Origin of the sequence: Acinetobacter sp. CIP 102637, assembly GCF_000368425.1 — a bacterium.
In the GTDB taxonomy this organism is placed as follows: Bacteria; Pseudomonadota; Gammaproteobacteria; order Pseudomonadales; family Moraxellaceae; genus Acinetobacter; species Acinetobacter parvus.
This window is the reverse complement of sequence record NZ_KB849435.1, coordinates 1,366,625-1,424,295: the sequence shown is the minus strand read 5'-3', so window position 1 is coordinate 1,424,295 and position 57,671 is coordinate 1,366,625. Positions and strand designations below refer to the sequence as shown.

General features: G+C 41.1%; 47 protein-coding genes, 1 tRNA gene and 5 pseudogenes (1 of these 53 cut by a window edge). 30 read left to right on the top strand and 23 right to left on the bottom strand.

Annotated elements, in window-relative coordinates; genetic code table 11:
* A protein-coding gene (locus F967_RS09870; protein ID WP_004682762.1) for a hypothetical protein crosses the window boundary here: on the top strand, positions 1–518 show its 3' portion. The gene continues 25 nt to the left of window position 1, outside the view; only the last 518 of its 543 coding nucleotides appear in the window; the start codon falls outside the window, past its left edge; the stop codon is at positions 516–518.
* Positions 519–589: 71 nt separating this feature from the next.
* Here F967_RS09870 and F967_RS09865 read toward each other — a convergent pair whose 3' ends face one another.
* Together F967_RS09865 and yhbY are read right to left on the bottom strand one after the other, a co-directional pair.
* Positions 590–1,126 carry a DOMON-like domain-containing protein gene (locus F967_RS09865; protein WP_004799643.1) on the bottom strand — a complete coding sequence of 179 codons (537 nt, stop codon included), beginning with the start codon at positions 1,124–1,126 and terminating at the stop codon, positions 590–592.
* Positions 1,127–1,129: 3 nt separating this feature from the next.
* Positions 1,130–1,456, bottom strand: coding sequence for a ribosome assembly RNA-binding protein YhbY (gene yhbY / locus F967_RS09860; RefSeq protein WP_010589156.1), 327 nt, complete (start codon positions 1,454–1,456; stop codon positions 1,130–1,132).
* A gap of 227 nt (positions 1,457–1,683) precedes the next feature.
* Between yhbY and rlmE the strand changes: the two genes are divergently transcribed.
* The 6 genes from rlmE to F967_RS09830 all read left to right on the top strand — a co-directional run bounded on the left by rlmE (position 1,684) and on the right by F967_RS09830 (position 8,380).
* Positions 1,684–2,334 carry a 23S rRNA (uridine(2552)-2'-O)-methyltransferase RlmE gene (gene rlmE, locus F967_RS09855; RefSeq protein ID WP_004676658.1) on the top strand — a complete coding sequence of 217 codons (651 nt, stop codon included), beginning with the start codon at positions 1,684–1,686 and terminating at the stop codon, positions 2,332–2,334.
* A 137-nt stretch (positions 2,335–2,471) separates the two neighbouring features.
* Entirely contained in the window at positions 2,472–4,367 is a 1,896-nt protein-coding gene (ftsH, locus tag F967_RS09850) for an ATP-dependent zinc metalloprotease FtsH (RefSeq protein WP_004676659.1), read from the top strand.
* A gap of 139 nt (positions 4,368–4,506) precedes the next feature.
* Positions 4,507–5,358, top strand: a complete 852-nt coding sequence (folP, locus tag F967_RS09845) for a dihydropteroate synthase (protein WP_004682759.1) — start codon at positions 4,507–4,509, stop codon at positions 5,356–5,358.
* Between the two features lie 76 nt (positions 5,359–5,434).
* On the top strand, positions 5,435–6,193 hold the full coding sequence (locus F967_RS09840; protein ID WP_004682758.1) for an SIMPL domain-containing protein: 759 nt from the start codon (positions 5,435–5,437) through the stop codon (positions 6,191–6,193).
* Positions 6,194–6,331: 138 nt separating this feature from the next.
* On the top strand, positions 6,332–7,954 hold the full coding sequence (locus F967_RS09835; RefSeq protein WP_004799639.1) for a vWA domain-containing protein: 1,623 nt from the start codon (positions 6,332–6,334) through the stop codon (positions 7,952–7,954).
* A 111-nt stretch (positions 7,955–8,065) separates the two neighbouring features.
* Positions 8,066–8,380: a DUF5713 family protein gene (locus tag F967_RS09830; protein ID WP_004682756.1), complete on the top strand. Its 315-nt coding sequence runs from the start codon at positions 8,066–8,068 to the stop codon at positions 8,378–8,380.
* Positions 8,381–8,418: 38 nt separating this feature from the next.
* Here the strand turns inward: F967_RS09830 and F967_RS09825 are convergent, their stop codons facing one another.
* The 3 genes from F967_RS09825 to F967_RS09815 form a co-directional block, all read right to left on the bottom strand.
* On the bottom strand, positions 8,419–10,014 hold the full coding sequence (locus F967_RS09825) for a CocE/NonD family hydrolase (RefSeq protein ID WP_004799637.1): 1,596 nt from the start codon (positions 10,012–10,014) through the stop codon (positions 8,419–8,421).
* Between the two features lie 125 nt (positions 10,015–10,139).
* A complete protein-coding gene (locus tag F967_RS09820; protein WP_004676671.1) occupies positions 10,140–11,090 on the bottom strand; it encodes a DMT family transporter in 951 nt (316 codons plus the stop codon).
* A gap of 522 nt (positions 11,091–11,612) precedes the next feature.
* A complete protein-coding gene (locus F967_RS09815) occupies positions 11,613–13,226 on the bottom strand; it encodes a phosphoethanolamine transferase (protein WP_004799634.1) in 1,614 nt (537 codons plus the stop codon).
* A gap of 325 nt (positions 13,227–13,551) precedes the next feature.
* On the opposite strand from F967_RS09815, the gene F967_RS09805 reads away from it, so the two are divergent.
* Positions 13,552–16,659 (top strand): multidrug efflux RND transporter permease subunit, encoded by a 3,108-nt coding sequence (locus F967_RS09805; RefSeq protein WP_004799632.1) that lies wholly within the window; start codon positions 13,552–13,554, stop codon positions 16,657–16,659.
* Positions 16,660–16,789: 130 nt separating this feature from the next.
* On the opposite strand, the gene tnpA is transcribed toward F967_RS09805, so the two are convergent.
* Entirely contained in the window at positions 16,790–17,203 is a 414-nt protein-coding gene (gene tnpA, locus F967_RS09800; RefSeq protein WP_004799631.1) for an IS200/IS605 family transposase, read from the bottom strand.
* A gap of 20 nt (positions 17,204–17,223) precedes the next feature.
* Between tnpA and F967_RS09795 the strand changes: the two genes are divergently transcribed.
* Together F967_RS09795 and F967_RS09790 are read left to right on the top strand one after the other, a co-directional pair.
* A complete protein-coding gene (locus tag F967_RS09795; protein ID WP_034431131.1) occupies positions 17,224–18,282 on the top strand; it encodes an RNA-guided endonuclease InsQ/TnpB family protein in 1,059 nt (352 codons plus the stop codon).
* A 100-nt stretch (positions 18,283–18,382) separates the two neighbouring features.
* Positions 18,383–18,973: a DUF4112 domain-containing protein gene (locus F967_RS09790; RefSeq protein WP_004761728.1), complete on the top strand. Its 591-nt coding sequence runs from the start codon at positions 18,383–18,385 to the stop codon at positions 18,971–18,973.
* A gap of 59 nt (positions 18,974–19,032) precedes the next feature.
* On the opposite strand, the gene htpX is transcribed toward F967_RS09790, so the two are convergent.
* A complete protein-coding gene (gene htpX, locus F967_RS09785) occupies positions 19,033–19,938 on the bottom strand; it encodes a protease HtpX (protein ID WP_004761726.1) in 906 nt (301 codons plus the stop codon).
* A 214-nt stretch (positions 19,939–20,152) separates the two neighbouring features.
* Positions 20,153–21,034 (bottom strand): lytic transglycosylase domain-containing protein, encoded by an 882-nt coding sequence (locus F967_RS09780; protein ID WP_004761724.1) that lies wholly within the window; start codon positions 21,032–21,034, stop codon positions 20,153–20,155.
* 496 nt (positions 21,035–21,530) lie between these two features.
* Between F967_RS09780 and ttcA the strand changes: the two genes are divergently transcribed.
* Positions 21,531–22,436 (top strand): tRNA 2-thiocytidine(32) synthetase TtcA, encoded by a 906-nt coding sequence (ttcA, locus tag F967_RS09775; RefSeq protein WP_004676692.1) that lies wholly within the window; start codon positions 21,531–21,533, stop codon positions 22,434–22,436.
* A gap of 289 nt (positions 22,437–22,725) precedes the next feature.
* Positions 22,726–23,109 (top strand): SCP2 sterol-binding domain-containing protein, encoded by a 384-nt coding sequence (locus tag F967_RS09770; protein WP_004682749.1) that lies wholly within the window; start codon positions 22,726–22,728, stop codon positions 23,107–23,109.
* Between the two features lie 57 nt (positions 23,110–23,166).
* On the opposite strand, the gene F967_RS09765 is transcribed toward F967_RS09770, so the two are convergent.
* Positions 23,167–24,276 carry an MltF family protein gene (locus F967_RS09765; protein ID WP_004799626.1) on the bottom strand — a complete coding sequence of 370 codons (1,110 nt, stop codon included), beginning with the start codon at positions 24,274–24,276 and terminating at the stop codon, positions 23,167–23,169.
* 371 nt (positions 24,277–24,647) lie between these two features.
* Here F967_RS09765 and greB point away from each other — a divergent pair, with 371 nt between their 5' ends.
* Both greB and F967_RS09755 read left to right on the top strand, forming a co-directional pair.
* Positions 24,648–25,136, top strand: coding sequence for a transcription elongation factor GreB (greB, locus tag F967_RS09760; protein ID WP_004682747.1), 489 nt, complete (start codon positions 24,648–24,650; stop codon positions 25,134–25,136).
* Positions 25,137–25,232: 96 nt separating this feature from the next.
* A tRNA-Ser gene (locus F967_RS09755) sits at positions 25,233–25,322 on the top strand.
* A gap of 16 nt (positions 25,323–25,338) precedes the next feature.
* Here F967_RS09755 and F967_RS09750 read toward each other — a convergent pair.
* Complete coding sequence (locus tag F967_RS09750; RefSeq protein ID WP_004682746.1) at positions 25,339–26,547, bottom strand: site-specific integrase; 1,209 nt, start codon at positions 26,545–26,547, stop codon at positions 25,339–25,341.
* A gap of 96 nt (positions 26,548–26,643) precedes the next feature.
* Here F967_RS09750 and F967_RS09745 point away from each other — a divergent pair.
* The 4 genes and pseudogenes from F967_RS09745 to F967_RS14350 all read left to right on the top strand — a co-directional run.
* Positions 26,644–26,841 (top strand): annotated as a pseudogene (locus F967_RS09745) (transposase); the annotation flags it as partial.
* Between the two features lie 7 nt (positions 26,842–26,848).
* Positions 26,849–27,082, top strand: coding sequence for a hypothetical protein (locus F967_RS14680; RefSeq protein WP_314371664.1), 234 nt, complete (start codon positions 26,849–26,851; stop codon positions 27,080–27,082).
* A gap of 500 nt (positions 27,083–27,582) precedes the next feature.
* On the top strand, positions 27,583–27,792 hold the full coding sequence (locus tag F967_RS09740; protein ID WP_004682744.1) for a hypothetical protein: 210 nt from the start codon (positions 27,583–27,585) through the stop codon (positions 27,790–27,792).
* A 141-nt stretch (positions 27,793–27,933) separates the two neighbouring features.
* A complete protein-coding gene (locus tag F967_RS14350; RefSeq protein WP_004676713.1) occupies positions 27,934–28,074 on the top strand; it encodes a hypothetical protein in 141 nt (46 codons plus the stop codon).
* A 67-nt stretch (positions 28,075–28,141) separates the two neighbouring features.
* Here F967_RS14350 and F967_RS09735 read toward each other — a convergent pair whose 3' ends face one another.
* From F967_RS09735 to F967_RS09725, 3 genes are all read right to left on the bottom strand, one after another.
* Positions 28,142–30,220, bottom strand: coding sequence for a catalase (locus F967_RS09735; protein WP_004799621.1), 2,079 nt, complete (start codon positions 30,218–30,220; stop codon positions 28,142–28,144).
* 291 nt (positions 30,221–30,511) lie between these two features.
* Complete coding sequence (locus tag F967_RS09730; protein WP_004799619.1) at positions 30,512–31,195, bottom strand: DUF421 domain-containing protein; 684 nt, start codon at positions 31,193–31,195, stop codon at positions 30,512–30,514.
* Positions 31,196–31,249: 54 nt separating this feature from the next.
* Positions 31,250–31,633 carry a hypothetical protein gene (locus F967_RS09725; protein ID WP_004799617.1) on the bottom strand — a complete coding sequence of 128 codons (384 nt, stop codon included), beginning with the start codon at positions 31,631–31,633 and terminating at the stop codon, positions 31,250–31,252.
* A gap of 242 nt (positions 31,634–31,875) precedes the next feature.
* On the opposite strand from F967_RS09725, the gene F967_RS09720 reads away from it, so the two are divergent.
* From F967_RS09720 to F967_RS09705, 4 genes are all read left to right on the top strand, one after another.
* Positions 31,876–33,444: a type I restriction-modification system subunit M gene (locus F967_RS09720; RefSeq protein WP_004799615.1), complete on the top strand. Its 1,569-nt coding sequence runs from the start codon at positions 31,876–31,878 to the stop codon at positions 33,442–33,444.
* Positions 33,444–34,706 (top strand): restriction endonuclease subunit S, encoded by a 1,263-nt coding sequence (locus tag F967_RS09715; RefSeq protein ID WP_004799614.1) that lies wholly within the window; start codon positions 33,444–33,446, stop codon positions 34,704–34,706. The genes F967_RS09720 and F967_RS09715 overlap by 1 nt, the downstream gene beginning before the upstream one ends.
* 168 nt (positions 34,707–34,874) lie before the next feature.
* A complete protein-coding gene (locus F967_RS09710) occupies positions 34,875–35,249 on the top strand; it encodes an endonuclease domain-containing protein (RefSeq protein WP_004799612.1) in 375 nt (124 codons plus the stop codon).
* Positions 35,250–35,411: 162 nt separating this feature from the next.
* The gene (locus F967_RS09705; RefSeq protein ID WP_004799611.1) at positions 35,412–38,450 is read left to right on the top strand and encodes a type I restriction endonuclease subunit R; all 3,039 of its coding nucleotides are present in this window, start codon (positions 35,412–35,414) and stop codon (positions 38,448–38,450) included.
* Between the two features lie 31 nt (positions 38,451–38,481).
* On the opposite strand, the pseudogene F967_RS09700 reads toward F967_RS09705, so the two are convergent.
* From F967_RS09700 to F967_RS09665, 8 genes and pseudogenes are all read right to left on the bottom strand, one after another.
* Positions 38,482–38,730 (bottom strand): annotated as a pseudogene (locus tag F967_RS09700) (transposase domain-containing protein); the annotation flags it as partial.
* A gap of 73 nt (positions 38,731–38,803) precedes the next feature.
* Positions 38,804–40,147, bottom strand: coding sequence for a chromate efflux transporter (gene chrA / locus F967_RS09695; protein WP_004682735.1), 1,344 nt, complete (start codon positions 40,145–40,147; stop codon positions 38,804–38,806).
* 141 nt (positions 40,148–40,288) lie between these two features.
* Entirely contained in the window at positions 40,289–40,573 is a 285-nt protein-coding gene (locus tag F967_RS09690) for a gamma-butyrobetaine hydroxylase-like domain-containing protein (protein ID WP_004676728.1), read from the bottom strand.
* On the bottom strand, positions 40,563–40,838 hold the full coding sequence (locus tag F967_RS14755; protein ID WP_414630961.1) for a HEAT repeat domain-containing protein: 276 nt from the start codon (positions 40,836–40,838) through the stop codon (positions 40,563–40,565). The genes F967_RS09690 and F967_RS14755 overlap by 11 nt, the downstream gene beginning before the upstream one ends.
* A gap of 114 nt (positions 40,839–40,952) precedes the next feature.
* Positions 40,953–41,237, bottom strand: a pseudogene (locus tag F967_RS14750) (serine acetyltransferase); the annotation flags it as partial.
* 62 nt (positions 41,238–41,299) lie between these two features.
* The gene (locus F967_RS09680; RefSeq protein ID WP_004761700.1) at positions 41,300–41,809 is read right to left on the bottom strand and encodes a rhodanese-like domain-containing protein; all 510 of its coding nucleotides are present in this window, start codon (positions 41,807–41,809) and stop codon (positions 41,300–41,302) included.
* A gap of 332 nt (positions 41,810–42,141) precedes the next feature.
* Positions 42,142–42,924: pseudogene (locus tag F967_RS13900) on the bottom strand (IS3 family transposase).
* Positions 42,925–43,005: 81 nt separating this feature from the next.
* Positions 43,006–43,239 (bottom strand): annotated as a pseudogene (locus F967_RS09665) (AraC family transcriptional regulator); the annotation flags it as partial.
* Positions 43,240–43,307: 68 nt separating this feature from the next.
* Here F967_RS09665 and F967_RS09660 point away from each other — a divergent pair.
* The 3 genes from F967_RS09660 to F967_RS09650 are packed head-to-tail and all read left to right on the top strand — an operon-like array spanning position 43,308 to position 47,515.
* The gene (locus F967_RS09660; RefSeq protein WP_004799604.1) at positions 43,308–45,044 is read left to right on the top strand and encodes a neutral/alkaline non-lysosomal ceramidase N-terminal domain-containing protein; all 1,737 of its coding nucleotides are present in this window, start codon (positions 43,308–43,310) and stop codon (positions 45,042–45,044) included.
* Complete coding sequence (locus F967_RS09655) at positions 45,041–46,333, top strand: D-arabinono-1,4-lactone oxidase (RefSeq protein ID WP_004799601.1); 1,293 nt, start codon at positions 45,041–45,043, stop codon at positions 46,331–46,333. Before F967_RS09660 ends, F967_RS09655 begins: the two co-directional genes overlap by 4 nt.
* Positions 46,334–46,351: 18 nt before the next feature.
* Entirely contained in the window at positions 46,352–47,515 is a 1,164-nt protein-coding gene (locus F967_RS09650) for an alanine racemase (protein WP_004799600.1), read from the top strand.
* A 46-nt stretch (positions 47,516–47,561) separates the two neighbouring features.
* On the opposite strand, the gene F967_RS09645 is transcribed toward F967_RS09650, so the two are convergent.
* Positions 47,562–48,002: a universal stress protein gene (locus F967_RS09645; RefSeq protein ID WP_004676742.1), complete on the bottom strand. Its 441-nt coding sequence runs from the start codon at positions 48,000–48,002 to the stop codon at positions 47,562–47,564.
* Between the two features lie 177 nt (positions 48,003–48,179).
* Here F967_RS09645 and F967_RS09640 point away from each other — a divergent pair, with 177 nt between their 5' ends.
* The 4 genes from F967_RS09640 (at position 48,180) to F967_RS09625 (ending at position 51,785) form a co-directional block, all read left to right on the top strand.
* Positions 48,180–48,470, top strand: coding sequence for a hypothetical protein (locus F967_RS09640; protein ID WP_026040014.1), 291 nt, complete (start codon positions 48,180–48,182; stop codon positions 48,468–48,470).
* A 109-nt stretch (positions 48,471–48,579) separates the two neighbouring features.
* Complete coding sequence (locus tag F967_RS09635) at positions 48,580–49,071, top strand: DUF2505 family protein (RefSeq protein ID WP_004682721.1); 492 nt, start codon at positions 48,580–48,582, stop codon at positions 49,069–49,071.
* A 206-nt stretch (positions 49,072–49,277) separates the two neighbouring features.
* Positions 49,278–49,760, top strand: coding sequence for a peptide deformylase (def, locus tag F967_RS09630; RefSeq protein ID WP_004682720.1), 483 nt, complete (start codon positions 49,278–49,280; stop codon positions 49,758–49,760).
* Positions 49,761–49,847: 87 nt separating this feature from the next.
* On the top strand, positions 49,848–51,785 hold the full coding sequence (locus tag F967_RS09625) for a DNA cytosine methyltransferase (RefSeq protein WP_004799598.1): 1,938 nt from the start codon (positions 49,848–49,850) through the stop codon (positions 51,783–51,785).
* 58 nt (positions 51,786–51,843) lie between these two features.
* On the opposite strand, the gene metH is transcribed toward F967_RS09625, so the two are convergent.
* The gene (gene metH / locus F967_RS09620) at positions 51,844–55,530 is read right to left on the bottom strand and encodes a methionine synthase (RefSeq protein WP_004799596.1); all 3,687 of its coding nucleotides are present in this window, start codon (positions 55,528–55,530) and stop codon (positions 51,844–51,846) included.
* A 437-nt stretch (positions 55,531–55,967) separates the two neighbouring features.
* Here metH and F967_RS09615 point away from each other — a divergent pair, with 437 nt between their 5' ends.
* Positions 55,968–57,596, top strand: a complete 1,629-nt coding sequence (locus F967_RS09615) for an inorganic phosphate transporter (protein ID WP_004799594.1) — start codon at positions 55,968–55,970, stop codon at positions 57,594–57,596.
* Positions 57,597–57,671 lie beyond the last annotated feature (75 nt).

Genomic DNA, 57,671 nt, shown 5'->3' with positions numbered 1-57,671 from the left:
CAACTGAAGAAGTGAAAGATGTTGTTGTTGAAAAAACTGCAAAAGCTAAAGAAGCTGTGGCGGAAAAGACGGCAGAAGTCAAAGAAGCTGTAGCTGAGAAAACGGCAAAGGCGAAAGAGGTTGTTGCTGAAAAAACCGCAAAGGCGAAAGAAGTGATTGCTGAGACTCAGGAACAGGCGAAAGAAGTCATTGCTGAAACTCAGGAAAAAATTGAAGCTGAAGCAAAAGAACTCAATGATGCTGTTCAAAATCAGTTTGCACAAATCAAGCAAGACATTTTACAGCGTATTGAAGTGATCAAGGGTCAGTTTAACTTGTCTCAAGAAGACTTGGTTGAATTTAAGAATGCCTTGAAAACTGAGTTAAACGCTTTGGTTGAAGACTTAAGCAAAGTCAGCAAAGAACTGAAAGATGACATTAGCCAGATTTCAGTAAAACACAAAGACACTTTGACTGAGAGCTTTAAACGTACCAAAGAACAAGCAGTTGAAGCCTGGAATAAGGTGCGTGCAAGCTAAGTCATCGCTTGCCAATAAAAAAGCGAGAATTGAGTTCTCGCTTTTTTGTTTTTTAGACTTATTAAAAAAAGTTAAAACTGATGCAGCCAATCCCGTTTGTTATGGAAATCTGCCTGAGGGCTGCTATGCTGCATTGCAAAGTAATGCATGCCTTGAGTGGTATTTAACACTGCAGTTAAACCAAGATACAGGTCAGCCCATTTCAATTTATTTTGCTGCATAAACTGGGATAAATCCACACTGACATTTAAGCCATAGTGGGTACGTTGTAAATGGTTCAACTCAATATCATAGGCAGCTACGGGCGGCATATTTTCTGGAAAGCGATATTCTTCAAATTGATAGGCCTGCCATGCCTGAGAGGGGGAGAGATTGATTTCACGATAGAAATCTTCATCTTTCACACCAATAAAAATCTCAAAGCAGGTCTCTTCCCATAAAAAGTCACGGCGGGGATGTGCCGAAACCTGATCGGGATAAATCAGAAACTGATTTGGGTCACGCACCCAGAAACCAACATTCACAGTTGCTGGTGTTTGCTGCTCAATCGCCCCAACCACCGTAATGGCGTTAAAGCGATCAAAAGCCGACAATTCATAACTTGCCATTGCTTAGTTATTACTGAGGTGAGCAAAACGAACGAGGTTGGAAAGATGTTGGTTTTGTTTGGCTGCCTTTTTATAAAGCAAAACAATTTTACCAATTTTCTGTACCGATTCCGCACCAGTCGCCTCAACAAGGGCATCAATCACTGCCGCACGCGCCTCACGGTCTTCACCCGCAACTTTCACCTTAATCAGTTCATGGTCATTTAGCGCACGATTCGTTTCTTCAATGACGTTTTCTGTAAGACCGTGGCTACCAACCATTACAACTGGGTTAAGTGCATGACCAATTTGACGCAAACGCTTACGTTCATGGATAGATAAAGCCGCCATTAAAAATACCTGATTTGAAAAACGACCTAGTATAGCCTGCATCCCAAACCTAAGATAGATTCAGTAGGCAGACTGATCATAAATATTCAGAAAACTGTTGAAATAACCAATGATGTTGATCGAAAAAAATCTGTAAAAGTTCGTGTGATTACGCTACATCCGTACTGTAATGAGAGTAATTTTCACGTACAATGACCAATCAGAAGTGTTTTGAAATTTAGTGAGTTATGGCGACACGCATTACCAATCAAAAATTGTCGAAAAGCAGTCGTGCGTGGATGAGAGAGCATCTGGATGATCCTTTTGTTAAAAAGGCGCAGAAAGAGGGGTATCGCGCACGCGCAGCATATAAGTTACTCGAAATCCAAGAAAAATATAAACTGATTAAACCTGGCATGACCGTTGTCGATCTGGGCGCGGCGCCTGGTAGCTGGTCACAGATCGCAGGTAAGTTGGTCGGTGCCAATGGTTTGGTGATTGCATCGGATATCCTGCCAATGGATGCGCTTCCAGATGTGACCTTTTTACAGGGTGACTTTAGGGAAGAGGAAGTCTTCGAAAAATTGTTAAATATTTTAAATGGTCGTCAGGTAGATATTGTAATTTCTGATATGGCCCCCAATACATCAGGTAATAGGGCTGTCGACCAGCCACGCCAAATTTATTTGTGTGAGTTGGCACTGGATTTTGCTCAGAAAGTTTTAGGACCAAATGGACAGTTTGTGGTTAAGGTGTTCCAGGGTTCAGGATTTGATGAGTTTAGAAAACAGGTGGTTGATGGTTTTGATGTATTAAAAACAGCCAAACCTGCGGCGTCACGCGCTCGGTCAAAAGAGGTTTTTTTGATTGGACAGGGTCGTAAAAAGGCATTGCAATAAAAAGTGTACTTGCCAAGATGTTAAAAATTGTGCATTTTGTACCTTTTAAGTTTTTTGCAACGCAAATTCATTGCTGTTTTTGTGAAGGTCAGCCAAGATTAGGTATGATCAAATTAGATTGATATGGGAATAAAGCCTTGAGCGATTACTTCAAGAATGCCGTATTGTGGCTCATCATACTCGGTGTTCTGATTTTGATTTTTAGCAACGTCAGTGACCGCAATAAGCCTGCAGCGATGAAATATTCAGATTTCGTTGCAGCGGTAAATGCTGGGCAAATTAAACAGGTCACCATTGATGGATTGAATATCAGTGGTGAGAAAACCAATGGTTCTTCATTTGAGACGGTTCGCCCACAAGTAGAAGACACTGAGTTGCTACCAAGCTTGAACAAACAAAATGTAGTGGTTGAGGGCACAGCACCACAACGCCAGGGCATTTTGATGCAACTTCTTATTGCGAGTTTCCCTGTATTACTGATCATCCTGTTGTTCATGTTCTTCATGCGTAATATGGGCGGTGGTGCTGGTGGTAAAAACGGTCCGATGAGCTTTGGCAAGTCAAAGGCAAAAATGCTGTCTGAAGACCAGATCAAGGTCACATTTGCTGATGTTGCAGGCTGTGACGAAGCAAAACAGGAAGTGGTTGAAATTGTAGATTTCCTGAAAGACCCTGCTAAATTTAAGCGTCTTGGTGCAACCATTCCTCGTGGTGTATTGATGGTGGGTCCTCCAGGTACAGGTAAAACATTATTGGCAAAAGCCATTGCGGGTGAAGCCAAGGTTCCTTTCTTCAGTATCTCTGGTTCTGACTTTGTTGAGATGTTTGTTGGTGTGGGTGCGTCCCGTGTTCGCGATATGTTCGAACAGGCAAAACGCCATGCACCATGTATCATCTTTATTGATGAGATTGATGCGGTGGGTCGTCACCGTGGTTCAGGTACAGGGGGTGGTCATGATGAGCGTGAACAAACCCTGAACCAGATGCTTGTTGAGATGGACGGTTTTGAGGGTAATGAAGGCGTGATCGTCATTGCCGCAACCAACCGTGTCGATGTGCTTGATAAAGCCTTGCTTCGTCCAGGTCGTTTTGACCGTCAGGTGATGGTGGGTCTGCCAGACATCCGTGGTCGTGAGCAAATTCTGAATGTTCACTTGAAGAAACTTCCTTCAGTGACTGGTGTGGATGTTAAGATTCTTGCCCGTGGTACGCCTGGTTTCTCTGGTGCGCAACTTGCGAATTTGGTGAATGAAGCTGCATTGTTTGCTGCCCGCCGTAATAAAAATACGGTTGACATGCATGACTTTGAAGATGCAAAAGACAAGATCTACATGGGTCCTGAGCGTAAGTCGATGGTGATCCGTGAAGAAGAGCGTCGCGCAACGGCCTACCATGAAGCTGGACATGCGATTGTTGCTGAAATCCTACCAGGTACAGATCCTGTGCATAAGGTAACGATTATGCCACGTGGTTGGGCATTGGGCGTGACTTGGCAGCTTCCTGAACAAGACCAGACCAGCCATTATAAAGACAAGATGTTGAATGAACTTTCAATCCTGTTTGGTGGTCGTATTGCGGAAGAAATCTTCATCAACCGCATGTCAACTGGTGCATCCAATGACTTTGAACGTGCAACTAAGATGGCACGTGCAATGGTCACCAAATATGGTATGTCAGATGCGCTTGGTGTCATGGTGTATGAGGACGAAAACCAGAGTGGTTTCTTCGGCAATGTTGGTAGTCGTACCATTTCAGAAGCGACTCAACAAAAAGTAGATGAAGAAGTACGTCGTATTTTGGATGAGCAATATACCGTTGCACGTAATATCTTGGAAAATAATAAAGATATCGCGCATGCAATGGTGAAAGCACTGATGGATTGGGAAACGATTGATCGTGATCAAATCCGTGACATTATGGAAGGTCGTGAACCACAACCACCTAAGGTCTATATTCCTGAAAATCCAGTGGCTGCATTTGAACCACCGAAAGATGGTCCATCTACACCACCACCATTACCAGCAATGGGCTAATGGTTGAAATCAAGAAGAGTCGCTAAAAGCGGCTCTTTTTTTGTCCTTATTTTAGCCAAGCTGAAAATAAATCAACAATGTTCTTAGGACAGTCTTGTTAAAATAAAGTGATTCGTAAAGTGTTAAGAGTTTTTTGATAATGCAGTTGATGCCATTACCACAGTGCCAGTTACACTGTGGTCGTTTTATACTGGATTTATCCCAGCCACAGATTATGGGTATTCTCAATGTCACCCCTGATTCTTTCAGTGATGGTGGACAGCATCATCATAAGGAACAGGCCGTTCAACGTGCTTTACAGATGATAGAAGAGGGTGCAAGCATTATTGATATTGGTGGAGAATCCACGCGCCCCAATGCGTCACCTGTTGAGCTTGAGGAAGAAATTCAGCGTGTGATTCCTGTGGTGGAAGCATTGGCAAAATATGATGTTGTTATTTCAATAGATACCAGCCAGCCAGAAGTAATTCGTGCTGCTGTAAAAGCGGGCGCACATATCTGGAATGATGTTCGTGCCTTAACCCGTCCGCAAGCATTGGAAACGGCTGCTGAGTTGAATATTCCTGTGATATTGATGCATATGCGTGGTGAACCAACCAATATGAACCAGCTTGATCAATATACAAATGTCACAGAAGATGTGATGTATGAGTTAGAGCAACGCTTGGATCAGGCACTCGAAATGGGAATCAAAAAATACAATATCATCCTTGATCCTGGTTTTGGTTTTGCTAAAAATGCTCAACAGAATTTTCAATTATTAAATGAATTCTGGAAGCTGAACCAGATGGGCTATCCGATCTTGTCAGGTTTGTCCCGTAAGCGTTTTATTGGTGAAGCCTTAAATGGTATACCTGCACAAGAACGTGCAGTGGGCAGTGTTGCAGGACATCTAATGAGTATTCAGCAGGGTGCCAGTATTGTCCGTGCGCACGATGTCAAAGCGACCAGTGATGCCATTAACGTCTGGAAAATGATGTTCAATCAATAATAGTTTAGGGTATTGATACAACCGTAAGATTCTATTGGCTTGCTCCATAAATATATCAGATGAGTAATTTTTAAAAATGGAAAATAAAACAATTACATATAAAAGCTTGTGGGTGTTTGCACTCATTCTCAGTCTAGGATTTATTGTTTCGGCTGCGGTGATTGGCTATGCCGTGAAGCAGTTTAATAACAGCAGTAATTCAATTACCGTCAAGGGACTGGCAGAAAAACCGATTCAGGCAGATTCGGCCCGTTGGGAAATTAACCTGCAAACCAGCCACACTTCAGAAAGTATTCCACAGGCCTATCAGTTACTTGATCAGCAAATGAAAACCTTGCAGGGTTTCTTTGTTGAGCATGGGTTTAAAGCCGCTGATATGCAATTGGGTAATAAGAGTTCCCAGTCTTATTATGAAGAGGTGGAGACGGATGAGGGACGAACCCGACGTGAGTTTAAAGGCTATATTGCAATGCAGTCTTTGGTGATCAACAGTCGTGATATTCAAAAGATTGAAAAGGCAGCCAAAGATGCGTATTTGCTGGATGAAAAAGGCATTGCAATTGCCCAAAAACCTGATTATCTGGTGTCTAATTTAGAAGAAATTAAAATGTCATTGATTGCCAATGCCACCAAAAATGCCTATAGCCGTGCCAATGAATTTGCCAAGGTCGGTGGTGCGAAAGTGGGTAGCATGCGTTCAGCCAGTCAGGGTGCATTTTATATTTTGCCTGAAAGTGGTTCGGATGAAGATAGTGATTATGGTGGAGCCTATGATAAAGCTACCATTAATAAAATTGCCCGTGTGGTGGTGACCATTAATTATGCGATTGAATAATCAATCAAAATAAGACAGCAAAGTGCGATTATGAAGATCAGGATACATTCAAATACGGTGTATCTTTCTTTTTTTGCATACAATGATTGTGATCTAGCCATACATTTGAAAAGATAAATAAAATTGGGGAAATGAAAAATGCATCATCTTGCAAAAATATTTGCTTTAACCGTACTTGGCAGCATGATTGCCGCTTGTCAATCAGTTGAATCACAGCATCGTGAAGTTGCAATGAAAGCCCATGATCGCGCGATGGCCGCAAATATGAAACGTATGGTTGCACCACGTCCTGTATTGGCAATTGCAGCCATGCCCGCACCTGCAATGGAACGCCAGCGTTTGCAACAAAACACCGAAAAATATCAGAAAAATGATGTGAATCCTGTGCATCGGGTTGCAGATCAGGCAGTTTCAACCTTTAGCATTGATGTTGATACAGGCAGTTATAGCAATACTCGCCGTTTCCTGAATGATGGGCGTTTACCGCCAGTCGATGCGGTTCGTGCTGAGGAAATGATCAATTATTTTGATTATCAATATCCACAGCCAAATAGTATTCACCCATTCTCGGTCACGACTGAAACTGTTGATTCACCCTGGAAACAACATGCCAAACTGATCAAGATCGGGATTCAAGCCAAAGACTTGGCAACCAAACAGTTAGCACCAGCCAATCTGGTTTTCCTTGTCGATGTCTCAGGCAGTATGGATGCCCCAGATAAATTGCCCTTGGTTAAGCAAACTCTACGTTTATTGACTGAGCAACTACGTCCGCAAGATAAGGTCACGATTATTACCTATGCCAGTGGTGAAAAACTGGTTTTGGAACCTACTTCGGGCGATCAAAAAGACAAGATTTTGCGTGTGATTGATGCTTTGCAGGCGAGTGGTGCAACCGCAGGCGAGCAGGCGATTCAACTGGCCTATCAGCAGGCAGAAAAAGCCATGCTGAAAAATGGCATCAATCGGATTTTGCTGGCAACGGATGGTGACTTTAATGTCGGGATCACCGATTTTAGTACCCTAAAAGGCATGGTGGCGGAAAAGCGCAAAAGTGGTATTTCACTCACCACGTTGGGTTTCGGCACAGGCAACTATAATGAGCAACTGATGGAGCAGCTTGCTGATGCGGGCGATGGTAATTACAGTTATATCGACAATAAGAATGAAGCCAAGAAAGTGGTGCAGCGTCAGCTTTCATCCACACTTGCGACAGTAGCGCAGGATGTCAAGATTCAGGTCGAGTTTAATCCAGCGACTGTAAAAGAATACCGTTTGGTCGGCTATGAAAATCGGATGCTGAAACAGGAAGATTTTAATAACGACAAGGTTGATGCAGGTGATATTGGGGCGGGGCATAATGTCACTGCCATTTATGAGATCATTCCAGTCGGGCAGCAAGGCTGGCTCAATGATTCACGCTACCAAACCCCGACAAAAACCAGTGCAGGAAATACCTCGGAATATGCTTTTGTCAATGTGCGTTATAAATTACCGAATCAGGATAAAAGTATTTTATTGAATCATTCTGTGCCAGTAGGTCGTAAATCTTTATCCCAAGCCAGTAATGATACCCGTTTTGCGATTGCAGTGGCTTCCTATGCCCAGCAGTTAAAAGGTGGAGAATATAATGGTGCAATGGGCTGGGATCAGATTATTCAACTGGCGCAGCAGTCAGCCAAACCCGATCCTTATTTAATGCGAGAGGAATTTGTTGAATTGGCAAAAATCGCAAAAAATCTCAGTGCTAAAAAGGACTAGAGATTAAATTGATGAAAAGCGGTCGGAAAAACCGCTTTTTTAATGCCTAAATCTCGTGATTTGCAGCAGATTATGCTATAAGCATGGCGTTTTATTGACATCTTATTGTGTATGTTTGAAGATTTACTCCTCCCCATGTTTGATGATGAATATTATCCCGATATTCTGGTGGCCGAAGTCAAACAGCATATTCAGCAATTCTCAAAAAAAGTAACTGGTTCAGGCGTATCTGAGTCGGATATTTATCGTTTCGCCCATCAAACCCTGATTGAAATTAACGAAATGAAACCGCAGTTTGATGATCTGGATTCAAGCCTGGATGATACGGCTGCCGATTATATTGCTGAAGCCATGATGATGATTGTGCAGGAGGCGGGATATTTGGAGATTGAAATGGAAGAGTTGATTGCCAATCGGGAGTGGTAAGCTACACTCCCGAGCTAAAGTTTCTCTTTAAAAAGTGATTATTGCGCTGTTTCACTCCAAAGTTTGGGTAAAACAATTTGCCCTGAAATCTCTGCCTCAATTTTAGGCTGTCTGATTTTTTGATAATAGATACTTTCACTATTGATCAATAAACCCAAAGTATCATTTTTATGCAATTTTGCATTGACACTTGAAAGTTCAATATTTTGACCCTCACCATCTTGCTGTGATGAACCCTGTATCACCTGATCATAAAGACGTTTTTTTGCTGGATTCAAGGGTGTAGTCTGTTCATTTAGAATCTGGTATTTGCCCGTCCTGGCTGATTTTACTGCAACGGAAATAAACAGGGTTGGGGCGATTTGCCCAGACTTTGACTCAATGTTGAGTGTCAACTGTGGTGAACCCGTCATATAAGTGGTTTGAGTTGCGCTATGAATGGGAATAAACACCGCCTGTTTTGGTGTTGCTGCAATCCACGTTTTGGCAATGCTGTAGTGTGTGCTAGGCGTTAAATCACTCAGATGATTTACAGGGCTATGATCAATACATAATTCAGGCAATGTTATGGGTGTCTGATCTTTAAGCTTCTGGTTAAACCACGCCATAATCGTATCTTGTAAATTATAGTGTTGTTTATTGCCACAACTGACTGACTTGCCAATATACCAAAATGGTGTGTTGCCCAATGGTGAATGTTGGGCAAAAGGCTGTAAATGACCACCTTGAACACCGATTAAATGTACCTCATGCTGGGCATGCTGAATACATTGTGCAGCTTTGACTCCCTCATTAAATGGAAACAATACATCCCGAAATCCCTGAATAATCAGGGCATCTGCTTTTGGTGCCTGGGCATGTTCACAAAACCAGCTGGCCTGATGGGTTTTAAGGAAGTTATAGGTAGAATCCTTTAATTGACCTTGCTGGGTATCGACATAGGCCTGCTTGAGTTCAGGATGAAACTTGTTCCAGTTCCACCAGTCACCAATCAGGTTCAGGAATGCAATCCAGTTAGTTTTGGGAATGCCATTTGGGGCAAGGCTATTCATAATGTCATACCATGTTGTGATCGGTACAATCGCCTGTAGACGGGGATCTAAAGCGGAAACCAAATACTGTATGCCACCCGCATAGGACTCACCAATCATACCTGCACGGACACCGTTCTGATTTTTTGCCAATTGAGGAAGATTCTGTTCAGCCCAGTTCATAATGCTGATGACGTCCTGAGCTTCCTTTTCAGGATCGGCAAGGCGAATTTTACCCTGACTATTGCCATGCCCACGCTGGTCATAACTAATCACCCAATAACCATTTTGCCAGGCTTTTTTTGCCACTTGTCCAGTCGGTAGCAGAAAACCATACAGGCTCAGGCTAGGGCGTTTCATACGGGACAAGCCAAAACCATGCGTATGCAATAACAAAGGCGCAGTTTGGCCGACCTTTAAATGTGGCTGATAAACAGTAAACGCCAGTACCGTGCCATCAGGAGCGATGGTTTTTGCCTGATAATAACGCTGTTTTAATTCACTGTCCTTGACTTGAGTAGGGATAGGTTGAACAGCGGCATGCATACAACCTTGTAATGCCAGAACTAAGCCAAACCATAGCCATAAAAGGTAGGTACGCATCGATTTTTTTCATCCTTGAGCAAATCTTTGGGAGTTCACAATGTGAGTGGCTATAGTTTAACGTGGCTCATCAATGGATACCATCCACTGATAGATCATTTTGGCTGACCTATCAGTTTTAATCGTTACAACACACGGGCTTTGTTGCGATAGGCATATAGAGACAGGCCTAGGCATAAAAAAATTAAACCTATAATCAAGTGTGAGCTAAGAGATTCATGGTTAAAAAATACACCCCAAAAGGTGGCCAATACAGGTGTAAGGATCGTGATCAGCATCACTGTGGTTGGATTCAACTTCTGGATGAGGTGAAAATAAAAAATCATTGCGAGTATGGAAGAAAAAAACGCACTATAAAGTATAGCCAGACTTGCCTGTAAGCCTGGCAGTTGTGTTGGCATCTCATTCATAAAAAAGGGCAACAGGCACACATAGCCCAACCATGATACTAGGGTTGAACCTGTGGTCTGAATGATGGGATGGATGTCAGCACCAACTTTCGCCACGGCAAACATTGAAATGACATAAAGAAATACGGCCAGCATCACATAGCCAACGCCCAGCATATCCATCTGAATATGATCAGCACCAATTCCCATCGTGAGTGCTAAACCGAATATGGCAAGACTCAGTCCATACCATTGACGTTTTAAAAAATGTTCACGTTTTAAAATAAACACCGCAATCAAGCCTGACCATAATGGGGCTGTGCCAAAAATAATCGAGATCATGCCAGATGAAATTCGGGTTGCGCCGATATAGCAAAAGGTCATTGAACCAAACAATCCCAATGCTCCTGCGGCATAACTCATCAGGGATTTTTTATTGATGATAAGTTTTAGTCGAAAATAAAACAGACAGATCAAGGCCAGAGGAATGGCAATACTGAATCGTAGAAACAAGCCCCACGCCCAATGAATTTCATGCACTGTCCAGACGGCTGCCAATGGGGTCAATGACCAGATCAGCACCACAGCAATGAATTGACCGACTGTAGCAAGGCGAGGGTTGGCAGGGACTACAGTCGGTTGTACCTGTGTGGTGTGTATAAAATTCTTTTGCTGAAACTGTGACATGAGAAATCTCCTATTATTGTTGCAATCGCAACGGTGTGTTTTTTAGATTTAAAAAAAAATAGGGCAATAAAAAAGGTCGCTACTGAGGCGACCTTGCTGTTCAAATGATGCTTTTAAATTGTCATCGGCTGAATATTTGCAAAGTCCCCCGCATTAAAATGCAGACACGTCGCCATGCCGCACTGGCGGGAATGCTGTGCAGAATCATAATCAGGCGTGTAGAGGAAACTTGCTTTGCCAACATGAGCATGATTTAAAAATAAACGATAGATTTTTATAACATAAGCTTGGGTTGAAAAATAGTTATAATCTCAAATCATGATAAAAATATCAGTGAATAAAATAAAGAATTTGTGATTGCTTAACATGAGAATCCTTCCATAATGATGTCATCCAGTTAGCCTGCTGGCAACCTACTGGACCAGCCGTAAGCATATTGCGACCTGGGTAACGCAAGCAATTGGTAGGATCACTATAAAAAAATCCAGTTTTACCCTATGGTCAAACTGGATATTCAGTGTGTTATGACTTATGTTTCCAATAAGGCCAATTTTCTTCAGGGCTAAACTGATAATTGTCATCCAGCCAGTACGTCCGTTTGGGTGCTGACTTTTCCTTAAGTCCCATGATATGCATCAGGTTATTATCCAGTTCTGCCGTGTTCAGTGTCCTGGTTTTATCCACCCCAGTTGAGGGGATATGGTCATACCACATGATCACGGGAACCTGATAACCTGCCTTGGTATTTGGGCTGTGGCCTGCATAGTCGATTTCATGCCCAACTTCATTGCCATGATCCGATACCACCATGAATGACCTGAAGTCTGGCACATGATCGGCCTGTAACTCATCCAGAAATTTGGCCAATAAGGAATCTTCATACAACAGCGCATTGTCATAATCATTGCGTAGCGAACGAATCCACGGGTCAATATCCCTGTTTTTAAGATCAGTTTCCACCGCATCATTACTGGTGCTGGTAAAGCGGTTAAAGGCTGCTGGGTAACGTTCCTGATAGTTGGGATGGGCACCGATCAAATGCAGGATAATCAATTTTTTCGGTTCAGGATCAGCCAGTGCCTGCTGATAATCAGGGAACAGGTTTTCATCAAGAGAACTGCTGCTACGCCCTGAACGCCTGTTTTTATAAATGGCTTTATCTGTATAGGAACCAAAAAGGGAGGAGAGATAAACATCGTCCTGATTGCTGATCCAGTAAATTTTATAGCCTGCCGCTCGGGCATAGGCCAACACACTTTCAGGGGAATATTTATCATGTTCCGATGCGGGACTTTTCGTCAATAAAACCCGTAAGGCATTGATGGTGGAAGGAACAGGTGAAAAGGCGTTGCAAAAAACCTTAAGCTGATCCAGTCGTTTACTGAGTTCTGGTGTGGTATCTCTTGGATAGCCACATACACCATAATTTAGGCTGGTGATACTTTCTGAAAGTACCAGCACATGGGTTTGTTTGCCCTTTGCCTGATCAGTTAAGACCAGATTTTGTTTTGCGCTGAGATCCCATTGCTGATGTACAGCTTTATGTTGCTTGATCCTGTTTTTAAAATTCTGGATTTTGGCATGATAGTCTTGCCAAAATACCACAGGATGAACTTTGCGCGAGGGCTTCATTAAATAACTGGTTACAGTTAACAGCATCAGAAAAATGATGCAAATCCGATAGATGCGACTATTCCAGAGCTGGCTAAAATGTACAGGTTTAACTAATTTAAAAACAGCATAGCTATAAATGCCAAGCAACACCACAAGACTGAACAGTACAGCAGCCAGCAAGGCGAGATGAAGCTGGAAAAACTCCAGAATTTCATGTTTGTTGGTGTTGGCAACTGCCTCGATAATAAAATAGGCTTCATTATCACTGTTGAATAAAAACCATGTACTTGAGCGTAGCAAGGCATCTATCCATGCAACCAGCCACCAGAGGATAGACAGGATATACCAGTAATTTTTATGACGCGTAATCGCAAGATACGTGAAAACAACACCAAGCAAGGATAGGAAGCCCAGTCGTAAACCATCGGTTAAATTTCCAGCAAAACTCAACAGGCCACCCGTGATTAATGCAGGCAGCACAATAAGCAGCAAAATCTTAAAATTTTTTAAGCTGGCTTTCATATGGTTCTAATGCAGTGGGAGAGAGTAACAAGCGTGCTAATATCGGTTTAAGTGGAGGATGTGTCAATTCAAAATTGGGAAGTGTTTGATTGCACAGCAAATTAAATTGATTAGCCCAGCTTAATTTCTAATGGGAATGAACATTAAAATTATTTCCCTTAAGTCTCCAAAATCCATTATTTCTCCGCAATTTCCTTTTTTTTGCAATGATATGTTAATAGAGATGGTGTTTGCTGGAAAGCTCGGTAACGATCATAGGCTGAAAGTCACCATATTTGTTTATGTTTTTGAAAAATTGACTGTTTCAACCATGGAATGAACAGCCGTGCTATCTAAGTTTTTTATTGAGCGACCCATTTTTGCAGGTGTACTTGCCATTATCGTCATGGCTTTAGGGATACTCGCGATTCTCAACTTAGCTGTGGAACGTTATCCTGATATTGCACCTCCCAAAATTACCGTCTCAACAAACTATAGTGGCGCAGATGCCAAAACTGTTGAGCAGAGCGTCACTCAGGTGTTGGAACAGCAAATCCAGGGGCTTGACCATTTACTGTATTTTAGTTCAACCAGTGATGCCTCAGGCCGTAGCCGTATTACCATCAGTTTTGAAAATGGCACCAATCCAGATACCGCACAGGTTCAGGTACAAAATAAAATCAGTGGTGTGATTCGACGTTTACCCGATGCCGTACAGCGTCAGGGCGTCAATGTCAGCAAGTCACTTGGCGATATTTTCATGGTGGTGGGGTTGTATGACAGTACAGGAAAATCAACCAACATCGCCTTATCCGATTATCTTTCAACCCATGTACTGGATAATTTAAATCGTATTGATGGGGTGGGTGAAACCGATGTGTTTGGTTCACAGTATGCCATGCGAATTTGGCTGGATCCCAATAAACTGATCCAGTACCACCTCATCCCCAATGACATTGTTGCAGCGATTAGCACACAAAATACGCAGGTTGCCGCGGGTGCGATTGGTGATCTGCCTGTGGTGGATGGACAATATCTCAATGCCAAAGTGACTTCAGGTTCCCGATTAAAAACCATTCAGGACTTCGAGCAAATCGTGGTTAAATCCAATGTCTCGGGCAGCTTTGTTTTACTCAAGGATATTGCGCGTATTGAGTTGGGTGCGGAAAACTACCAGTCTTTTAACACCATCAATGGCTATCCAGCGGCAGGTTTGGGAATTTCGCTTTCTTCGGGCGCCAATGCCATCCAGACCTCTAAACTGATTCACCAGACGCTGGATGAGTTATCTAGCCAACTACCTGCTGGCTATAAAATCGTTTATCCACGGGACAACACACCTTTTGTTCAGGAATCCATCAAGGAAGTGGTCAAGACACTGGTTGAGGCCATTGCTCTGGTGATTCTGGTGATGTTCCTGTTCCTGCAAAGCTGGCGTGCCACGCTGATTCCCAGTATTACTGTACCGATTGTGATTCTCGGTACTTTTGCTGTGCTGGAGCTGCTTGGGTTTAGTATCAATACCTTAACCTTATTTGCTTTGGTCCTTGCCATTGGCCTGTTGGTGGATGATGCCATTGTGGTGGTGGAAAACGTGGAAAGATTGATGCATGAGCAGCATCTCTCTCCCAAACAGGCTGCCACTGAGTCGATGCAGGAAATCAGCGGGGCACTGATCGGGATTACGTTGGTGCTGACTGCGGTCTTTATTCCAATGTCTTTCTTTGCAGGTTCAATCGGTGTGATCTATCGCCAGTTCTCCATTACCCTGGTTGCTGCCATGATATTGTCACTGCTGGTGGCATTGGTATTGACGCCTGCATTGTGTGCCTTGATGCTAAAACCAAACCATCAACCTAAAAAATGGGCTGTTCACTTCAATAACGGAATTGAACGCTTAAAAACCAAATACCTGAATTTAGTCCAGACCACATTGCGCTATAAAGCACCTGTTTTGGTGGTGTTTGTTGCATTGATTGCGGTATTTGCCTTGTTCTATAAAGGTTTGCAAAGCAGTTTCTTGCCGAAAGAGGATCAGGGAATCCTAAGTGTGCAATTTAGGCTGGTGGATAGCGCACCGTTGTCCAAAAGTCAGGAAGTGGGTGAGTTGATTCGACAATATTTTCTCCAGAATGAACAACACAACGTCAAGCTGGTACTGATTCGTTATGGACGCAATAACTCAGGTACAGGGCAAAACTTAGGACAGGGTTTTATTGCACTGAATCATTGGGATGAACGCACGGGACAGAAAAATTCTGCCGAAGCCATTCGTAAACGGGCGCTTAAATATTTTAGCCAATTTCCGAATGCCCAGATTAATGTGAGCTTACCTGCTTCGGTAAATGGTCTGGGTTCAACCGATGGACTTGATTTCTGGATTCAGGACCTGAATGGTCAGGGCGACCAATTCCTTGATCAAAGCTTTAAGCAACTACAGCTGCTCGGTCAGAAATTTTCCAGCTTTGAAAATCTGGACAAGCAGTCAACCGACAGTAAAGCCACCCTGAATGTGAAGATTGACCATAAACAGGCGTTGGCAAATGGCCTAAACCTGAATGATATCAATAGCACCTTGTCAACGGCATGGGGTGGAAACTATGTAAATGACTTTATTGATCGGGGGCGGATTAAGCAGGTGATTTTACAAGGAGATGCACCTTTTCGTTCCAAACCAGAAGATTTATATCAATGGTCAGTCCGCAACAGCCAAAACCAGATGGTACCATTCAGTTCATTCTCAAATACTGCCTGGGCAGGAAATCCAAGTATTGTGCAGCGTTATATGGGCTATAGCGCCTTGCAACTGCAGGCCAATGTGGGCAGTGGCCAATCGTCTGGACAGGCCATGAAAGATATTGAGCAGTTGGTGGGCCAGCAACAGGGACTGGGATTATTGTGGACAGGACTTTCCTATCAGGAAAAGCAGTCAACCAATCAGGCCATCTGGCTATATTTAATCTCCATTGCATTTATTTTCCTATGCTTGGCCGCCCTATATGAGAGCTTGCGTATCCCAATGGCGGTGATGACTGCAATTCCCTTGGGGATTGGAGGCAGTATTATCTTTGCGCATAGTTTTGGTTTGCCGAATGATGTGTATTTCCAGATAGCCTTGCTGACCACCATTGGCCTGTCCTGTAAAAATGCGATTCTGATTGTTGAGTTTGCGGCAATGGCACAGGCACAAGGGAAAAATGCCATTCAGGCCGCATTACAGGGTGCAGGCTTGCGTTTACGCCCGATTCTGATGACATCCTTTGCTTTTGGCGTGGGGGTGATTCCCTTGGTTTTTGCTTTTGGTGCGGGTGCGGTCAGCCGTCAGGAAATCGGGATCAGTGTTTTGGGTGGAGTGGTCTTTGGAACGGTCTTGGTGCTGATCTTTATTCCATTTATGTTTGTACTGGTTGCCAATATGTTTAAACCTAAACACAAACTGGAAACCATTGAATAAGACAGTCTTTAAAATTCAGGTCTATGAGTTAAGCTCATAGACCTGAATTATTAATTGCTTCAATGATTTTATCCATTGGAGCGTAAAACCTCGGGGTTTAGCCCGAGGATATAAGCGACTGGCGTAAGCCTTAATGCGGTGTTTGCTGTTGTTGAATATACTGCTTAATAATCCCAATAGGTGCACCTCCGCATGATGCAGCGAAATAACTAGGCGACCATAAGGCATTACCCCATAATTTGCTTTTAATTTCAGGGTGTTTTGTTCGTAAAATTCGACTAGATGCACCTTTCAAGCTATTTACCAAACTAGAAATAGCGACTTTAGGCGGATAATTGACGAGCAAATGTACATGGTCATGTTCACCGTCAAACTCTACCAACTCAGCTTCAAAGTCTAAGCAGACACGTTCAAATACTTCCTGCATGGTTTTAAGCATGGCTTTGGTAAAAACATCTCTGCGGTATTTAGCTACAAAGACTAAATGAACGTGCATATTAAAAACACAGTGGCGACCTGTTCTAATCTCTTGACTATTACTCATAGACCAAATATATTTTAAGTATGAAAACACTTAAATTACGCATAAAAGACAAACATTGCAAGGTGCTAAATCAGATGGCATCTGAGGTGAATTTTGTCTGGAATTACGTGAATGATTTGTGTTTTAAACATCTACAACGCAAACAACAATTCTTTTCAGCATACGACATTGCCAAATACACAAAAGGCACATCGAAAGAATGTAATTTGCATAGCCAAACGATTCAGGCGGTCACAGAAGAATTAGTGACAAGACGCAAGCAATTCAAAAAAGCAAAACTGAAATGGCGAGTCAGCAATAAAAAATCAGCTAGGCGTTCATTGGGCTGGATACCGTTCAAGAAAGTAGCAATCAAATATGCTGATGGATATGTTCAATACGGCAAGCATCAATTCAAACTATGGGACAGCTACGGACTAAGCAAATACAATGTTAAAACAGGCTCGTTTGTAGAGGATAGTCGTGGGCGTTGGTATGTCTGTCTTGTAGTTGATTCAATTAAAACAGAGAAAACCAGCGCTAAAACCTCAATTGGTATAGACTTGGGTTTAAAGGACTTAGCCACTTGTTCAGATGGAGTAAAGCTCAAAGCCCCTCAAATCTATCGGCAATATGAACAAAAACTTGGCATAGCTCAACGTGCGAGAAATAAAAAGCGCGTCAAAGCGATTCACGCCAAGATTAAAAATATACGTCAAAACATGTTGCATCAATTCAGCCATAAACTGGTGAATGAACATGCAGCAATCTTCGTTGGCAATGTGAATGCCAAAGCACTAGCACGGACTAAATTAGCTAAGTCTGTATTAGATGCAAGTTGGACAACACTAAGAACCATGCTTAAGTATAAATGCGAGAACGCAGGGGTATGGTATGAAGAAGTCAATGAAGCGTATACCACCCAAACGTGTTCGTGCTGTGGCTCACGCTGTAGTAGTCCGAAAGGTAGGACAGGTCTTGGAATAAGAGAATGGCAGTGCATGGAGTGCGGTACGCTCCATGATCGGGATGTAAATTCCGCACTGAATATTCTTGCGCTCGGACATGAGCGTCTCGCAGGAGGAATCCCCGTCCTTTAGGTCGGGGAGGGTGTCAATCTGAACTGTAATAATAATTGTACCGACAAAGCTTAAAAACTACTTTATTCTCAAGCATAAACAAGGTTTTTAGGTTGAGTGAATGACTGGTCCAACACAAAAAAAATTAACCCAGCAGCAGGCGATTGCGGCGGAACGTGATCTGGCAAAATTTGCCAATACCATGGATAGTCTGGTCAGAATTCCATTTACCAAGCAGGGCTTGGGAGCCGATGCTGCGCTCAGTACCATTCCCTTTGCGGGCGATGTTGCAGGTTTTGTCCTGACGCTCTACGCCTTTAAAAAGGCAAGGGAAGTGGGTGTTCCACAATATAAACTGAAAGGTGTGGTCAGACTGGCGATTATGGATATGCTGGTGGGTTTTGTACCGATTGTTGGTACCCTGTTTGATGTGTTTATTCGTCCGAGCCGCAAGACACTGGACATTGTGCATGAGCATATCCGTGAGGAATATCAAGTATACAATGACATCCATGTGGTGCATCCATTCCTGCATGAATCACTTGAGCAAAAGCAGAAAACCTCGGCATTTTGGCGTAATCCAATCGTCAGCTGGATTTGGTTAAGGATTCCTGATCTGCTGGGTATTGCGGTACTTATTCTATTGGTGATTGCCGTGTGGGCGGGCTTTAGCTATCTATGGCAACTGTATCAGTCTTTCAAGGCTGGTTAGATGAAGCAGGTAAAAACAAAGCCTCCATTTTGGAGGCTTTATCGTTTATCTGGTTTAGATTATTGAACATTTAATTGCTGTAACGCAGCAACACGTTGTTCAATGGTTGGGTGAGTCTGAAATAAAGCCGCCAAGCTAAAGCCTTGTTCCTTACCTTCCGTAATCGCAAAAGCTTTCATTTCTTTCGGCATCTGGTCTGGCATTTCAGATTCCGCCTGTAAACGAAGCAGGGCAGAGATCATCGCCTGTTTACCTGCCAAACGTGCACCAGCCTCATCTGCACGGTATTCACGTTGACGGGAGAACCACATCACAATGGCAGAGGCCAAAATACCGAATAGAATGTCAAGCACAATGGTAATGGCAAAATAGGCCAGGCCTGGGGCTTCACCATCTTCACGACCAAACACGTTACGGTCGATAAAGTCACCTGCAACACGTGCAAAGAACATCACGAAAGCGTTGACCACACCTTGAATCAAAGCTAGTGTCACCATGTCACCATTGGCAACGTGTCCGATTTCGTGGGCCAGCACAGCACGAAGTTCATCTTTGTTCATGCGCTCAAGTAGACCCGTGGAAACGGCAACCAGCGCATCGTTTTTATTCCAACCCGTAGCAAAGGCATTGGATTGGTACGATGGGAAAATACCAACTTCAGGCATTTTAATGCCTACACGTTGGGCTAATTGAGCAACTTCCTGCAATAACCATGCTTCCGCCTGATTACGAGGTGCATTTGGGTCGATTAATTCAGTCCCAGTGGTTTTTTTAGCCATCCACTTCGACATGAAAAGGGAAATAATAGAACCCACCATACCAAAGACAAAACAGATGACCATCAGGTTGCCTAGATTCAAGCCACCCGCGCCATGGTAACTACCGACACCGAAGAGTGACAGGATAATGCCAGCTACAACCAGTACCGCGAGGTTGGTTAGCAAGAACAAACCAATCCGCATCATTGAGAAAACCCTCTTATAAAGAAAAAGTGATCTGATTTATAAATTATAAATCATAATGCTAATATGCAGGGTGAACCCCAAAAATTCAAGAAAAAAATATGGATGGATACATTTAATCAATAAAAGGATGAACTGACGCTTAAACAGAGACTTAAAAGCAATTTTTTATAAAAAAACAGCTAAAATCATAAAATGAGAATAGATGAGTAAATTGCTAGTCACTCAAGCGGATTCGGGCAGATGCAGTGGCATTGCTGGTGGTATAGGTTCCCATTGGTGCATCGGTGAAAGTGCCATCCGACAAGGTGATAATTTGACGGCTGTACTGTTTGGCCATTGGTACGGATTCAGTACTGTTGTTGGTATTCGTGGAGTAATTGGCGGATTGCGCCAGCACTTGTCCGCTTGGAGTATTGCTGTTTGATTCAGAAAGCGGGGTGCCCAGACCTGATGCATAGAGATTTTGATAGCGACTGGTCACTCGTTTTACATAATCACGAGTTTCTCGGAAAGGTGGTACATCGCCATATTTATCTACATTGCCTTCACCCGCATTATAGGCGGCAATCGCAAGACGGGTGTCGCCGTTAAAACGTTTTAATAGCCAGCTTAGATATTTAACCCCACCAAAAATATTCTGCTGTGGATCGTAGGCATTACTGACATTAAAGCGACGGGCTGTTGCAGGCATGAGTTGCATCAGGCCCTGTGCCCCTACAGGTGAGCGTGCATTAATGTTAAAGCCAGATTCGGTATGCATGATGGCCTTAACCAAACCCTCTGAAACGCCATGATGCTGGGCGGCCTGCCGAATCAGTTGGTCAAATGCGTTTTTATTACGACTGTAACTTGGCAGAACAGAAGCTTCGCTCGCGCCCCAGTTACTATAACTGTGAATGTTACTATCAGGATAATAGGTGGCTTTCACCACTTTTAAATGATTATATTCTGCTTTCTTGCGGTTGGTCAGCAGGGTGGTGCCATTGGTATCTTTAAATTGATAAATGGTCTGCCCAGCATACGAGGTCGATACTGTGCTATGAAAAAAACCAATTGACCCCAAACAAAGAGCAAAAAAATAAGTTGTTTTGTCCATCGTTATAATATTCACAAAAGATGAGCTTAAGTTCTTCACAGTAGTTTAACAAAAAAAAGCATAAAAAATACTTTGGCTACAATTTTTTTATTTTTCAGTGTCTGACAAAAATCAAGTCATTTTGTGCGAATGTTCAGCAAAAAAAATTAAAATATTTTTTTTAAAATCGAAGTATTGACTTATGTAACATGTTGATTTTATTTTAATAAAAACATTGGTTAAAAAATGATCAATCTAATCGAACGCCTTATTTTAAGATAAAAACAGTTTGTCAATAGCGTAGAAATCCACAATTTTATCCACAGGTTTTGTGGAAAACTGTGGAGAAGTTTGAAATATAAGCAATCCAGCCCATTTTTACTTATCTGGGCCAGAATTTTATCAGTATGAAACTCTAATATGACGATTCAGGGAAATTGGAAAATTCTTTAGGTGCGGATTTTTTCGGAATCAGATAAAATCTTGCGGTATTTTTGTTTATGGGTAAATCACGTCTATGTACGCGCCAGTCGAGTCCAACCAAGGATTTAATTTCAAGCCTGAACTTCCGACCAGTTCGGCATATTATCGCCTGTTGAAAAAGCTGCGTCGTCAAGTTGGACATGCGATTCGTGATTACAACATGATCGAGGATGGCGACAAGGTCATGGTCTGTGTTTCGGGCGGTAAGGACAGCTACACCTTGCTGGATATCCTGTTGCAGTTCAAGCGTATTGCACCCATCAATTTTGATATTGTTGCGGTCAACCTGGACCAGAAACAACCTGGCTTCCCAGAAGACGTTTTGCCACGTTATATGGAAGAGAACAACATTCCCTACTATATCCTTGAAAAAGACACCTATACCATCACCAAGCGTTTAACGCCTGAGGGCAAGACCTATTGTGCCGTGTGTTCACGCCTGCGCCGTGGTTCGCTGTATGGCTTTGCGCAGGAGATTGGTGCGACCAAGGTCGCGTTGGGACACCATCGTGATGACATCATGGCCACGTTCTTCTTGAACCTGTTTCATGGCGGTAGCCTAAAGGCAATGCCACCGAAATTACTGTCTTCAGATAAAAAGAATATCCTGATTCGTCCTTTGGCCTATGTTGAGGAAAAAGACATTATCAAGTATGCAGAATTGCGTAAGTTTCCCATCATTCCGTGTAACCTGTGTGGTTCACAGGAAAACTTACAGCGAGCCATCATCAATGACATGCTGCGTGAGTGGGATAGACAATATCCGAAACGCCTGCACAGCATCTTTGGCGCATTACAGAACGTTTCTCCATCACAGTTGGCTGACCGTGAGCTATTCGACTTTGAAGCGTTGGATGGGCAACGTGAGTTTGACATGAAAGATCCTGAAGAAATGAAGAAGCGTCTTGATGTGGTGAACCTCAGCTTTGCTGCGGAATAATTCCTCCATTCATAACTAAGACAAATAATGCCGCCGCAATATATGATGAATATCTGTATTGCGGTTTTTATGTTTTTATTGGAAATGGATTTGCACTCAAACAATTCAAATTTTGACCAATAAGCGATAAAGCTAGCAATAAGCATCTAAAAAATTCGGTTCGATGTACAAAAAAGCATAGCCTAAACTAAAAATTACATGCTATAACAGGGCACAAGCAAATTGCTTCATTTGATGTCGTCTGGATAGATGGCACAAGAAATTGAACAAATACATTTGAGGAAGAATCATGGCTGCATTTTTAACTGATGATTGGTTTGCAACTGTTGAAAAACTTACTGCGGAAGCAGGTGATTTAAACTTACCACCAGCACTTGCGAATTTAGCGATTAACTTGGTTGTTACAGATGCGGCTGGTAATACAGAGTTGGCTTTAGATGCGGGTAAAATCCAAAAGGGTTTATCTCCAAACGCTAAAACCACTTTGAACATGGATGCGGAAACTTTACGTAAAGTATTCCTTGAGTTTGACATGGCTGCTGCGATGCAGGCATTCATGACAGGTAAAATCAAGGTTCAAGGCGATATGTCCCAGCTTATGGCTTTACAGACGGCTAAACCAAGCCAAGAACAAAAAGACCTATTCAAGAAAGTACTTGAGCAAACTACTTAATTGTTTTCTGAACAAAAAAGCTTACCCAATGGTAAGCTTTTTTTTGCCTGTCTGGATTCAGACATCGATGCGGTTGCTGGTTTTGAGGTGTTCTAGATAGGTGCGGATACGGGTAACGTATTGAACCGCTTGCTTATATCGACCATTGCGTGCCTGATTGCGCTGTAAATAGTCATATAGGTTCACCCACTGATTTGGGTCCTTGCCTTGAGCCTTGATCTGTTTCTGAATCTGGTTCACTGCACCAGGTCCCATGTTGTATGCCACCAGTGCATACCAGTTACGGTCTGGGTAGGGTACATTGGCAAATTGATCCAGCATTAGATCATAATATTTCGCGCCACCCTGAATACTCTGTATTGGATCAGATCGGTTACTGACACCCATTGCCTGTGCTGTACTGTTGGTCAGCATCATTAAGCCGCGGACGCCCGTGGGAGACACCGAGCTAGGCTTTAGGTAAGACTCCTGATAGCCAATTGCCGCCAGTAGATGCCAATCCAGATTGTACTTTGCAGCACTCTGTTTAAAGCTCGCCTTATAAATCGGTAAACGTTGATTCAGGTCTTTATGAATAGTTGACCAGGATTCAGGTTTGACCACATTCCTATTATAGAAAGAGGCGAGTTGTTGAGTGGTGCCTGATTGCTTGCTCTGACAGACAAAACCACTGGCTGTCAGGGTAAGGGGGTCATCAGCCTGTTTAAACACCCAGTTAAGCTGGGGATTTAGCCCGTTCTTACTCAGGCTTGCCTGATCACCACAGCTTGCCGAGAAAGAAACCAGTTGTTTGCTCTCAATTGTGGCAAGCGCTGCTGTGGTCATGGCTAGGTTGGCCTTGCCTTGGCTAACCCATTTCAATGCAGTTGCATTGTCTGGAACAGTTTTAAAATCGAGTTTTACGTTGAGGCTTTGTGCATAGTTGCGGGCTAAATCATAGCCGAAACCATGCAGAAACTGACCGTCTTTAAAAACAGTAGTTGGGTTTTCAACTGCAACCACTGTTAAAACATTGGTTGTGACAACCGTGTTGTATTGATGTGATTTTTCTGCATTCAAGCTATTGAATGGCATAATGACGATGCCTAAAGCAAGGGCCTGAAATGGTAACTTGGAAGATAAAGAGTTAAGGCCAGGCCTAGACCCAGAACTTGAATTACTGTGCATGTTGTCTCCGCTACAGGTAATTTATGCCCTAAAAATTGAGGCAAAACTTCACCACAACTTCTAAAAGTTGATAAATTAAATCGGGGTGGGCAATTCATGAACGTCATTCAAAATGACATTGGGTTAATGGAAAAATGATGAAAATGTTTCACATCATTTACAAAGTGTATAAAAAGTAAACAAAAACCAACTTAGGGGCGCATATTAAGCGTCAAAAAGGAGCTTGTCAAATTTTGATCAGTAAAAATATGATAAATACATCACAAACACATGATTTGAAAAAGAATAAAATTTATACACTTTAGTCGTGTTGAAATAAGGAATACAATGCAAAAACTTGTAAATGGATTGTTGTTGTAGCGTTTTTAAATATGAAATCGAACTTGATCACACGTACTGGACATGACTTGCTGGTTGCCGAATTAAAAAAACTGTGGCATGACGAACGTCCAGAAATTACCAAAAAGGTAAACTGGGCCGCAAGTTTGGGAGACCGTTCAGAAAATGCAGATTATTTATATAATAAACAATTACTTAGAAAGATAGACCGCCGTGTTCGCTACTTGGGTAAGCGTTTAGAGGAGTTGAAAATTGTTGACTTTGTGCCTGAGCAGGAGGGAAAAGTCTATTTTGGGGCCTGGGTTGAAATAGAGAATGATGATGGTGAACAGAAAATCTTGCGTATTGTGGGGGTGGATGAAATCTATGACCATCATCCTCAGCATATCTCAATTGAATCTCCGATGGCACGGGCACTGTTGAGCAAACAGGTGGATGATGAGGTTGAGGTGCATACCCCATTAGGTAAAAAAATCTGGTATATCAACTCAATTCGATATGAAAAACTTGGAAATACTTAAAATAATAGGATTTTGCTTTTATTTTGAACATTTAGTGTGGGCTTTTAAATAAAATATTTGCCAAGTTGAGCTTTTATTTATATGATAGCCGCCATTGGAAGCGTGGCAGAGCGGTTTAATGCACCGGTCTTGAAAACCGACGAGGGTGTGAGTCCTCCGTGAGTTCGAATCTCACCGCTTCCGCCAAATATCTTAAAGGGAATCAAACACATAGTTTGATTCCCTTTTTATTTGGCACAATTTTGGCACTATTGGAAATTTTAGCAATCTCTTCTTTGTTCTTATCTGAATTAATCCACTTGGCATAACGCATCGTTAGCATCACTAAACTATGCCCTAGCTGTGAAGCCACATAAACTGGATTAAGTCCATTCATTAAGCATACAGTCGCATATGTATGACGAGTGTTATAGGCAGGACGATAACGTATGCCATTCGCTTTCAGTGAGGCTACAAACTTTTCGCTCAATGATTTTTGCGTAGTAAATTCCTTACCTGTCTCATCACAGATAAATACATGCTCATATTTGAGGTAGGTTAGTAATCTGAGTTGTTGAAATGCCTCGAAAGCAAAATCATTTAAATCTACAAATCTAGCTTTATTTGTTTTAGTGGTTTCTTGCTGAACGCCGTTCACACGACCTTTATTGATGTAAATCTGCTTATTTAAAAAATCTACATCCTGCCAAGTGAGTGCGATAATTTCTGATGGACGGCAACCTGTCCAGAATGCCACCACAAAATACCAATACACAGTTGGGTAGTCTGCAATATATTTCTCTTTTAACCAGTTCAGTATTATTTCCTTTTCCATTTCATTAAATGGATCAGGTTCATCCTCCTGAGTTTTCTGATTTTTCAATCGGTCACATGGATTCTTATCAATCACCTCATCATCACAAGCTAATTCGAATACGCCACGTAATGGAATCAAAGCATCATTTCGAGTTTTAGCCGATGACCATTCACGTCCATTGACGGCTGTACGCAACATTTGACTAGTGATCGTATTAATCGGCATATCTTCGAATAATGGCATCCAGAGCCTTTCCAAAATTGATAGATATTTTTTCTTGGTGCCTTGCTTATGATCTGAAAGGTTATAAAGGTATTCTTGGGCATAGTGAGCAAATGTCGGAGCATTTGACGCTGGCAATGTTTTTTGCGCAGCGTCAGCTTTTTTGATGGGTTTGGCGGTGACAGCTTCGATATCCTCGATTTTTAATATCCCGTATTTAGCCTTGTTTACAAAATCTTCTCTAATCTTAGCCGCCTTAATGAAGTTGGCTGGGGTATCGATGAGGTCGAGGGTGAACCACTCGCGCTTGTCGTTCCATTTAAAGTTAATCTGTATTTTTCCCGATCTTGCTCTTGTGCCTTTTGGTAGACCTGAGCTGCTTGTTCGACCCATGCGTTATAACCTTTCAAACTATATAGGTAATCCCCCCAAAAAATAATTGAGTTTAAAAGTAGAAAATGGAATAACCTTGATTTAAGGAGATTTTCTATGAAAACATCTAAGTATTCAGACAGCCTAATCATGAGTATTTTGAAGCAAGTTGAAGCAGGAACACCCATACCGAACTTGTGCAGCGAACATGGTATGAGCTCTGCCTACAAATGGAAGTCCAAATATGGCGACATGGATCTTTCAATGATGACGCGGCTTAAAGAACTTGATGCTGAAAATGCCCGTTTAAAACGTTAGCCAGATCTATGACTTTTTAGTTCAAAGAGAGGCGTTTACCTCACTAAACCTTGATCGGAAAGTTATGGAATTTTTTCGGGAAGTACATGTAGGGCAAGAAGAAGATTTTACAATTCTTGTATCAAATAAAATCTCAGGAAACTTTGGTGAAGTTTCCTATATAAATTTATTGAAGGTCCCTAATTTCAACGATAAAGATAAATTTCTGAAATGGGCACATAAAGCTTTAAATTTATAAGTTGTAATAACTCAGTGTAGTTTGATAGGAATTGTTTCATTATTTAACAAATTCAATTACATAAGTAATAATGTGATTACATTATGAACAGTAATTCATCAGAAGGCGGTTAGATAAATACAAATCACAGTGATATGTTTGAATCATAAGTTATACATGGATGGAATTAAAGATGAAATTATTAACATTGGTGAGCATAGGTACGGTAGCAAGTTTCTGTTTATTGTCAAAGCGTCACACTACTGAAAATTTATTTCATTCAAACTTCGATAAAGTTGTTCGAAATGCTGTCTTACAGGGATTCATATAAATATAGATGCCTAAGATATATAGCTTTTAAGTACTTAAAGAAGGAATAAGATGATCAGATTATTAATGTGTATATTTGGCCTTCATGGTGCTAGAGAGATTGATTACACCAATGACCAAAAGAAATTTGTGTATGCCGCGAGTGCTTGAAGAAAATCAAGAGTCCTCATGATTAGGTATAATTTCTTTTTATGAAAAGACAGTCTAAAAAATCTGAGCATATAACCTCAAATTGGACAACCGAGCAAGATAGTTTCTTAATTGAAAATAGTTTTATGGTGATTGAGCAGCTTATCAATCATCTGCCTTTTACTGAAGATGAAATTATTAAGCGTAAAGATGTACTAGGTCTCACTAGAAGACATAGACAGATGCGTAAATTTTTAAGCAATCCATCTTAAGAGAGTTCTAAGCCTCTATTTTTTTTAAAACGGATCAGTGCTAATTATTTTACAGGGTAGTATTGCGTAACATATCTATTATTGATAGATAGAGCCTGATGTCATATCTATTATTATAGTATTTCACGTGATGGAACCGACATGATCAATAAGCAAAATCCAGAATCAAAACCTCAAAAAGAATCAAACGATGACAAGGGTGATCAGAAAACCTATCAGAATCCAGATCCCCAAAAAAAACCAAATCAAGAACCTGAGAATCCACTTAAAGAGCAAAAGTAGATCAAAAAGCCCTCGATGAGGGCTTTTTGAAATCATATGCTTACACTACTTTTAAGCTCAAATAAAGTCATGCTGGAATAGCTGCGACAACTTTTTCTCTATCCCACAAACGGTGATTTTGAATAGCTTGTTTGAATTGATCTTGGATCTCTTTAAAATTTTGAGTAGAGAATAGAGCTGCATCCTTAGTGAGCTGAAACTCATCTATTAAAGCGCATTTATCACCCAGGAAAACAATGGGCTTGAGATGTTTATATGTCTCTAATACATAATGTTTAGAAACTCCATCAGCCTTAAATACTTCTAAATTATTCCCATCAACCACGATTACGGCATCATAAGTCACTGAAGGCTCGCCATTTTGTCTTCCATCTACTGGTATTTCATTGCCATCACTAGATTTAACAGGGGCTGCGTTCGGTGCTAAAGTTTCCACAATAGCTTTTTCTGCTTCAGCCCATATTTTAATATCATCTATTGATGACGTATTTACACCGTCATGAACGAGCAAGGCAATTTTTCGCTGTTTAATATCAGATGCAGGAAAAGATGAGGTACTTAATCTTTTCGAAGATGCAATTACGGGTTGGTGCAGACTATCTTGCTGTTTAGGGGGAGTTTTAATACCTAACTCTTTCGCAACATATTCAGCTAAGTCCAAGTCAATATTAGCTAAGACAGCGTAAACTACGCGTCTGCGGATATCTTCCGATTTAACCTTAGATAATTCAAAAGAATATGCATCCTTAATATGCTGTTGTTCATATTTTTCCAAACTATGGTAGTGCATTGTGGCTTGCGAGAAATGATCAGCGAAACTTTCTGGTCGAACTCTTAGTTTGCTGCCTTGTACTTCTTCAGGATGTGTCTTGAAAGCACCACTGTCATTAGGTGATTCTCTTGGCCAATTTTCATCAACAGAATTAGGTTCATAATTTGCCTTTCCTTTATAAACTTCGTGATTAGCATAACCACCTCGTCTATTCGTATGAAAAGGACAAACGGGTTTGTTAATTGGAATTTGATTAAAATTTACCGTACCTAGTCTGTGTAAGTGAGTATCCGTATAGCTAAATAGCCGTCCTTGTAAAAGGGGATCGTTACTAAAATCTATACCTGAGACAATATTTGCAGGACTAAAAGCAACTTGTTCTGTTTCTGCGAAAAAATCATCTGTATTTTTGTTTAAAACAAATTTACCTAGTGGAGTAACTGGTACAAGTTCTTCTGGGATTAATTTTGTGGCATCTAAGACATCAAAGTCCCATTGTTTTGCATCTTCTTCAGAGAAAATTTGTGCGCCTAATTCCCATTCCGGGTAATTGCCACGCTCAATAGCATCCCACAGATCACGTCTGTGAAAATCGGGATCTTTGCCATTAATTTTTAGGGCTTCATCCCAGACGACTTGAGCTACCCCTTGCTTTGGAGTCCAATGGAATTTCACTAAGAATGCTTCATTATTCTTATTAATCAATCTAAATGTATGGACACCAAAACCTTGTATAGAGCGTAGATTTCTTGGAATTGCTCTATCAGACATTATCCAAGTAGTCATATGTGATGCTTCGGTGTTTAAAGAAATAAAATCCCAGAAAGTATCATGGGCAGATTGACCAGTTGGAACTTCATTGGCATCTTCTGGTTTTACTGCATGAACAAAGTCCGGAAATTTAATAGCATCCTGAATGAAGAAGACAGGGATATTATTCCCCACCAAATCATAATTTCCTTCTTCAGTATAAAATTTTATAGAAAAACCTCGTACATCTCGAACGACATCAGCCGAACCTCGCCCACCTTGAACTGTAGAAATACGGACAAAGATAGGAGTTCGATTATTTGTGTCCGTTAGGAACTTGGCTTTAGTCCATTTTTCATTACCTGTATAAGCTTGAAAGTAACCATGAGCACCGACCCCTCGAGCATGTACAACACGTTCTGGAATACGCTCACGATCAAAATGAATAAGTTTATCCCTTAGAAGAAAGTCTTCGAGAAGAGTAGGGCCTTTCTCATTAATTTTTAGACTATTTTGATTATCAGCTACGGGAACACCTAAAGAAGAGGTAAGGGTTTTACCTATAGGATCCACGTATGCTTCCTCAGAAAGTTGGTCGATTTTTGGTGTATTTGGTTCTTTCATATCACATTCTCTTATACATTTGCTTTATAACGTTTTGTGAAATTAAGTATTTGTTTTCACTTAAGTTAATGGCTTGTTTGTTGACGGATATTGTGTGCTTATACAATTTAATTAGGTTATCTACAATCGAATATGAGTTACTTGCAAGAAAACTCTTTTTTGGATCAAAGATACCCATATAAACTTTAAGTATTTATGCTTTGAGTAAGGTAAAGAAATGTGTATTTTTTGTTCGCTTAAACTATTCATTTTAAATAATATTGAATTAATCTAAGTCAAAACAAAAGCTTATTAATTTTGATATTCCTCGCAATACAAACAGGATTTAGCCCATTTTGTATTTTGACAGCGAGGGCATTCTTCTTTTAAATGATTTAAAAGTTGGGTTTGGCCACATAACATACAAGAATAAAAGTGATCTACATTGTGATGATTTGCGATTTGGTATTCATCGGGAAACAAAGGAAGACCCCATTTTATATTTTCTTTAGAATATGGGATCACGCTTAGGCAGCCATCAGTCTCAAGCAGTGCCATTTTAACTTGTCCAAGGTGCTCTATTTTCTTTTGGCGCATTTCAGCAAAGAACTCATCATATGAATACTTTTCTCGATTAATATCCTCAACAATCAGTAAACCATTTTTGACGATGTATATTGGTCGACCTTCCAATACGGTCTCAATAGCATCGGATTTCATCATTAAATAAGTTGTTAAGCGATATAAAGCCATAATTACTGCAAAAACGATGACAGCATGAATGATAGGAACTTCTTCATAGAACATAGAATCGCCAGCAGCAGATCCTAAACTAAGAATAATTGCGATTTCAAAGATGGAAAGTTGCCTAACACCACGTTTACCAGAAAATCTTAAAACTAAGATAATCAGGAAGTACATCAAGACACTACGAAGTACAATTTCTGCTGCAAAAGTAAATGTAGTATCAGCTAATAGTATTTTTATAAAGTCCATTTTACACCTATTTAATTTTCTTTTTAGTAAAACTTCAAAGTATTTTCAGTAAGATTACCTTTCCTCTATTAATTGACACTTAATATTTACAAGTCTAGATAATATTCCCTCTACACAGCTTTTATGCCGCTCAAACAATGGATCTTCTGTATTTTTCCAGTTATTAAGAATTTCTTGACCAACTTTGAGTTCTTTTTCTAGTTCACTAATTCTCTGTTGAAGTGCCATTTTTTGGTTCCATTGAAGTAATAACTCAGCTTCCACTTCTGCTCGTGTGACCTCTCCACTAACGATTCTCTCAAAGTCTTCCTCAGATCGCTTTTCTGCAGCCTCTATGACATTTTGAGGGTAAGAGTGACCCATGATACTTTTTGCTAACATATGGGCTGTACGGAGCTCTACAGCTTCTTCATCTGTATATACACGCTCTACATTCATTTAGATTCTCCAAACCTCTTCGGAATATCCTACCTCTACTACAGAAAACATGGAATACTTGATCACTCTGATTTTATTGATACTTTACTCAACCATGCAGAAATGATTTCTGATCCTAGACAGTATCGTGGACAACCAGCCCCTCTAAACTTTTAATATATTTCTGTTCAAAGGCTGCTGAAAAAACTTTAATTTTCGGTACACTAGTCATGTTTTATTCATTTCATCGGACTCCTATAACAATGACCCACGTACAACTGCAACAATTACAAAAACAACTTTGGAATATTGCCAATACTTTGCGTGGCACCATGGGCGCCGATGAATTCCGTGATTACATTCTGGGTTTTATTTTCTTTAAATATTTATCGGAAAAGTCGGTGAACTTTGCCAACGAATTGCTCGATGGTGAAGACCTCAGCTTTTTAGAATTAGATGAAAAGAATGCTGAGCATGTGCCCTACATCGAAGAAATTAAAAAGAATGCCATTGCCGAAGTCGGTTATGCGCTCACACCAAAACAGCTATTCCATACCTTAGCCGAGCGTGGTCGTCAGGGCGAATTCATTTTGGATGATTTAACTGCAACCTTAAAATCGATTGAACAAAGCACGTTAGGCACCGACTCTGCCGATGACTTTGCCAACCTGTTTGAAGATTTAGATCTAAACTCGACCAAGCTCGGCAATAATGCCAGTGACCGTAATGCACTGGTGGCGAAAGTCCTGAGTCATTTAGATGATATTGATTTTGATATTAGTAATACCGAAGCCGATGTACTGGGGGATGCTTACGAGTACCTGATTGGCGAATTTGCCTCAGGCGCGGGCAAAAAAGCGGGGGAATTCTATACCCCACAAACGGTATCGACTTTACTGGCGAAGATTGTCACGCAAGGCAAAGACCGTTTACGTTCAGTCTATGACCCGACTTGCGGTTCAGGTTCGTTATTGCTTCGGGTAAAACGTGAAGTTAAAGATGTCGATATGATTTACGGTCAGGAGATGAACCGTACCACCTACAACTTGGCACGCATGAACATGATTCTGCATGATGTGCATTTTGCCAAGTTCGACATTAAGCAGGAAAATACCTTAACCCGTCCGCAGCATTTAGATAAAAAGTTTGATGCGGTGGTGGCGAATCCTCCATTCTCTGCCAACTGGTCTGCCGATCCGTTATTTTTACAAGATGAACGCTTTGCCGCGTATGGCAAACTGGCGCCAAGTTCTAAAGCCGATATGGCTTTTGTACAGCACATGCTGTATCAACTGGATGACAACGGCACTATGGCGGTGGTATTACCGCATGGCGTGTTATTCCGTGGATCCAGTGAGGGCGTGATTCGTCAGTACCTGATTGAACAGTTGAACGTGATTGATGCGGTGATTGGTCTGCCAGCCAATATTTTCTATGGCACCTCGATTCCGACCTGTATTCTGGTATTGAAGAAAAACCGTGAGCATAGCGGTAATATTCTATTTATTGATGCCAGTAACGATTTCGAAAAGCAGAAGAATCAAAACAAGTTATTGCCTGAGCATTTGGACAATATTATTGGGGCATTTGAAAACCGCCAAGATATTGAAAAATATGCCCATATAGCAACTTTACAAGAAGTCAAAGACAACGATTACAACCTGAATATCCCACGTTATGTGGATACCTTTGAAGCACAAGCTGAGATTGATCTAGATGCGATTGCTCAGCAGCTACAGGCTTTAGAAGTAGAAAGCCAAAAGACCGATGCCGTAATTGCAGATTTCTGCAAAGAGCTTGGGATTGTTTCACCTTTTGCGGAGGTGAAGTAATGGCTGCGCCTAAGTTACGATTTAAAGAGTTTGATGGGGATTGGTCTGAATCAAAATTAAAAGATTGTATAGATTCAATTGATTCAGGTTGGAGTCCTCAATGCGAAAGTTATCCTGCTGATGAGAATGAGTGGGCTGTTTTAAAAACCACATCAGTAAATTGGGATGGCTTTAAGGCTAATTTTAATAAAAAACTTCCATCTAACTTAGAAGCTAGATTTGAGATTGAGGTAAAGCCTAACGATATTTTGGTTACTCGAGCTGGCCCAACTGAACGTGTAGGTGTAGTGGCAGTCGTTCCACATAATGTACGCTCGAAATTAATGATTTCCGATAAGTTAATTAGATTGAAAGCAGATAATGAGAATAATCCTGAATTTTTAGGAATTAGCCTGTCATCTGTAAAATGTCAAAATCAGCTTCAATCTAAAACTTCAGGATTAGCAAAATCGCAGACAAATATTTCTCAGAAAATTTTATGTGATGTAAGTTTGATGACTCCTGCAAAAGCAGAACAAACCAAAATCGCCTCGTTCCTTTCCGCAGTCGATGAAAAGATTAGCCAACTCACGCAAAAACATGAGCTACTCAGCCAATATAAACAAGGCATGATGCAAAAGCTATTTAGTCAGCAGATTCGTTTTAAAGCGGATGATGGCAGTGAATTTGGGGAGTGGGAAAAAATTAAATTTTTAGATTTGATGGTTGACCTTTGGGATTACCGTGGAAAAACTCCAAAAAAACTAGGTATGGATTGGGGAGATGGAGAAATTCAAAGTTTATCTGCTCTTAATATTAAAAAAGGGTTTATCGACTTTGATGCAGATTGTCACTTAGGTTCTGAAAAATTATATAAAACTTGGATGAATAAAGGTGATTTAGAAAAAGATGATATTATTTTTACTATGGAAGCTCCTCTAGGAAATGTTGCTTTAATTCCTGATGATAGAAAATATATTTTAAGCCAACGGGTTGTTTGTTTTAAGACAAATAAAAAAATGATAGACAACAAATTTATTTTTCAATTAATTTTATCTGATCAATTTCAAAGCCGCATCGAAGAATTAGCTACTGGTACAACTGCGAAAGGTATCAATCAAAAATCTATGCAAAAGATTGAGGTTACTCTTCCACCAAAAGATGAACAAACCAAAATCGCCAGCTTCTTATCAGCGATTGACCAAAAAGTTGATGTGGTCGCACAGCAAATTGAACAGGCCAAAACTTGGAAAAAAGGCTTGTTACAGCAGATGTTTGTCTGATTTACCCCCCTAAATCCCCCCTTTGCAAGGGAGGACTTTCCACGTAATTAAAGGCTGAATATGATTCGTGGAGTTCCTCCCCATATTAAGGGGAGGTTAGGTGGGGTTGCACTTGACGACCATGTCTTGACAAGGGGAAGTTAGGTTGAGAATAAATTGAGAAAAACCATGACACAAAAAATTTTTAACAAAATAGAATATAAGCAACGCCGTCAAACATTACGCAATAACATGACCGAACCTGAAAAACGGTTATGGGGAATATTAAGAAACCATCAGCTTGGTGTGAAATTCCGTAGGCAACATGGTATTGGGCATTATATTGTTGATTTTTATTGTCCAGAATTAAAATTGATTATTGAGGTCGATGGTGAAAGTCATTTTTCCGAAGATGCCCAAGCTTATGATAAAATTAGAGATAAATTTATGCTAGAGTTGGGTTTAACGACCATTCGGATAACCAATACTGAAATCATGCAAAATATTGATGGTGTATGTGAGTATTTACAGCAGCATGTGCAGCAGTTTCATGCTCATATCTAAATTAACCCCCTCTAACTCCCCCTAAAATAGGGGGAGAACAGCACGAATCCCATGACTTATAAGATTCGTGGTAAGTCTCCCCTTAATAAGGGGAGATTTAGAGGGGCTTAGATTTAGCAGGTTAAAATTAGGGCGATTAATCATGGATAAATTGAGTTTTAAATGACAGTAGAAAGCGAATATCAACTTGAAAATGAACTGATTAGCCAGCTCAAGCAATTGGGATATGCTGCGGTGACCATCAAGGATGAACGCCAACTACTGTCTAACCTGAAAACACAAATTGAACGTGCCAATGGACTAGCGCCCCTGTCAGAAACGGAATGGAAGCAGGTCATTAGCTTTCTAAATACAGGCACGGTATTTGAACGGGCTAAAAACTTACGTGACCAGTTTCCTGTCAAATTTGATGATGGTTCAAGCAAGCACATCTTCTTTTTATCAGATGAGCCAAGCAAAAATATCTATCAGGTCACCAACCAGATCACCATCGACCACCGCGACTATAATGGCAGAACCAGCCGTTTTGATGTGACCTTACTGGTCAATGGTTTGCCTTTGGTACAGATCGAGCTGAAAAAACGCGGCATGGAAATTGCCGAAGCTTTCAATCAGACCCAACGCTATATTCGTGAAGCATACTGGGCAGGGCAAGGGCTATTTGGTTTTATTCAGCTTTTTGTCATTAGTAATGGCGCCAATACCCGTTACTACTCCAACGGTACAACAGGCATCGAATTTGCCTTTCCATGGGCAGATGTTGCCAACAAACATATCAATGAAATTGTTGATTTTGCTGATGCCTTTTTAAATCATCAGCATCTTACAGACATGCTGACCCAATACATGGTAATGCTGGAAACCAGTAAAAGTTTGATGGTGCTACGTCCCTATCAGATTTATGCGGTACAGAAAATTGTTGAGCATGTGCAAAACTCCGATCAGAACGGCTATATCTGGCACACTACTGGTTCAGGCAAGACCCTGACTTCATTTAAAGCCAGTCAGATCATCATGAATATGCCCGATGTAGAAAAGGTCTTGTTTGTGGTGGATCGTAACGACCTCGACACACAAACCTCACGTGAGTTTAATGCTTTTAAAGCGGAGAGTGTGGATAGCACAGACAGCACGCATACTTTGGTCAAACAACTCGATCAACGCCACGACAAACTGATTGTGACCACCATCCAAAAGTTAAATCGTGCGATTAGCACAGACCGATATTTAGAATCGATTGATTATCTTAAAAATAAAAAAGTGGTGTTTATCTTTGATGAATGTCACCGTAGCCAATTTGGTGAGACTCATCAGAACATTAAAAAGTTCTTTAGTAATGCCCAGATGTTTGGATTCACGGGAACACCGATCTTTGAGGAAAATAGTCAATCTAAAGCAGGTTTGAAACTCACCACAGATTATTTATTCAATCAGTGTTTGCATCAATATGTCATTGTGGATGCGATTCGAGACCGCAATGTATTGCAGTTCCAGATTGATTACCGTGGCAAATATACTGCTAAAGGTATGGCAAGCAATGACCAGATTGATGAAGCGAGCTCGGCTGGGGTTTTTGACCCCCTAAATCCCCCTTATCAGGGAGACTTGCCAACACTTAATTCCCTCCCTGCAAAGGAAGGAGAGGCTTTACCCCTTCCCCTTTTAAAGGGGAAGGTCGGGATGGGGTTAATAGAAAATCATGAGCAATTTGACGAAGATGTCGAGGGGATTGATACCCAAGAGCTATATGACAATCCGCAGCGATTAGAAATGATTGCCCGTTATATCGTTGATACGCACGATACCAAAACCAAAAACCGTGAATTTACCGCAATGTTTTGTGTCAGTTCAGTGGATACCTTAACGCAGTATTATGAGTTATTTGAAAAGGTGCAGGCTGAGAAGCAACAACAAGACGAAGCGGAGGGGCGATTATTTAAACCTCTCACCATTGCGACCATTTTCTCCTACGGTGCGAATGAAGCTGTTGAGAACAACGACCAAAATGGCTTAATTCATGAAGAAGCCGCAGATATTCCAACTCAGGTCAATTCATCCAGTCGGGATAAGCTAGATCGTTACATTGCGAATTACAATCGACAGTTCAAAACTAACTACAACTCTGGTGATCAATTTTATGCGTATTACCGTGATATTGCAGATCGGGTAAAGAAAAAGCAGATTGATATTTTACTGGTCGTAAATATGTTCCTCACGGGCTTTGACTCAAAGCCGTTAAATACCTTGTATGTCGATAAGAATCTTAAATATCATGGTCTAATTCAGGCTTTTTCACGGACTAACCGTGTTTATAACGATAAAAAACCATTTGGGAATATCATTAGCTTCCGTAACCTAAAACGTGCTACAGATGAAGCACTCGCATTATTTTCCAATAAAGAAGCACGGAAGACTGTACTTGTCCCAAGCTTTGATGAAATCAAACAAGATTATGAGCAAGCGGTTGAAAAGCTACTCAGTATTACGCCTGATTATCAAACAGTAGATGATTTAGTCACAGAAGATCAACAACTAGAGTTCATCAAGGCATTCCGTGAAGTGATGCGCTACAACGCCCAGCTACAAACTTTCATTGAGTATGATCAAGACGACACTAAGCTTGATAAACAGCACTTTGCGAATTTTGCATCTAAATATGCCGATCTCTGTCGAGCGATTCGAAAAACCACCAAAAAAGAAAAAGTATCGGTTTTAGATGATATTGATTTCCAATTGGACCTACTGCACAGTGACCGCATTAATGTGGGGTATATCCTGACACTGCTACAGATGGCAGTGAATGCTGAAACAGATGAGCAGCGTAAGAAATACGAAGCTCAAGTCCATGATCTGATCGGCAGTGATATTAGCTTGCATGACAAGCAAGATTTGATTCAAAAATTCATCGAGCAGAATATGCCAAAAATGATCAACGGGCAAAGCGTACAAGTGGCTTTTGCTCAGTTCTGGGATGCAGAAAAAGAACAAGCCTATCAGCATTTTTGTAAAGAAGAAAACCTGAAACCTGAAGCAATGAAACAGGTTTTAGATAATTATGAGTTTAATAAACGTCTTCCACGCAAAGAGGAGATGAAAGAACTGCCAAACTATAAAGTCAAGTTATTTGAACGGGATAACGTGTTGACCAATTTATTGGTGAAAACACGTCAATTGATTGAGAAGTTTTATGTGGGGTTGTAGTGTAAGCGTCCGCTGAACCCCATGCTATTTTTTAATTTTGGTCGGATTTCCAGCGGTGTGGTAGCAATTCTTCTATTTGGGTCACTTTATGCGTCAGCAACCTTTTCAGCTCATCACTGAGATAGGCATACGGATCCAGCCCATTCAGCTTTGCTGACTGGATTAAAGTCATGATATTGGCCGCTCGTTGACCACTACGCAGCGAACCTGCAAATAGCCAGTTCTTGCGCCCCAACGCCCAGGGACGCATCTGATTCTCTATCCAATTGTTACAAAGCGGCGCTGTTCTGTTGTACCGTCAGTCTTTTTCCTGATCCACCTCTCTTATAATTGCTTAAGTTGTGTATGCATGTTTAAACACCCATATAGAGGATTAAACCACAAAAGGCCGAAGCAAAAATCACATACACCACATTGAGCTGAAATTTGAATAGTGCAATACATGCAGCCAAAGTAATAAATGCCGCTTCATAATTAAAAGGGTGATGAAAGCCGTTTGGCCAGAGCACATGATAACTAAAGAACAAGGCAAGATTGAGAATGACACCGACCACAGCAGCAGTAATCGCCGTGAGTGGCGCAGTAAATTTAAGTTCATTATGCGTGGATTCAATCATCGGAGCACCTGCGAGAATGAACACAAAGGAAAACAGGAATGTAAACCATGTGACAATAACTGCTCCAATTGTCCCAGCTAAAAATAAATGATCAGCACCCAATAATGCATGGTTATATGCGCCTAGAAAGCCAACAAAAGCCACCACCATAATCAGTGGGCCTGGGGTACTTTCACCCAGTGCCAGTCCATCAATCATCTGGGTTGGATCCAGCCATGCATAATGATTGACCGCACCTTGATAGACATAGGGTAAAACCGCATACGCACCGCCAAAAGTCAGCAAGGCAGCTTTGGTAAAGAACCATGCCATTTGGGTATAGGCATGTTGCCATCCCAGTCCCAGAGTCAAAACCAGCATTGGAACAAACCAGAGTAATGCTGCAATGCTCAGGATTTTGGCGAGTCTGGCCCAATGGAAAACTGCATGGGCAGGCGTCGGTGTATCATCATCTATCAGGGCCGCCCCATAACTTTTATGATCATTTTGATGGGAAGCCTGAGCGTTAAATAAATCTGGTTTTTGCTTACTCAGCACATAGCCAGCAATCGCAGCCGCTAAAATGATTAAGGGAAAAGGGGTGTTGAACACAAAGATGGCAATAAACGCAGCCACAGCAATCAACCAAAGATAAGCATTTTTTAGTGAGCGGCTGCCAATGCGGTAAGTTGCATGGAATACAATTGCGGTTACGGCAGGTTTAATCCCGTAAAACAGGCCTGCAATAATCGGTACATCACCAAACTGAACATAAATCCATGATAGGGCAATCAGGATAAATAATGATGGCAGAACAAACAAAATGCCAGCAACTAAGCCACCTGCGGTTCGGTGCATGAGCCAGCCAATATAAATGGCAAGTTGTTGTGCTTCTGGGCCAGGGAGTAACATGCAATAGTTGAGTGCGTGCAAAAATCTTTTTTCAGAAATCCAGCGTTTATTTTCCACAAGTTCCTGATGCATTACCGCTATTTGGCCAGCAGGCCCGCCAAAGCTGATAAACCCCAATTTAAGCCAGAAGCGAAAAGCATCCCAGAAAGAGACAGATTGAATCGGAGGTAGGGTATCTGATGGTTGCATGGAAATTTCCAAAGAATTTGTTTTTATGGCGAATGATGAATAGCTGGACTGATTTAACCTCGATATTTTAAGGAGTGAATCATTCAAAATGATGAAATGGCAGAGTTGTTAAAGATATTTTCATCACTTTGAATGTTTTTATTAAACCATAAGTTCTTTCAAAAATGCCCACGGAAATATGCCTTTATCATGTCCATCATCAAAGCAGATTTGAATGCCGTAGCCTTGTGAGTAAATCGCTGAAATGGCAACATTTTCAGGATACTGAATCTCTTTCTGTCGTAAACGACTGGCACGGCAAAATCCGCAGGGGCAATTGGCTCTCAATTGCTCATGGCTAAAATTCTTATGCTGACCATCTGCCCAACTCAGCAATAAACGTTGCTGTTCAACATTGACCTTGATTTCAGTGGGTTCAAGCTGCATTAAGTTTCTCCTGAATCAAGGCCAGTCCAATACGAATCGATTTACGTACTTCTGGATCGGGGTCTTCGGCGTGTTGTAATAAAATATTCTGTGCCTGTTCGCCGCCAATTTCACCTAATGCAATTGCCACTTCCTTACGCAAGTTGCTGATGTCATGCTGGAAATTTTCCTGTAATTTTGTAATCGCAGATTTGGCTTTCAGTAAGCCCAGACTACGCGTCACTGCAATTCGCACTTGCCAATAGCTGTCATCCAGTTGTTGCAACAGGATATTTTCCAGTTCGACCGCTTTCAGCTTGCCAATGGTCTTGGCCAAAGCAATTTGCTGCTCGTAGAGCAAATGGTCATTACTGGAGACAGGAACTTGCTTTACCCGACTTTTGGCCTCGTAATTCAAGGCCAGCTTAACCTGTGAGAACAGCTCATTCAGCACACGATCAAGCGTATAGGCAATGTAATAGTCCTCCGTTTCCTGACGCAGGTCACTTGGTCCTAGTCGCATTGGAAATAAAATGCCACACAAGTCATCCAGTATGGATTTAAGAGATTCCCTAGAAGGCAGTTCACGTCCGCCAAACTCCTTGATGCGATGTTGACGTTCACGCCATTCATGACGTGCTTGTTGTAAGCCCTCAACAACAGGCTGGATTTTCCATTTGCTCACGCTGATTCCTTGCAAAACCAAGTATTAAATTAATCTGAAAATCGCTGGGTGAAAAAACAGCATCAATCTTGTAACCACGGTAACTGGTGGGTACGCCAGCCATTGCTTTGGTTGCGTTGCTGCAATTCATTCAGGTCACCCTCAAAACCCTCAAGCACATTGTAGACCTGGGCAAAACCCACGCTAAATGCAGCAGTTGCGGCCAGAGCCGAACGTTTGCCACTTCGGCAGAGCAACAGAATGGTTTTATCCTTGCCGACCTTGCTTTCAAGTTCTTTCAGGAAGCGCGGATTGCGGTTGAATGAGGTGCCAGTTGCCCATGCAACATGGATACTTTCAGGTACATAACCGACAAATTTGCGTTCCTCACTGGTACGCACATCAACTAAAACAGCATGACCCTGTTCAACCAGACACCATGCTTCGACAGGCGGCACACTGCCCGTAAAATCGAGTTCATTTTCTTCCGCGTAGTGTTGTGCGCGCTGTAAAATGTCTTGTGGGTTTGCAGATAAACCGTGAGTTGTAGTAATGGATTCTACGGCTTGGGTAGAATCAAATTGAGCATTCATTTTTATAACCTTTCATACATCAGCGGGATGATGTTTTTATCTTATGACTGTTTTTATATTCAGGAAAATAAGCAAAATTTATTTATATATCTATTTTTGATAAATAATCGAATTTTATTAAATGAGTGTGGATATGGATTTTAAAACTAAAAATCTTATTTTAAGTGGATTGTATGATTAGGGATTTATTTATCACAATTAAATATTTTAAATTTACATCAAACCCACACCTATATAAGTTAACCTTAAATCGAATTCAGGGTTAATGTATATAAGGTGGATCAAGTAAAACCTGAACCGTATCGGGTTTGTCGGAGACTTTTTTATTTAAGTTAGGCCAACTGACCTAACGGATTAATCTTATCATAGTACATTGCTTCAAACTCAAAAGGCGATACATAACCCAGTGCACTGTGTACACGCTTTTTATTGAACCAATCTACCCAATTTAATGTCGCAAGTTGTACATCTGCTAAACCTTGCCAATCTGCTTTTAAATATTCAATCACCTCTGTTTTGTATAAGCCATTCACCGTTTCAGCCAAAGCATTATCGTATGAATCACCTGTCGTACCGACTGATGCTCGTAAATTTGCTGCTTCTAAACGATTGGTATAGCGAATAGAAAGATATTAAACACCTCTATCGGAATGATGAATCACATTCTTTGGCATGCCTCGATCGTGCAATGCTTGCTCAAGTGCATCGAGAACCATATCTGTATTCATGCGTGTCGATACTTTCCATCCAACAATTGCTCGTGAAAACACATCAATAATAAAGGCGGTATAGACCCAGCATTTGTGTGGGCGGTCGAGCTCCGCCTGGATGAAAAAAGCGGCTGCTTTACGTAGAATTTCATTGGCACGCTTTAATTCTTTAATTTCACGTTCCATTTGCTTCATTTTTTCTTGGTCAGATATCTGTTGTACTTTAATGGGATTTTGCTGATCTAAATGCTTTTGATACCAAACATGTAGAGTTTCAGGAGTACAGCCAATTTTAGGCGCAATTGCAGAAACTGCTGCCCAGTTCGATGGATAATCTTTTTTAGATTCAATCAATAATTGAACCGCTCTTTCTCTGATTTCAGGGGGATATTTTAATTTTGTCATCGGGACCCTACGCTTCGCTACGTCTTGCGAAGCAATGCTTCTCATCTCAGAATATTGACTCTCCGACAAACCTGGTACTCACATTTGGGTAAAACGAACGACACCATTTGTTTGCTGGATTTGCCCTATATCCAGACCTGAATCTTTAAACCATGTTAGATAATCCCAATGCTGTTGTTCCGCATAGTGGATCAGGCTGGCCAGAATGGTCGGTGGTGTAAATTGTTGCGCACCAGTTGTATGAATGATTCGTTTAGGCATAAGTCCGTTTTGCCCTCCAAAATAAACTCTTTTTAACCCTTTTGGATATCGTATAATTTTGTTTAACTTTCAACATGCTTTATAACAGACAGCTAGAAAAAGAACTTAAAAGGAAAATACCAATGTATCAAGTTGGTTGGGATAAACAGGAAATTAAAATTACACCAAAAGGCTATGCCATGTTTGGCTATGGACAATGGTCACATCGTGCCTATGAAAAACGTACGGCGTTATATGCACGTAGCTTTAGTATTATTGATCAGCAACAGCATCGGCTCATTATCTGCTGTCTGGATTTAGGTTGTATTACCCATGCCATGCGCAGTCAATCTATGCAGCGATTACAGCAAATATTGGGTTCCCAGTTTGATGAAAATCAATTGGTGTTGATGGCAACCCATACCCATTCTGGGCCAGGGGGCTGTGCCCATGAAGCCTTATATAACATGCCAACCCCAGGTTTTGTGCCTGAACATTTAAATGCAATTGTGGATGCCATTGTGCTGAGTATTCAAACTTGCATTAATACTGAACAAGACACTGAGATTTGTCTTAGCACCCAGCATTTTGCCGCAGATACACCTGTGGCATGGAATCGCTCGATTAAGGCTTATAACCGTAATCCAGAGGTGAAGCCATATTCAGAGCGTGAAACACATTTGGCTTTAAACCGTGAAATGCAACTGATCGGTTTTTATCGGGAACAAAAGTTACAATCCTTTATTTCATTGTTTGGTGTCCATGCTACTTGTCTTGGTAATAAATTAAAGGCTTATGATGGGGACAATAAAGGTTATGCCGCTGCATTTTCTGAGCAGGCTTTAATTGAGCAAGGGATTCAAAATCCAGTCACGATTTTTGCTCAAGCCACTGCAGGCGATGTCTCTCCGCATTTTCATGGCAAAGATCAGCTTAAAATTCGTAACAAGATTAAAGGCGAACAGGAATACCAATATGCACAGCAAAATGGACGCTATCAAAGTGAACTGGCTTTGGCTGCATTCCAGCAATCTGTAAAGCCAATACAAGGAAAAATTGATGCGATATGTTCCTATGTGGATTTAAGCAATATTGAGATTCCAACTGAATTTGCACAAGGGCAGATTGGCGCAAAAACCAGTCAACCCTGTCATGGCACCGCTTTTTTTGCAGGCACACCCGTCGATGGATTAGGCGCACCAAAGCCATTAATTAAAGGTATGCAGTTTTTGGCAGACCAATTGCGTAAACAAAAGAGCAAAAATCCCAAGGCAGCAGATTTTGTCAACTATCAACAACTCTATGCTTCACAGGGGCCGAAACAGATTGTATTAGAGACAGGCTCTAAAAAGATTTTGGGTCAGCCGATTGGTTTTCCGCCCAGTATTCTTGATCCTCTCATTGCAGAGATGAACCGACAGGTCAAGGCAGGCGCGATTCAGCAGAGTCCATTGGTGCCAAACGTTGTGCCATTACAGATGATTCGATTGGGGAATTTGGCAATAGTCTGCTGTCCAGGCGAGTTCACCACCATTGCAGGACAACGGGTTGTGGATACGGTAAAACAGGTATTTGCTAATCAGTCTGATATAGAGCGCGTTTGGTTGGCCTCCTACTGCAATGATTATATGGGCTATGTCACCACCTATGAAGAATATCAGGAACAGGCCTATGAGGGTGGACATACCTTATTTGGACAATGGACACTGGCGGCTTGCCAAAGCAAATTCAAGTTATTGGCTGAACAATTATTGCTGGATAAAAATCAGCGTAATTATGATCAAGTCACACGACCAAAACCGATTCCACAACAGGAACTCGCAAAACGAAGCAATCATGGCAATTTAAAAACTGCCACAAGCCAGGGAGAGGCAGTATGAGTGATTTAACCCAAACCACATGGACGAACTGGTCAGGCTTTCAGAAATCCAATCCACAACAGATTCTACAACCTGCCAATACTCATGAATTGCAGAGCATTGTTCGGGATCATGCAAAAATACGGCTGGTGGGTGCAGGGCATTCATTTACCCCGTTAGTGTGTACCGATGCAACCTTAGTATCTTTAGATCGAATTTCAGGTGTTGCATCTTTCGATCTAGAACGTTGTCAAAGCAATATTTATGCGGGCACACGTTTATACGATTTAGATCAGTATTTACAGCAGCAATCCATTAATCAGGCTTTGATCAATCAGGGCGATATTGACCAGCAGAGTCTGGCAGGGGCTGTCTCCACAGGTACACATGGGACAGGAGCCGATTTGCACTGTATTTCGGCTTATGTGGAAGCCTTTGAGCTACTTACCGCTTCGGGTGAAATTTTAAAATGTAGTCGAACCGAAAACCCTGAAATCTTTGCCGCTGGGCGCGTTTCCCTGGGAAGTCTGGGAATATTGACCAAGATCACTATGCAGAATCGACCTCGCTATAAGCTCAAAGAGCATATTCAACTTTGTCTAGTCGAGGACATGATGCAGCACATCCAGCAATGGAAACACCAGCATCGGCATATTGAATGCTTTATCTTTTGCTATGAAAAACAGTTGATGTTGAAAACGCTGGATGAAACCGATAAGGCGATTTTGCCACGCAAGGAAAATTTCCCCTCGGATGATACCTTGCTGACCATGTGTTCTGAATTGACCAAAAGCTTTCCCTCACTGAATCCGTATTTACAGAAATTGTTGGGTATTTTTGTCAAACCAAGCACCTATATTGACTGGTCGAGTAAGATATTTCCAACGCCGCGTAATACCAAGTTTAATGAAATGGAATACCATGTTCCCGTTGATCAGGGCATTGCATGTCTGGATGAGGTGTTGCGTGCCTTAAGAAAGCATCAGGTTGCCACCTTTTTTCCACTGGAATTTCGCTTTGTCAAAGGTGATGATATTTGGCTCAGTCCGTTTTATCAGCAGGATTCAATTTCGATTTCAGTACATCAATATCATAAACAGGACCCACGTTTAATCTTTGATGTAGTTGAGCCAATTTTGCAGAAATATCAGGGACGCCCACATTGGGGTAAAATGCATACGATGAGCACCGTACAGCTTCGGGCATTATACCCAAAGTGGGATGATTTTATGGCCTTGCGTCAGCAGCTTGACCCACAGGCCAAGTTTTTAAATCCATATCTGGAAAAGTTATTTTTAGCAAAAGATTAAAACAATAAGGACGTGAGTATGCTGGATTATTTTTTTAAACAACTCAATCTTGATCTAAAAAAGCAGGGGATGGCGACACCGCAACTCATCCTGGATGAGGCTGCCTTAAAACAAAATATCCAGCATGTTCAAGTAAGACTTATGCATGCCCAACACTTAAAACCACGTCTGGTGGTAAAATCTCTGGCGTGCTTAGACTTATTAAAAATGCTGTCTGAACAGATCAATACCCAGCGATTTATGCTGTTCCATCAACCGCATATCATTGCAATATTAGAAAACTTTGCCGAAGCGGATATTTTGCTGGGCAAGCCGATGCCAACCCAAGCGGTACATCATTTCTACGAACAACACTCGCAATGGTCTGATGCAAAGATTCAATGGCTGATTGATACCGAACAACGCCTACAGCAATATCTGGAGATTGCCCAAGCCTATTCGATTTGCTTGCAAGTGAATATTGAAATTGATGTCGGTTTGCATCGTGGTGGGGTGCAGTCAACCCAGCAACTCACTGAAATATTAAAGCTGATTCAGCAATATCCACAGTATTTAAAACTGTCGGGTTTAATGGGTTATGATGCGCATGTCACCAAGATTCCAGCCCTGATTAAAAAACCAGAACTGGCCTATCAGCAATCCCAACACATCTATTCCGAATATCAAAAACTGATTCAAAAACAGTTTCCTACGTTGTGGGGTGATAATCTTTGTTTCAATGGCGGGGGCAGTCCTACTTTTAGTTTTCATACCACAGAAAGTGTTTGCAATGATCTGTCTTTTGGTTCGATGTTATTAAAACCAAGCGATTTTGACAGTCAGTTTTTAGCCGCTTTACGGCCAGCTTTATGGATTGCTACGCCAGTATTAAAAGTATTGTCTTATACCCAACTTCCCGCCATGTCTGTACTGGATAAACTGCCACACAAATCTAAAGCCCTATTTATTTATGGCGGCTATTGGCTGGCCAATTATGTCTATCCGAAACAAGCACATCCGCATTTTCTATATGGACGGAGTAGCAATCAGGAGTTAGTCAACGTTCCAAGAGATTGTGATATTCAGGTCGATGATTTTGTATTTTTAAGACCAACGCAAAGTGAAGCGATTATTCCGCAATTTTCAACTTTAAATTTATATCAGCGAAATACCTTTAAAACATGGCAAAGCTTTCGAGAATAAAAAAAGCCTTGCACAATAACAAGGCTTTAGACATTCACATAAGCGCTTATTGCTTTACAATCAGCACAGGAATATGTGATTCAGTTAAAACGGCACGCGCAACGCTACCCAATAGCAGACGTTTTACCCCTGTACGCCCATGCGAACCCATAATGATAAGATCGGCTCCCACTTCATCGGCGACAAAGATAATACCCTCACTGGCTGGGCCATGATGAATTTTGGTTTGAACCTCAATTCCATCGCGAATGAAAGATTGAGAAATATCTTGTAGTTGGGTTTTAGCATGCGCTTCAGCCTGCATAAAATGATCGGTAATGGCTGGTACCACTTGATAAAAATCAACACCGACATATGGATCAACGGCCACCACGCTGAGTACAGTTACTTTTGCCCCTGATAATTTTGCTAAAGACAGTGTATGTTCAACTGCTGCATAAGAAATTGGAGAATCATCAACAGCGACTAAAATATTTTGATAAGACATATTTACTCCTTATAGTTTATCGTTGTAAAAGATAAAAGTATAAGCAGTTGATAACATATTGAACGCGGTCTAGCAAAATATAACGCTAGGAATATCATGGTATTTTTGTAATTCGGCTAAATATTAACTTTAGACACGATGCTGAATTTAACACTATTTAAAATCATGGGAACATTTGTGCTACTGAGTCTGGAAGCATTTAAACAGCAAAAATTTGATCAGATGGCCGCCAAAATTATGGATGACCCTGATAGCTATCTGGCTTTTGACTCCGTTTCGGATTTTTATAAAGCCACATGGCTGGATGAATTTCCACAGGGCACCACATGGTCAGCGACAGGACTGGATGATGGTGCTGAACACTTCTATGCCATCATTGAATACGGCAACCATTACCTATACATCAGCCATATTGAGCACGTAACGGTAAAACTATGTATGCGGTATCATTACAATAAAAATAACTAATCCGTGCAGTCACCCATTTTTTTCAAGAAAATTCTTTGTTCTACAAGAGACAGTGCTATAATTTTGTACAATCCCGAAATCCTAATTACAATGAAACGGAAGTTTAAAGATGGCACATCAATTTACAGTTAACGAAACAATTCACGGTGTTTCAATTGAAGATTTTTCAAGACTGGTTGCCGACACCTCATTGCATGAAGCAGTGTGTAAACGTATTCCAGGTGAGAATCTGGAAATTATTGAATCCAACATCAATGGCGACATTTATACCCTACGCCGTGAATATAACCTTGATGTAAATATTCCAGAAGTTGCGAAAAAATTATTAAAAAATGCGTTCCGTTTAAAACGTTCAGACATCACCAATTTGAAAAACCTGACTTCAACGGTTGAGCTGGGCGCAAACCTGCCACTGGAAGCGAAAGCTGAGCGTAAGGTAACAGGTAACGGTAACCAAGTAGACATTACTCTGACCTGGACGGTAAAGGTGAAAGTACCTTTGATCGGTGGAATGCTTGAAAAGCATGCAGAGGGCGAAATTCGTAAGTTTAGCCAACTTGAGATTGAAATTGTTGAAGATGAATTAAAGAAAAACCTTTAATTTAGATGCGATAAAAGAACTCTCCGTCAGGGGAGTTTTTTGTTTTTAGAAGCGTAGAAAACAGGGCAGAAGCGCAAGAATGACACCAACCACACTGAGTAAAGCGGTACTTTGACAAGATTCTTAAATGAAAATTATGGCAACCCGATTCAATATCCAATACGATATTATTTACGATTTGGTCAAAACAATTATAAGGTTATGTGATGAGTGTGATTTTACCTGTGGCACAGCGTGGTGAAGAAATTTTAAAGCTGAAAGCGGCATTGGTGTCAGATGTGGAATTTAATAGTAAATGGTTGATGGCACTTGCGTCCGCCATGCATGCGACCATGCTTGAGCGCAATGGTGTGGGGATTGCGGCACCACAGGTTTATATTTCCAAGCGTGTGATTATTGTGGCGTCCCGACCTAATCCACGTTATCCCGATGCACCTGAAATGGATGCTGTTGTGATGGTCAATCCTGAGATTTTAGAGTTTTCTCAAGCGACCTGTTTTGGTGAAGAGGGGTGTTTGAGTGTGCCGAATGAACGTGGACAGGTTGAACGTGCTCAAATGGTTAAATTACGTTATTACACTTTACAGGGTGACGTGGTTGAAACCAGCTACGAGGGTTTTCCTGCACGAATTGTGCAGCATGAAGTTGATCATTTGGATGGGGTGTTGTTTGTGGAAAGAATGCATTGATTATTGATCATACGTTTGTCAATACATTTAACAATCCGATTTTATATTTGGCTATAATAGGACAATGATTTTTTTAGCTTGCAGTGAATGAGTACAAATTTAGAATTTGATTTTTCTGAAAAATTTAAGTTTATAGACTTATTTGCAGGGATTGGTGGTTTTCATCTTGCTTTATCTCAATTGGGTATGCAGTGTGTTTTTGCATCAGAATTTGATGAACATGCCAGAAAAACCTATTTAAAAAACCATAAAATTGATGAAAAAGATTTTAATCGAGATATTCGTTCAGTCTCCTATGAATTGATTCCTGAACATGACATCTTATGTGGCGGATTCCCTTGTCAGGCCTTTTCTCATGCAGGAAAAAGAGAGGGGCTAATTGATGGGGCCAAGTCGGAAAGAGGCAATTTATTTTATTGTATTTTGGAAATTTTATCGAAAAAAAGGCCCAGAGCATTTATTTTGGAAAATGTACGTGGACTGGTGAATCATGATGAAGGCCGTACTTTTCAAATTATCAGGCATGAGCTGGAGTCGTTAAACTATTCAGTTCACTATAAAATCTTAAAGGCTAGTGAATACGGCCGTCCACAACATCGCCCACGTATCTTTATTGTTGGGTTTAATAAAGATTTAGTTGAGACTCAGCAGGCGTTTCAATTTCCAGCACCAGTCCCACTTAAATTAAATATGTCGGATGTATGGGAAGCAGAATGTAGTCGCGAAATTGGTTTTACCTTAAGGGTCGGTGGTAAAAGTTCACCAATTGATGATCGTCGTAACTGGGACGGTTATCTGGTCAACCATGAAGTGCGCCGTTTAACCCCTAAACAGGGAAAACGGATGATGGGTTTCCCTGATGATTTTGAGTTTCCTGTGAATCAAACCCAGGCCATGAAACAACTGGGGAATAGTGTCTGTGTGGATGTGGTCTATCATGTAGCAAAAGCAGTGCAGAATTATTTACAACAACATACCATACAGCGTACAGAGGAAAAGGATTTAATGAAATTCAATAAAGGTGAATGGAGTGAATTATATGCTTTCCTGAAGCTTATGCATGATAAAAAGTTATCATTTGGTAATGCTCGGTTAGAAGAAAAACAACCCAATGAATTTATTAAAATTTATGCTCTACAACATATTGGTTCCAGTAAATTTTATGTCATTGGTGACGATCACTTAAAAATTATTGAGGGAAATCAAACGATTGATTTAGGCTCTATTCAGCATATTTTAAATGATGAAGTGCTTGCCCAGATTAAGAACACTATTCTAAATCCTGAAACAAAAACTTTTAATATTGAACAACAGAGTTTATTGGAATTATTAAAGATTAGCTCTTTTAAAGGTAGCTCATATACCAAAGCTGATTTAAATATTTCTTTTGAATTTCAAAATCAAAGTTATCAATATGACCCATTGGGAATAAAATCATTTTTAGGCAGTGCGCCAACACTACTCAATGCAGGATCGACAACTAATTTTATTTATGAGGTGAAGAGTTTTAGAGGTACATTACAGGATGTCAATCAAATTGAAACTTCATCAAAAATAAAGGATCGTTTAACTAAAATTGAAGAATTAGGAGGGCAACTCGAATTTTATAAATGTGAAAATGACGTATTTAATGATAATTTACGAAAAGCAGACTCGCTAATGCCAGAATATTTGGCAGAAACAGTACTTAAATATTATAAAGGTCAAGGGCGTTATTTAAGAGATTTAGTCGATGATGAAATCAAAACGATTCGGGTTAAGGATTTTCTAAAAGCAATTTTATTAGGCATGTTCTCTGGTACGCCGTGGGATGGTGCTTATACCTGTAATGGTTTGGTTGTGGTCAGAAAAGATGGTGATCTTTTGCTTTATCATGTTATTAAAGATATGGAGCTAAAAGAATATTTATTTTTAAATACCAAACTGGATACAGCTTCCAGTACACGTCATCGTTTCGGTACCATTTATCAGGAAACCAATGGTAAATATTATTTTAAACTGAATTTACAAATCCGTAACACCTGATGATTTAAAATCCCCTCTATTCTTTTAATAAAGGGGATCGTTTTTGGTGTGTGCTTAATTACGCAATTGAATCATCTAAATTCGGCGCTAACCAACGTTTCGCTTCATCTAAAGTCCAATTTTTACGTTTGGCATAATCTTCAAGCTGATCTTGTGAGATTTTTCCTACGTTAAAGTAGTCACTTTCAGGATGAGAATAATAGAAACCACTCACAGAAGATGGTGGCATCATGGCAAAGTGTTCAGTCAGCTTGGTGCCAATTTTTTCCTCAGAACCTAACCAGTCAAACAACACGGCTTTTTCCGAATGTTCAGGGCAGGCAGGGTAACCAGGTGCTGGACGAATCCCCACATATTTCTCTTTGATCAGTGCTTCATTGTCCAATACTTCATCGGCTTTATAACCCCAAAATTCTTTACGAATCCGCTCATGCAAATGCTCTGCAAAAGCTTCGGCAAAACGATCCGCCAAAGACTGTACTAAAATTGCAGAATAATCATCGCCTTTGGCTTTATATTCATTTGCCAATTCTTCTGCACCAAAAATGGATACAGTAAAACCGCCCAAATAATCTTCTGGTTGAGCAGATGGCTTAATATAATCCGCTAAAGACAAGTTTGGTTTACCTGTGACTTTATCGGATTGTTGGCGTAAATGTTCAAAGGTATGTGTGACATTCTGACCATATTCATCAAATACACTCACGGTATCTGCATCGGTACGTTGTGCAGGATATAAACCAAACACGGCACGGGCATCAAAACGATGATTATCAATAATGTCTTTTAACATGATCTGTGCCTGATTATATAAATCAGTTGCTGCTTCACCAACAATTTCATCTTCTAAGATTTTCGGGAATTTGCCTGCCAAACTCCAAGAGATAAAGAATGGAGTCCAGTCAAAATAGGGTACTAAGGTTTCAAGCGGATAATTTTTAAGAACCTGTGTACCTAAAGTATTTGGTTTTGGTGGTACATAGTTGTCATCAATTTTAAAGCCATTTTCAATGGATTCTGCATAGCTTAGTTTGGCTGCTTTCGGTTGCTTATTGGCTAAACGTTCACGAATCTTGGCATATTCCGCACGATGTTCAGCAATAAAGTTACCACGCATTTCTTTAGACAGTAGGGTAGTCGCTACACCCACTGCACGAGAGGCATCTGCTACATAAATCACCGCATCATTTGAATATTGTGGGTCAATTTTAACCGCGGTATGGGCTTTCGATGTGGTTGCACCGCCAATCAATAAAGGAATGTCAAAACCTTTACGCTGCATTTCTTTGGCAACAAAAACCATTTCATCCAAAGATGGTGTAATCAAACCAGATAAACCAATGATGTCACATTTCTCATCAATCGCGGTTTGCAGGATTTTTTCAGCAGGAACCATGACACCTAAATCGACAATATCATAGCCATTACAGCCCAACACCACGCCCACGATATTTTTACCAATATCGTGTACATCGCCTTTTACGGTTGCCATCAGGACTTTACCTTTAGACTGGCTACCTGTTTTTTCCGCTTCAATGTACGGATTCAACCATGCTACAGCTTGCTTCATAACACGGGCAGATTTTACCACTTGTGGCAGGAACATTTTTCCTGAGCCGAATAGATCACCGACCACATTCATGCCGTCCATCAATGCGCCTTCAATCACATCAAGAGGGCGTTTGGCTTTTAAACGGGCTTCTTCGGTATCTTCATCAATATAAGTGGTAATCCCTTTAACCAGTGCATATTCAAGACGTTTCTCAACAGACTGATTACGCCATTCAAGGTTTTCAGCTTCTTTGGCTGCGCCACCATGACTACGATATTTTTCTGCAACTTCAAGTAATTTTTCAGTGGCTTCCTGTCCACTTTCACCCTGATTTTGGTTTAGAACTACATCTTCAACTGCATCTTTTAGTTCTTTAGGAATATCGTCATAAATCGCCATTTGACCAGCGTTCACGATCCCCATCGTCATGCCTTGTTTAATGGCATGGTAAAGGAATACTGAGTGAATTGCTTCACGCACAGGTTCATTGCCACGGAAAGAGAATGAAACGTTAGAGACACCACCTGAAATCATGGCATGTGGCAAGTTTTGTTTAATCCAGCCTGTCGCTTCAATAAAATCGACACCGTAGTTATTGTGTTCTTCAATCCCCGTAGCAACTGCAAACACGTTCGGGTCAAAAATAATATCTTCGGCAGGGAAGCCAACATCATTGACTAGAACATCATAAGAACGTTTACAGATTTCACGTTTACGTGCAGCAGTATCTGCCTGACCTGTTTCATCAAATGCCATGACGATAACCGCTGCACCATATTGTCGGCATAAACGGGCTTTTTCGACAAACTCGTCATAACCTTCTTTTAAGGAAATCGAGTTCACCACAGGTTTACCCTGAACGCATTTCAAACCCGCTTCAATGATTTCCCATTTCGATGAGTCAATCATGATCGGCACACGTGAGATATCTGGTTCAGAAGCGACAAGGTTAAGGAAATGCACCATCGCATTTTGCGAATCGAGCATGCCTTCATCCATGTTGATATCGATGATCTGGGCACCAGCTTCAACTTGTTGCTGTGCAACCTCTAGGGCTTCAGCAAAGTTTTCTTCACGGATTAAACGCAGGAATTTTTTTGAACCTGTGACGTTGGTACGTTCACCGACATTGACAAATAAAGAGGCATCATAAATGTTAAATGGCTCTAAACCGCTGAGGCGGCAAGCAGGTCTGGTTTCAGGAATTTGACGTGGTTTTATATCTTTAACAGCATTGTAAATCGCACGGATATGATCTGGTGTGGTACCACAACAACCACCTGTAATATTGATGAGACCACTTTCAGCAAATTCTTTTAAGAAAGCTGCGGTTTGCTCTGGCGTTTCATCATATTCACCAAAGGCATTCGGTAAACCCGCATTTGGATGGGCAGAGACAAAAGTATCGGCAACATCAGCAATAGTTTTCACATGCGGGCGCATCGCATCCGCACCCAAGGCACAGTTAAAGCCAATCGAAAGTAAATCGCCATGACGTACTGAGTTCCAGAATGCTTCTGCGGTTTGACCTGTTAATGTACGACCAGATGCATCGGTAATGGTGCCCGAGATCATGAGTGGAAGTTCACGACCAAGTTGTTTGAACACTTCTTTTACTGCAAAAATCGCTGCTTTACAGTTCAGCGTATCAAATACTGTTTCAATCAGAAGAATATCGGCACCACCTTCGATGAGGGCATGCGTTGCTTCAATATAGTTTTCTTTCAGTTCATCAAAAGTAATATTACGGAAGGCAGGGTCATTGACGTTTGGTGAAATGGAACAGGTACGGGAAGTAGGACCAAGTACACCTGCAACAAAACGTGGTTTGTCTGGGGTGGAATATTTTAAACAGGCTTGTTTGGCGAGACGAGCCGCTTCACGGTTAATCTCGGGAACGAGGTCTTCCATGTGGTAGTCCGACATGGAAACACGAGTACCGTTAAAGCTGTTGGTTTCAATAATGTCTGCGCCAGCATCCAGATAGGCTTCATGAATGCCCTGAATAATCTGTGGTTGTGTTAGCACCAATAAATCATTGTTGCCTTTAAGGTCTGATGCCCAATCTGCAAAACGTTCACCACGATAATCTTCTTCTTGTAATTTATGGCGTTGAATCATGGTTCCCATTGCGCCATCAATAATCAGGATACGCTGGGCAAGAAGTGATTTCAGGGTGGCAAGTGTGGACATAAGGAACCCCAGTACATAGCAAGTTTAAAAAGCAGTCGCATTGTAACAGAAGCTACGCCAAAGCGTGTATTTTCAATGCCCAGTCAGGGTGATTCATCAGACTAAATGGAGAATGTCATAAAAGCTTCATGAAATTGCAATAATTTCGGTGAATAATGCTTTAAAAGACAACGTATATTTCGAAATATGATAAATAAGTTTCATATTTTGTTGTGTTTGTTGCAAAATCAGACAAACAGTTTTAGTTTAAAAGTATTTTTATTAACATGCTGTTTTTAATAATTAATTTTTTAAAAAAGAGTGAGATTTTCCTAATAAAATCCCAGAAAATGTGACAAAACTATGAAATTTTGGCTTCATGTGACAGTCCTTTGTCATATAATTGTCATAATTTAATTAAACAATACAGGGGATTTAATTATCCTCTTGCCGTCTACATGAATTCTAATCTTCCTCCTGTTTCGGATTCACCGCTTGCCAGTTCACAGGCAAAATCGACGAATGTGCATGTCCCTACACCGAAATTCTTTATGCCGGTGTTTTTAACAATTATTATTGCAACACTTATTTATATTGGTTTTCAGGTGAGCGCTGACTTGGCGCACGTTCCAGCATTAAGTTTATATTCAGTTATTCTTCTATCAACGGCACTTTTTATTGCGCTGGGCTTTGAGTTTGTTAATGGTTTTCACGATACAGCAAATGCTGTAGCGACGGTGATCTACACCAATGCATTGCCTGCACCTGTGGCCGTCATGTGGGCGGGCTTCTGTAACTTCCTTGGCGTTATGGTGGCGAGTGGTGCGGTTGCATACGGTATTATTGCCTTGCTTCCTGTTGAACTCATTATGAATGTGGGAAGCGGGGCTGGTTTTGCCATGGTGTTCGCCATGTTGATTGCCGCAATCTTATGGAATTTGGGGACCTGGTTTCTGGGCATTCCAGCATCAAGTTCACATACCCTGATTGGTTCAATTTTAGGTGTAGGCATTATGAACTACATTCTAAATTCGAGTAACGGTGGTGCATCTGGCATAGATATGGATCAGGTGATTAAGGTCGGTAAGGCCTTACTGTTCTCTCCACTGATTGGTTTCGCCTTTGCGGCCATCGTCTTTTTATTGGTAAAAACAGTCTTTAAGCGTCAACTGGAATTATTCCAGCCGCCAGAAGGCAACAAGCCACCACCACCATTAATCCGTGCCATCCTGATCTTTACCTGTACAGGGGTAAGTTTTGCCCATGGTTCAAACGATGGTCAAAAGGGTATGGGGCTGATCATGTTGATTCTGATTGGTTTGGTGCCGTTGGCGTATTCTTTAAACAAGAATCTTGATGCAAAACACTTGCAGTCATTTGAACAGCTTTCAGTACAAACAGCGACAGTACTGAATGTCAATCAAAATGAATTATCTGATGAGAAAGCGCGTGCTGTACTCACTAAATATATTCAAACCAAAGAGCAAACACCTGAAGTTGTTCCAGCACTTGCCAGCATGACTGCACATTTGGGTGAGCGTGTTGCCAATTATGGTGACTTGAAAGCCATTCCAGAGGCAGCGGTCAGTGAAATCCGTAATGATATGTACCTAAGTACCACCACATTCAAACGTCTGGATAAGGCTCAGGCTTTACCTGGAATGAATCAGGATCAGGCAAAAGTTGTCAAAGAATACCGTAGTAACCTGGATTCATTCCTGCAATACATCCCGAACTGGGTGAAAGTTGCGGTGGCCTTGGCCTTGGGGCTGGGTACGATGGTAGGCTGGAAACGTATCGTGGTGACTGTAGGCGAGCGTATTGGTAAGAACCACATGACCTATGGGCAGGGGATGTCGGCTGAACTTGTTGCGATGAGTACAATTGCTGCTGCTGATGGCTTGGGTATGCCTGTATCGACTACACACGTTTTAAATAGTGCGGTTGCAGGTACAATGGTTGCGAACAAGTCTGGACTCAACTTTGCGACAGTGAAAACAATCCTTTCCGCATGGATATTTACCTTGCCCGCAACGATTACAATCTCAGGCGGACTATACTGGTTGTTCCTACAGTTCGTGTCTTGATTGCAAAGAGTCGAATCTAACGTTTTAAACGCCTTGCTTCAGCAAGGCTTTTTTTTGATCAAAATATCTGTTTTG

Bases quoted from the DNA above. Each gene is read 5' to 3' on its own strand.
- F967_RS09865 (WP_004799643.1), bottom strand. From the start codon at position 1,126: ATGGCAAGTTATGAATTGTCGGCTTTTGATCGCTTTAACGCCATTACG.
- yhbY (WP_010589156.1), bottom strand. From the start codon at position 1,456: ATGGCGGCTTTATCTATCCATGAACGTAAGCGTTTGCGTCAAATTGGT.
- rlmE (WP_004676658.1), top strand. From the start codon at position 1,684: ATGGCGACACGCATTACCAATCAAAAATTGTCGAAAAGCAGTCGTGCG.
- folP (WP_004682759.1), top strand. From the start codon at position 4,507: ATGCAGTTGATGCCATTACCACAGTGCCAGTTACACTGTGGTCGTTTT.
- F967_RS09840 (WP_004682758.1), top strand. From the start codon at position 5,435: ATGGAAAATAAAACAATTACATATAAAAGCTTGTGGGTGTTTGCACTC.
- F967_RS09835 (WP_004799639.1), top strand. From the start codon at position 6,332: ATGCATCATCTTGCAAAAATATTTGCTTTAACCGTACTTGGCAGCATG.
- F967_RS09830 (WP_004682756.1), top strand. From the start codon at position 8,066: ATGTTTGAAGATTTACTCCTCCCCATGTTTGATGATGAATATTATCCC.
- F967_RS09825 (WP_004799637.1), bottom strand. From the start codon at position 10,014: ATGCGTACCTACCTTTTATGGCTATGGTTTGGCTTAGTTCTGGCATTA.
- F967_RS09820 (WP_004676671.1), bottom strand. From the start codon at position 11,090: ATGTCACAGTTTCAGCAAAAGAATTTTATACACACCACACAGGTACAA.
- F967_RS09815 (WP_004799634.1), bottom strand. From the start codon at position 13,226: ATGAAAGCCAGCTTAAAAAATTTTAAGATTTTGCTGCTTATTGTGCTG.
- tnpA (WP_004799631.1), bottom strand. From the start codon at position 17,203: ATGAGTAATAGTCAAGAGATTAGAACAGGTCGCCACTGTGTTTTTAAT.
- F967_RS09795 (WP_034431131.1), top strand. From the start codon at position 17,224: ATGAAAACACTTAAATTACGCATAAAAGACAAACATTGCAAGGTGCTA.
- F967_RS09790 (WP_004761728.1), top strand. From the start codon at position 18,383: ATGACTGGTCCAACACAAAAAAAATTAACCCAGCAGCAGGCGATTGCG.
- htpX (WP_004761726.1), bottom strand. From the start codon at position 19,938: ATGATGCGGATTGGTTTGTTCTTGCTAACCAACCTCGCGGTACTGGTT.
- F967_RS09780 (WP_004761724.1), bottom strand. From the start codon at position 21,034: ATGGACAAAACAACTTATTTTTTTGCTCTTTGTTTGGGGTCAATTGGT.
- ttcA (WP_004676692.1), top strand. From the start codon at position 21,531: ATGTACGCGCCAGTCGAGTCCAACCAAGGATTTAATTTCAAGCCTGAA.
- F967_RS09770 (WP_004682749.1), top strand. From the start codon at position 22,726: ATGGCTGCATTTTTAACTGATGATTGGTTTGCAACTGTTGAAAAACTT.
- F967_RS09765 (WP_004799626.1), bottom strand. From the start codon at position 24,276: ATGCACAGTAATTCAAGTTCTGGGTCTAGGCCTGGCCTTAACTCTTTA.
- greB (WP_004682747.1), top strand. From the start codon at position 24,648: ATGAAATCGAACTTGATCACACGTACTGGACATGACTTGCTGGTTGCC.
- F967_RS09750 (WP_004682746.1), bottom strand. From the start codon at position 26,547: ATGGGTCGAACAAGCAGCTCAGGTCTACCAAAAGGCACAAGAGCAAGA.
- F967_RS09740 (WP_004682744.1), top strand. From the start codon at position 27,583: ATGAAAAGACAGTCTAAAAAATCTGAGCATATAACCTCAAATTGGACA.
- F967_RS14350 (WP_004676713.1), top strand. From the start codon at position 27,934: ATGATCAATAAGCAAAATCCAGAATCAAAACCTCAAAAAGAATCAAAC.
- F967_RS09735 (WP_004799621.1), bottom strand. From the start codon at position 30,220: ATGAAAGAACCAAATACACCAAAAATCGACCAACTTTCTGAGGAAGCA.
- F967_RS09730 (WP_004799619.1), bottom strand. From the start codon at position 31,195: ATGGACTTTATAAAAATACTATTAGCTGATACTACATTTACTTTTGCA.
- F967_RS09725 (WP_004799617.1), bottom strand. From the start codon at position 31,633: ATGAATGTAGAGCGTGTATATACAGATGAAGAAGCTGTAGAGCTCCGT.
- F967_RS09720 (WP_004799615.1), top strand. From the start codon at position 31,876: ATGACCCACGTACAACTGCAACAATTACAAAAACAACTTTGGAATATT.
- F967_RS09715 (WP_004799614.1), top strand. From the start codon at position 33,444: ATGGCTGCGCCTAAGTTACGATTTAAAGAGTTTGATGGGGATTGGTCT.
- F967_RS09710 (WP_004799612.1), top strand. From the start codon at position 34,875: ATGACACAAAAAATTTTTAACAAAATAGAATATAAGCAACGCCGTCAA.
- F967_RS09705 (WP_004799611.1), top strand. From the start codon at position 35,412: ATGACAGTAGAAAGCGAATATCAACTTGAAAATGAACTGATTAGCCAG.
- chrA (WP_004682735.1), bottom strand. From the start codon at position 40,147: ATGCAACCATCAGATACCCTACCTCCGATTCAATCTGTCTCTTTCTGG.
- F967_RS09690 (WP_004676728.1), bottom strand. From the start codon at position 40,573: ATGCAGCTTGAACCCACTGAAATCAAGGTCAATGTTGAACAGCAACGT.
- F967_RS09680 (WP_004761700.1), bottom strand. From the start codon at position 41,809: ATGAATGCTCAATTTGATTCTACCCAAGCCGTAGAATCCATTACTACA.
- F967_RS09660 (WP_004799604.1), top strand. From the start codon at position 43,308: ATGTATCAAGTTGGTTGGGATAAACAGGAAATTAAAATTACACCAAAA.
- F967_RS09655 (WP_004799601.1), top strand. From the start codon at position 45,041: ATGAGTGATTTAACCCAAACCACATGGACGAACTGGTCAGGCTTTCAG.
- F967_RS09650 (WP_004799600.1), top strand. From the start codon at position 46,352: ATGCTGGATTATTTTTTTAAACAACTCAATCTTGATCTAAAAAAGCAG.
- F967_RS09645 (WP_004676742.1), bottom strand. From the start codon at position 48,002: ATGTCTTATCAAAATATTTTAGTCGCTGTTGATGATTCTCCAATTTCT.
- F967_RS09635 (WP_004682721.1), top strand. From the start codon at position 48,580: ATGGCACATCAATTTACAGTTAACGAAACAATTCACGGTGTTTCAATT.
- def (WP_004682720.1), top strand. From the start codon at position 49,278: ATGAGTGTGATTTTACCTGTGGCACAGCGTGGTGAAGAAATTTTAAAG.
- F967_RS09625 (WP_004799598.1), top strand. From the start codon at position 49,848: ATGAGTACAAATTTAGAATTTGATTTTTCTGAAAAATTTAAGTTTATA.
- metH (WP_004799596.1), bottom strand. From the start codon at position 55,530: ATGTCCACACTTGCCACCCTGAAATCACTTCTTGCCCAGCGTATCCTG.
- F967_RS09615 (WP_004799594.1), top strand. From the start codon at position 55,968: ATGAATTCTAATCTTCCTCCTGTTTCGGATTCACCGCTTGCCAGTTCA.